At 55.2% G+C, this 57,671-nt stretch carries 51 protein-coding genes (2 of these 51 running past the window's edge); 24 read left to right on the top strand and 27 right to left on the bottom strand.

The features are described 5' to 3' along the window. Positions 1-62: the beginning of a VOC family protein gene (locus FEE96_RS04515; protein WP_138161828.1), read on the bottom strand. Its footprint begins 292 nt before the window's first position; the window shows 62 of its 354 coding nt (coding positions 1-62); the start codon lies at positions 60-62; its stop codon lies beyond the left edge, outside the window. A gap of 91 nt (positions 63-153) precedes the next feature. On the opposite strand from FEE96_RS04515, the gene FEE96_RS04510 reads away from it, so the two are divergent. Both FEE96_RS04510 and FEE96_RS04505 read left to right on the top strand, forming a co-directional pair. Further along, complete coding sequence (locus FEE96_RS04510) at positions 154-594, top strand: winged helix-turn-helix transcriptional regulator (protein ID WP_138161827.1); 441 nt, start codon at positions 154-156, stop codon at positions 592-594. Between the two features lie 107 nt (positions 595-701). Continuing rightward, the gene (locus FEE96_RS04505; protein ID WP_138161826.1) at positions 702-3,041 is read left to right on the top strand and encodes a Tex family protein; all 2,340 of its coding nucleotides are present in this window, start codon (positions 702-704) and stop codon (positions 3,039-3,041) included. 113 nt (positions 3,042-3,154) lie between these two features. Here FEE96_RS04505 and FEE96_RS04500 read toward each other — a convergent pair whose 3' ends face one another. The 4 genes from FEE96_RS04500 to lepB all read right to left on the bottom strand — a co-directional run bounded on the left by FEE96_RS04500 (position 3,155) and on the right by lepB (position 8,437). Beyond that, positions 3,155-4,447, bottom strand: a complete 1,293-nt coding sequence (locus FEE96_RS04500; RefSeq protein WP_138161825.1) for a hypothetical protein — start codon at positions 4,445-4,447, stop codon at positions 3,155-3,157. Between the two features lie 151 nt (positions 4,448-4,598). Beyond that, positions 4,599-5,039: a hypothetical protein gene (locus tag FEE96_RS04495; RefSeq protein WP_246079297.1), complete on the bottom strand. Its 441-nt coding sequence runs from the start codon at positions 5,037-5,039 to the stop codon at positions 4,599-4,601. Between the two features lie 12 nt (positions 5,040-5,051). Next, a complete protein-coding gene (gene pepN / locus FEE96_RS04490) occupies positions 5,052-7,604 on the bottom strand; it encodes an aminopeptidase N (protein ID WP_138161823.1) in 2,553 nt (850 codons plus the stop codon). A gap of 77 nt (positions 7,605-7,681) precedes the next feature. Next, positions 7,682-8,437 (bottom strand): signal peptidase I, encoded by a 756-nt coding sequence (lepB, locus tag FEE96_RS04485; protein ID WP_138161822.1) that lies wholly within the window; start codon positions 8,435-8,437, stop codon positions 7,682-7,684. Positions 8,438-8,519: 82 nt separating this feature from the next. Here lepB and FEE96_RS04480 point away from each other — a divergent pair, with 82 nt between their 5' ends. After that, positions 8,520-10,655 carry a malate synthase G gene (locus FEE96_RS04480; protein ID WP_138161821.1) on the top strand — a complete coding sequence of 712 codons (2,136 nt, stop codon included), beginning with the start codon at positions 8,520-8,522 and terminating at the stop codon, positions 10,653-10,655. Between the two features lie 380 nt (positions 10,656-11,035). Then, complete coding sequence (locus tag FEE96_RS04475; RefSeq protein ID WP_138161820.1) at positions 11,036-11,815, top strand: gamma-glutamyl-gamma-aminobutyrate hydrolase family protein; 780 nt, start codon at positions 11,036-11,038, stop codon at positions 11,813-11,815. Between the two features lie 35 nt (positions 11,816-11,850). Here the strand turns inward: FEE96_RS04475 and FEE96_RS04470 are convergent, their stop codons facing one another. Next, positions 11,851-14,055, bottom strand: a complete 2,205-nt coding sequence (locus FEE96_RS04470) for an adenylate/guanylate cyclase domain-containing protein (RefSeq protein ID WP_138161819.1) — start codon at positions 14,053-14,055, stop codon at positions 11,851-11,853. A gap of 257 nt (positions 14,056-14,312) precedes the next feature. On the opposite strand from FEE96_RS04470, the gene FEE96_RS04465 reads away from it, so the two are divergent. Beyond that, positions 14,313-15,347, top strand: coding sequence for a fatty acid desaturase (locus FEE96_RS04465; protein WP_138161818.1), 1,035 nt, complete (start codon positions 14,313-14,315; stop codon positions 15,345-15,347). A 64-nt stretch (positions 15,348-15,411) separates the two neighbouring features. Here the strand turns inward: FEE96_RS04465 and FEE96_RS04460 are convergent, their stop codons facing one another. From FEE96_RS04460 to FEE96_RS04450, 3 genes are all read right to left on the bottom strand, one after another. After that, complete coding sequence (locus tag FEE96_RS04460) at positions 15,412-17,481, bottom strand: Hint domain-containing protein (protein WP_138161817.1); 2,070 nt, start codon at positions 17,479-17,481, stop codon at positions 15,412-15,414. 246 nt (positions 17,482-17,727) lie between these two features. Next, positions 17,728-19,968: a xanthine dehydrogenase family protein molybdopterin-binding subunit gene (locus tag FEE96_RS04455; RefSeq protein WP_138161816.1), complete on the bottom strand. Its 2,241-nt coding sequence runs from the start codon at positions 19,966-19,968 to the stop codon at positions 17,728-17,730. Between the two features lie 3 nt (positions 19,969-19,971). Next, positions 19,972-20,436, bottom strand: coding sequence for a (2Fe-2S)-binding protein (locus FEE96_RS04450; protein ID WP_138161815.1), 465 nt, complete (start codon positions 20,434-20,436; stop codon positions 19,972-19,974). A 98-nt stretch (positions 20,437-20,534) separates the two neighbouring features. Here FEE96_RS04450 and FEE96_RS04445 point away from each other — a divergent pair, with 98 nt between their 5' ends. After that, entirely contained in the window at positions 20,535-21,116 is a 582-nt protein-coding gene (locus FEE96_RS04445) for a TetR/AcrR family transcriptional regulator (RefSeq protein ID WP_138161814.1), read from the top strand. 6 nt (positions 21,117-21,122) lie between these two features. Here FEE96_RS04445 and kynA read toward each other — a convergent pair whose 3' ends face one another. Genes kynA through kynU form a run of 3 tightly spaced genes read right to left on the bottom strand, consistent with a single transcriptional unit; the run spans position 21,123 to position 23,621 of the window. Further along, positions 21,123-21,956: a tryptophan 2,3-dioxygenase gene (kynA, locus tag FEE96_RS04440; RefSeq protein WP_138161813.1), complete on the bottom strand. Its 834-nt coding sequence runs from the start codon at positions 21,954-21,956 to the stop codon at positions 21,123-21,125. After that, the gene (locus FEE96_RS04435; protein WP_138161812.1) at positions 21,940-22,431 is read right to left on the bottom strand and encodes a GNAT family N-acetyltransferase; all 492 of its coding nucleotides are present in this window, start codon (positions 22,429-22,431) and stop codon (positions 21,940-21,942) included. The genes kynA and FEE96_RS04435 overlap by 17 nt, the downstream gene beginning before the upstream one ends. After that, entirely contained in the window at positions 22,428-23,621 is a 1,194-nt protein-coding gene (gene kynU, locus FEE96_RS04430) for a kynureninase (RefSeq protein WP_138161811.1), read from the bottom strand. Before kynU ends, FEE96_RS04435 begins: the two co-directional genes overlap by 4 nt. A gap of 302 nt (positions 23,622-23,923) precedes the next feature. Between kynU and FEE96_RS04425 the strand changes: the two genes are divergently transcribed. Further along, positions 23,924-24,142, top strand: a complete 219-nt coding sequence (locus FEE96_RS04425) for a DUF1059 domain-containing protein (RefSeq protein WP_138161810.1) — start codon at positions 23,924-23,926, stop codon at positions 24,140-24,142. Positions 24,143-24,156: 14 nt separating this feature from the next. On the opposite strand, the gene FEE96_RS04420 is transcribed toward FEE96_RS04425, so the two are convergent. Next, a complete protein-coding gene (locus FEE96_RS04420) occupies positions 24,157-24,528 on the bottom strand; it encodes an MmcQ/YjbR family DNA-binding protein (RefSeq protein ID WP_138161809.1) in 372 nt (123 codons plus the stop codon). Then, on the bottom strand, positions 24,528-25,280 hold the full coding sequence (locus tag FEE96_RS04415; protein ID WP_138161808.1) for an SDR family NAD(P)-dependent oxidoreductase: 753 nt from the start codon (positions 25,278-25,280) through the stop codon (positions 24,528-24,530). The genes FEE96_RS04420 and FEE96_RS04415 overlap by 1 nt, the downstream gene beginning before the upstream one ends. 130 nt (positions 25,281-25,410) lie before the next feature. Between FEE96_RS04415 and FEE96_RS04410 the strand changes: the two genes are divergently transcribed. The 7 genes from FEE96_RS04410 (at position 25,411) to FEE96_RS04380 (ending at position 32,500) form a co-directional block, all read left to right on the top strand. Continuing rightward, positions 25,411-26,364, top strand: coding sequence for an MBL fold metallo-hydrolase (locus tag FEE96_RS04410; protein ID WP_138161807.1), 954 nt, complete (start codon positions 25,411-25,413; stop codon positions 26,362-26,364). Between the two features lie 230 nt (positions 26,365-26,594). After that, the gene (locus FEE96_RS04405) at positions 26,595-27,044 is read left to right on the top strand and encodes a methyltransferase family protein (protein ID WP_138161806.1); all 450 of its coding nucleotides are present in this window, start codon (positions 26,595-26,597) and stop codon (positions 27,042-27,044) included. Between the two features lie 138 nt (positions 27,045-27,182). Beyond that, on the top strand, positions 27,183-28,754 hold the full coding sequence (locus FEE96_RS04400; RefSeq protein WP_138161805.1) for a Re/Si-specific NAD(P)(+) transhydrogenase subunit alpha: 1,572 nt from the start codon (positions 27,183-27,185) through the stop codon (positions 28,752-28,754). 13 nt (positions 28,755-28,767) lie between these two features. Next, positions 28,768-30,201, top strand: a complete 1,434-nt coding sequence (locus FEE96_RS04395) for an NAD(P)(+) transhydrogenase (Re/Si-specific) subunit beta (RefSeq protein WP_138161804.1) — start codon at positions 28,768-28,770, stop codon at positions 30,199-30,201. Between the two features lie 180 nt (positions 30,202-30,381). Continuing rightward, on the top strand, positions 30,382-30,750 hold the full coding sequence (locus FEE96_RS04390) for a MerR family transcriptional regulator (RefSeq protein WP_138161803.1): 369 nt from the start codon (positions 30,382-30,384) through the stop codon (positions 30,748-30,750). Further along, the gene (locus tag FEE96_RS04385) at positions 30,743-31,123 is read left to right on the top strand and encodes a carboxymuconolactone decarboxylase family protein (RefSeq protein WP_138161802.1); all 381 of its coding nucleotides are present in this window, start codon (positions 30,743-30,745) and stop codon (positions 31,121-31,123) included. Before FEE96_RS04390 ends, FEE96_RS04385 begins: the two co-directional genes overlap by 8 nt. Before the next feature lie 96 nt (positions 31,124-31,219). Beyond that, positions 31,220-32,500 (top strand): DUF3422 family protein, encoded by a 1,281-nt coding sequence (locus FEE96_RS04380; protein WP_138161801.1) that lies wholly within the window; start codon positions 31,220-31,222, stop codon positions 32,498-32,500. Here FEE96_RS04380 and FEE96_RS04375 read toward each other — a convergent pair. The 4 genes from FEE96_RS04375 to FEE96_RS04360 form a co-directional block, all read right to left on the bottom strand. After that, entirely contained in the window at positions 32,436-33,509 is a 1,074-nt protein-coding gene (locus FEE96_RS04375; RefSeq protein WP_138161800.1) for a YeeE/YedE family protein, read from the bottom strand. The genes FEE96_RS04380 and FEE96_RS04375 overlap by 65 nt on opposite strands. Before the next feature lie 222 nt (positions 33,510-33,731). Then, positions 33,732-34,679 (bottom strand): ABC transporter permease, encoded by a 948-nt coding sequence (locus FEE96_RS04370; RefSeq protein WP_138161799.1) that lies wholly within the window; start codon positions 34,677-34,679, stop codon positions 33,732-33,734. Beyond that, on the bottom strand, positions 34,672-35,679 hold the full coding sequence (locus tag FEE96_RS04365; RefSeq protein ID WP_138161798.1) for an ABC transporter permease: 1,008 nt from the start codon (positions 35,677-35,679) through the stop codon (positions 34,672-34,674). Before FEE96_RS04365 ends, FEE96_RS04370 begins: the two co-directional genes overlap by 8 nt. Positions 35,680-35,824: 145 nt before the next feature. After that, positions 35,825-37,525: a peptide ABC transporter substrate-binding protein gene (locus FEE96_RS04360; RefSeq protein ID WP_138161797.1), complete on the bottom strand. Its 1,701-nt coding sequence runs from the start codon at positions 37,523-37,525 to the stop codon at positions 35,825-35,827. A 291-nt stretch (positions 37,526-37,816) separates the two neighbouring features. On the opposite strand from FEE96_RS04360, the gene FEE96_RS04355 reads away from it, so the two are divergent. The 4 genes from FEE96_RS04355 (at position 37,817) to FEE96_RS04340 (ending at position 43,345) form a co-directional block, all read left to right on the top strand. Next, a complete protein-coding gene (locus FEE96_RS04355) occupies positions 37,817-39,637 on the top strand; it encodes an ABC transporter ATP-binding protein (protein ID WP_138161796.1) in 1,821 nt (606 codons plus the stop codon). A gap of 1 nt (position 39,638) precedes the next feature. Then, positions 39,639-40,802, top strand: a complete 1,164-nt coding sequence (argE, locus tag FEE96_RS04350) for an acetylornithine deacetylase (RefSeq protein WP_138161795.1) — start codon at positions 39,639-39,641, stop codon at positions 40,800-40,802. 196 nt (positions 40,803-40,998) lie between these two features. Further along, on the top strand, positions 40,999-42,165 hold the full coding sequence (locus FEE96_RS04345; RefSeq protein WP_138161794.1) for a M20 aminoacylase family protein: 1,167 nt from the start codon (positions 40,999-41,001) through the stop codon (positions 42,163-42,165). A 16-nt stretch (positions 42,166-42,181) separates the two neighbouring features. Continuing rightward, complete coding sequence (locus FEE96_RS04340) at positions 42,182-43,345, top strand: M20 aminoacylase family protein (protein WP_138161793.1); 1,164 nt, start codon at positions 42,182-42,184, stop codon at positions 43,343-43,345. 90 nt (positions 43,346-43,435) lie between these two features. Here the strand turns inward: FEE96_RS04340 and FEE96_RS04335 are convergent, their stop codons facing one another. From FEE96_RS04335 to moaA, 3 genes are read right to left on the bottom strand one after another with little or no spacing between them, the layout of a single operon-like run. After that, complete coding sequence (locus FEE96_RS04335) at positions 43,436-44,479, bottom strand: glycosyltransferase family 4 protein (protein WP_138161792.1); 1,044 nt, start codon at positions 44,477-44,479, stop codon at positions 43,436-43,438. Then, entirely contained in the window at positions 44,472-45,782 is a 1,311-nt protein-coding gene (locus FEE96_RS04330) for a 3-deoxy-D-manno-octulosonic acid transferase (RefSeq protein ID WP_138161791.1), read from the bottom strand. The genes FEE96_RS04335 and FEE96_RS04330 overlap by 8 nt, the downstream gene beginning before the upstream one ends. Before the next feature lies 1 nt (position 45,783). Beyond that, positions 45,784-46,791, bottom strand: coding sequence for a GTP 3',8-cyclase MoaA (moaA, locus tag FEE96_RS04325; protein WP_138161790.1), 1,008 nt, complete (start codon positions 46,789-46,791; stop codon positions 45,784-45,786). A 91-nt stretch (positions 46,792-46,882) separates the two neighbouring features. On the opposite strand from moaA, the gene FEE96_RS23665 reads away from it, so the two are divergent. Beyond that, entirely contained in the window at positions 46,883-47,290 is a 408-nt protein-coding gene (locus FEE96_RS23665; RefSeq protein ID WP_212744731.1) for a hypothetical protein, read from the top strand. 69 nt (positions 47,291-47,359) lie between these two features. On the opposite strand, the gene FEE96_RS04315 is transcribed toward FEE96_RS23665, so the two are convergent. The 3 genes from FEE96_RS04315 to glmU are packed head-to-tail and all read right to left on the bottom strand — an operon-like array spanning position 47,360 to position 51,206. Further along, the gene (locus FEE96_RS04315; RefSeq protein ID WP_138162140.1) at positions 47,360-48,037 is read right to left on the bottom strand and encodes a DNA alkylation repair protein; all 678 of its coding nucleotides are present in this window, start codon (positions 48,035-48,037) and stop codon (positions 47,360-47,362) included. Positions 48,038-48,042: 5 nt separating this feature from the next. Beyond that, entirely contained in the window at positions 48,043-49,851 is a 1,809-nt protein-coding gene (glmS, locus tag FEE96_RS04310; RefSeq protein ID WP_138161789.1) for a glutamine--fructose-6-phosphate transaminase (isomerizing), read from the bottom strand. Then, on the bottom strand, positions 49,851-51,206 hold the full coding sequence (gene glmU / locus FEE96_RS04305) for a bifunctional UDP-N-acetylglucosamine diphosphorylase/glucosamine-1-phosphate N-acetyltransferase GlmU (RefSeq protein WP_138161788.1): 1,356 nt from the start codon (positions 51,204-51,206) through the stop codon (positions 49,851-49,853). The genes glmS and glmU overlap by 1 nt, the downstream gene beginning before the upstream one ends. Positions 51,207-51,336: 130 nt before the next feature. Between glmU and FEE96_RS04300 the strand changes: the two genes are divergently transcribed. Next, complete coding sequence (locus FEE96_RS04300) at positions 51,337-51,999, top strand: HAD-IA family hydrolase (RefSeq protein ID WP_138161787.1); 663 nt, start codon at positions 51,337-51,339, stop codon at positions 51,997-51,999. Between the two features lie 77 nt (positions 52,000-52,076). After that, on the top strand, positions 52,077-53,285 hold the full coding sequence (locus FEE96_RS04295) for a DegT/DnrJ/EryC1/StrS family aminotransferase (RefSeq protein ID WP_138161786.1): 1,209 nt from the start codon (positions 52,077-52,079) through the stop codon (positions 53,283-53,285). A gap of 24 nt (positions 53,286-53,309) precedes the next feature. On the opposite strand, the gene FEE96_RS04290 is transcribed toward FEE96_RS04295, so the two are convergent. Both FEE96_RS04290 and FEE96_RS04285 read right to left on the bottom strand, forming a co-directional pair. After that, positions 53,310-54,065, bottom strand: coding sequence for an HD domain-containing protein (locus FEE96_RS04290; protein ID WP_138161785.1), 756 nt, complete (start codon positions 54,063-54,065; stop codon positions 53,310-53,312). Then, positions 54,062-54,658, bottom strand: coding sequence for a TetR/AcrR family transcriptional regulator (locus tag FEE96_RS04285; protein ID WP_138161784.1), 597 nt, complete (start codon positions 54,656-54,658; stop codon positions 54,062-54,064). The genes FEE96_RS04290 and FEE96_RS04285 overlap by 4 nt, the downstream gene beginning before the upstream one ends. Before the next feature lie 163 nt (positions 54,659-54,821). On the opposite strand from FEE96_RS04285, the gene FEE96_RS04280 reads away from it, so the two are divergent. Next, positions 54,822-55,985: an isovaleryl-CoA dehydrogenase gene (locus FEE96_RS04280; protein ID WP_138161783.1), complete on the top strand. Its 1,164-nt coding sequence runs from the start codon at positions 54,822-54,824 to the stop codon at positions 55,983-55,985. After that, complete coding sequence (locus tag FEE96_RS04275) at positions 55,982-56,485, top strand: lysozyme inhibitor LprI family protein (RefSeq protein WP_138161782.1); 504 nt, start codon at positions 55,982-55,984, stop codon at positions 56,483-56,485. Before FEE96_RS04280 ends, FEE96_RS04275 begins: the two co-directional genes overlap by 4 nt. Positions 56,486-56,594: 109 nt before the next feature. On the opposite strand, the gene FEE96_RS04270 is transcribed toward FEE96_RS04275, so the two are convergent. Next, complete coding sequence (locus FEE96_RS04270; protein WP_138161781.1) at positions 56,595-57,197, bottom strand: OmpW/AlkL family protein; 603 nt, start codon at positions 57,195-57,197, stop codon at positions 56,595-56,597. 149 nt (positions 57,198-57,346) lie between these two features. Here FEE96_RS04270 and FEE96_RS04265 point away from each other — a divergent pair, with 149 nt between their 5' ends. Then, positions 57,347-57,671, top strand: the 5' end (the start) of a protein-coding gene (locus FEE96_RS04265) for an AMP-binding protein (protein ID WP_138161780.1). The gene runs 1,205 nt beyond the window's last position; only the first 325 of its 1,530 coding nucleotides appear in the window; its start codon is at positions 57,347-57,349; its stop codon lies off the right edge, out of view.

Here is a 57,671-nt window from a genome sequence, read left to right as displayed (position 1 = left end):
AAGTCAGTCGTTTCGTCTCGCTTCGCTCCGATATTGTCAAACCATACAAAGGGTGAGGGCATTTTGTTCTCCAATTCACTTTTGTTTTGCAAGTGGATTGTTGGCCGGGTGCTTTCAAATTGCAAGTGAAAATATTTCTGCTAGTCTGGGGCCATGAAAAAGTCAGATAAAATCTCGTGGTCCGGCTGCCCGGTTCGCTATGCGGCCGGGGTTTTTGGCGACAAATGGTGCTTTGTCCTGCTGCGGGACATTCTGCTGCATGGTAAGCGGTACTACGGAGAGTTCGCCGCCTCGGAAGAGGGGATATCAACGAACATACTGGCGGATCGACTGTCACGGCTGGAAGGCGATGACATGTTGACGCGCCATGTTGACCCCAACAAGCGAAGCAAAGTCTTCTATCTTCCGACGCGTAAAGCACGGGCTTTGTTGCCTGCATTCCTTGGCATGATGGTTTGGTCTACGGAGTTCGATGACAAGACCGCAGCACCGGCATCGTTTGCCAAGGCATTTCGCGAGAACCCCAAAGCTGCTATTGCCTGGTACGAGGCTGAAATAGATCGTGTGAATGCGGGGCTGGAGCTTTCTTCCTGACAAAGATTGCGTGCAATCGATAAATTGCCACCATGGGAACGTGACCACTTGGCGATGGCCTGCGGCAAGGCTAAGAAGGGCGTCCAACAGACCCACAGGAGGCCGCCGTGGACACAGTCGCCCGCATTGCCCAAACCATCGCCCGCGAAATCAGCGCCACGCCAAAACAGGTCAACTCAGCTGTGACACTGCTGGATGAAGGCTCAACCGTTCCCTTCGTAGCACGCTACCGCAAAGAAGCGACTGGGGGCTTGGATGACACCCAGTTGCGGACTTTGGACGAGCGGTTGACTTACCTGCGCGAGCTAGAGGCGCGGCGGGTTTCGATCCTTGACGCGATCAAGTCGCAAGACAAACTGACCTCGGATCTGGCAACTTCGATCGCCAGGGCTGAGACCAAGGCGCAATTGGAAGATATCTATCTACCTTACAAGAAGAAACGCCGCACAAAGGCGATGATTGCGCGGGAAAACGGGCTGGAAGCACTGGCCGAGGCAATTCTCGCTGATCGCACGGCCAAGCCAGAGAACCTGGCTGAGGGCTATTTGAGTGAGGCTGTTGAGACAGTCAAAGATGCGCTGAATGGGGCGCGGGATATTCTGGTGGAAGGTTTGACAGAGAATGCTGTCCTGCTAGGAAATCTGCGTGATTTCATGCAGAAAGAGGCCCTGTTGACGGCGCGGGTTGTGGATGGGCAGCAAGACAAGGGGGCTAAGTTCTCGGACTATTTCGACCACCGCGAGCGCTGGGCAGTTGTTCCGTCACACCGGGCACTTGCGATGTTGCGCGGATCGAACGAAGGCGTGTTGACGCTCGATATCGGTCCCGACCCAGAAGAAGGTGCTGCCCGCGCTGAGTCCATGGTGGCGGCACAGTTGCAAGTGGGCGGCAACGGGCCGGGTGATGTCTGGCTGCGCAAAGTTGCGGGCTGGGCTTGGCGGGTCAAGTTGAGTCTGTCGATGATGCTGGAACTGATGAGCGAGCTACGCAGCCGCTCTCAGGATGAGGCCATCCGGGTGTTTGCGCGTAACCTGAAGGACCTGCTTTTTGCGGCCCCAGCCGGTGCAAAGGTGACGCTCGGTTTGGACCCGGGCATTCGCACCGGCGTCAAGGCGGCCGTGGTTGATGCAACCGGGAAACTGGTGGGAACTGATACCATTTACCCATTCCAGCCAAAGAACGACGTGCGCGGATCGGAGGCAGCGATTTTGAAGATGGTGGTGCAGCATGGGGTCGAGTTGATCGCCATAGGCAATGGCACCGGGAGCCGCGAAACGGAACGGTTGGTGGCGGATACACTGAAGCTGTTGCCCAAGGGCGTAAAAACGCCAACTAAGGTTGTTGTCAGCGAAGCGGGGGCATCGGTCTACTCAGCCTCGGAACTGGCCGCGCGGGAATTTCCGGACTTGGATGTTTCCCTGCGTGGCGCGGTTTCGATTGCGCGGCGGCTGCAGGATCCATTGGCCGAACTGGTCAAGATCGAGCCCAAGGCGATTGGCGTCGGTCAGTATCAGCACGACGTTGACCAGCATCAGCTGTCAAAGTCGCTGGAGGCAGTGATTGAAGATGTGGTAAACGGTGTTGGTGTGGATCTGAACATGGCCTCGGCGCCGCTGCTGGCACATGTTTCGGGGCTGGGGCCGGGACTGGCCGAAGCAATTGTGGCGCATCGGGATATGAACGGTGCCTTTGTCTCGCGCAGGGAATTGTTGAAAGTGGCGCGCCTGGGGCCAAAGGCGTTTGAGCAATGTGCAGGGTTTCTGCGAATCCGTGATGGCAAAGAGCCGCTGGATGCCTCGTCTGTTCATCCCGAAAGCTATAAGGTCGCACGCCAGATCGTAGCAGCCTGTGGGCGGGACATTCGTCAGATCATGGGCGACGACACGGCGTTGAAACGCCTGCGGGCCGAGGATTTTGTCGGGGGGGATGTAGGCCTGCCGACTGTCCGTGATATTCTGACGGAACTTGAGAAGCCAGGCCGTGACCCGCGCCCCACGTTTGTCACAGCGAGTTTCGCTGACGGCGTGGAAGACATCAAGGATCTCAAACCGGGCATGGTGCTGGAAGGCACCGTAACCAATGTTGCGGCCTTTGGCGCCTTTGTCGATATTGGTGTGCACCAAGACGGGTTGGTGCATGTCAGTCAGTTGGCTGACAAGTTTGTCAAAGACCCGCATGAGGTGGTGAAGGCCGGGGCTGTGGTCAAAGTTACCGTGACCGAGATCGATGTACCGCGCAAACGCATCGGTCTGACCATGCGCAAAGATGGCGGGGCCTCGGCGCGAGATGACCGCAATGCGCGCGGGAACGGTGGAGGTAAGGCTGCAGAGCGCGGTAAACCACGTAGCAAACAGCCGATGTCTGCTGGACCAAAAGGGCAAAAGGGCAAACAAGACAGTGGTGGCGCTCTGGGTGCTGCGCTGATGAATGCGATGAAGAAACGTTAGACATGCGGATTGGCCAATTTGGTCTGTAGAGTTGACCCTTCCTGCAAGTAAATACGGCGGCGGGGCCTTAGCTCTGCCGTTTTTTTGTGTAGAAGCGTTGCCGAAAATGAGAGCTAGGTTGGACCTAGCTGCGGCCCTTCGGTGGTGAATGTTACCTTATGACCGCGGTTGATTTCATCACGAAACAGATCGGCAATGATCTGCAGCGCATCGGCACGACCACGGGCGGCAAAGCGGCTGGGAGACGTGATTCTGGCATTGTTGTCAAATCCGTCGGCGGCATGGGCCCAGACCATCGGGTGCAACTCTTGCAAATGGTCACGGACCAACCAGTCAGCCGCTTTTGCAATCTGCATGCGTGGCATGTCCGATGGCTCGCTGAGACCAAGCCCTGCAGTTAGGGCAACCGAGCAATACGAAGCAAGCAGGTTGATCGTTTCCTGGTTTGGTCGGGTCGCAACGATGTCACGCAATCCATCCAGAAAAAAATCAACATCGACCTGGGCGCAGACCTGTTCGTCATGAATTAGGGCATCAAAGTAAACCCAGGTATATCCCCCTGCACCCCAGGTACTTTCAGTGCGCGAGGCGGTGCGGCGGGCCTCCAGCTCAAGTGCCGGGTATGATCCAAACCAACGGGGTAACATATGGTTGCCAAGGGCGCGCATGTGGCGATTGTTTTGCGGATCCAGGTCGATCAGGAGTTCATAGTCATTGGCAACGCAAAGGGTGTCATTGCGTCGGCCGGGTAAGAGCGCGCATTTGGCGGCCGCCAGCATTGGACTGTCGAGCTTGCTGGTATCAAACGGTGCCAGCAGGGCATTGGCGCGATCAAAATGTGCTGCGCAGCGGCGGCGATTTGCGGCAGGTACGATGGTTTCCCACCCGGTTCCGCGCCACGTCCAGCCAATGTCGATATGTGCCAGCGCTATGACTGCGGCCAAATAGGGATCATCGCGATGAGATTGCCTAACGGCCTCAAGCGCCATGATGCCGTCGATCAGCGGCCTAGCATCTGCCTTGTGGCCCTCACTGAGCGCATGTTCAACAGCATTGATCACATCCGCGCGGGCGCCAAAGGCAAGGAGTTCCGCAATTGGCATCCCACCGAGAGTTTTGTCGCGGGCCAAGTCCGCCGTTTTGATTTCAGCTGAAAGTTCGTCCCAGCGCTCTTGGCGGGCGAGAAATTGCCCTTGTGTCTGTGCTGCGCGGCAGGCGACATCATCGGCGCTGTGTTCCATCACCGGAATGGACAGGCTGTCTTCGGGGTGTGAAGTGGGAAAAGTCGTCTCTACAGGGACGGCCACAGCAGCGGGTGGCGCCTTTTTCAACAGGCTGAAACGATCACCAAAGGAATTGATCATTTGGGAAAGGGTATCCCGTGCCTGTTGAGAAGGGTTGAGCATAAGCAATATCCGATGAGTTGACAGCAGCAAGTATTCGTCTGGCAACCATCACCCGGCATTGGGGCGCAAAAAGGGCAAGGATGGGGAGTTCAGGTTTTGAATTGGGGTAATCGCGTGACATTTCATAAAAGGCCCGCAGTAGTACACCGGGTCAGAACACTGTGAAGTGATGTCGTTCTGTCTGGACCCCGCGCAATTGTAGCGCGTTTTCGAGCATATGATGAGGAGGCAACACCTGTGGGGGCAGGCGCAGTTTGTCGCCGGTGGTCAGGATCAGAGTGACGCGTACTGAAAAATCCCAACGGGTGTCAAACCGGACTTTCGATATTTCACAAAGCCGAGCCCCGGCTTCCTGGGATCCGGTTTTCCAATTGATGCGTTCTCCTGTCAGATGCAGACAGGATAGCGGATCCAGCCAAAGCTCCCAAAGGGCAGGGAGCAGAGGCAGGAACAGCGCGCCGAGTAACAAAAGCGCTGCATGAAAATACAGGCCTATTCCAACCAACGATGCCAGCCATATCGCAACCGCAGTCACCAATCGGGCTGACCGGCCCCGGCGGGAAAAGACATAATCCGGTACCGGGGCGATCAAAATAGCATCCGATCAACCATTGAGGATTCGGCTGACCATTTCATTTGTGTCGCGGCTCAGATTGTTCGTTGCAGAGATCCGTTCCAATTGCGCGCGGATTAACTCTTGTCGGGTGCTGTCATACCGTTTCCAAGTCTGGAAGGCCGAGCACATGCGCGCCGTAGTTTGCGGGTTCAATGCATCCAGTGCAATCAGATTGTCTGCCAGCAATTGGTACCCGGCACCGCCTTCATAGTGGAAACCAGCCTGATTCATCGCCAAAGCCCCCATCACGGCGCGGAACCGGTTTGGGTTTTTCAGGTCGAACAGAGCGTGTTCTGTCAGATTAGCGGCGGCAGATGCAGCTTTCTTTGGCGCGGAGCAGGCCACCTGTAGGCCGAACCACTTGTCCATGACCAGACGATCACCTTGCCACTGATCATAGAACGCCTGCGATTGCGTCTCGCCGTTTTCTGCCTTGAGTAGGCAAGCAAGAGCGGCATTTTGTTGGGTCATGTTATCGGCGGCGTCATACTGGCGGGCAGCAGCTTCTCCACCATCCAGACGGGTCAGCAGGGATAGCATGCGGGCGTTGAGGTCTCGCTTGCCCGCGCTTTCCGCATCCGGGCTATAGGCGCCTTGTACGGTGGTGTCGGCGTAAAGTCGGGGCAGACTGTCGGTGAGCGCTTCGGCCAATGTTTGGGCAAAGGTTTCGGCCGCGTCATAGATGGCCTGCGGGTCGGGTGTGTGGCCGCGTTCAAACAGGGTTTGGGCCAGATCCGATTGGCTGGGTGGCGATAGAACCAGCGCGCGGAAGGCTGGGTCCAGACTGTCATCGCGCACCAGCTTGGTCAGCGCATCCAAATAATCAGCATCGGGGGCGGCCGCGTCCAGAACCATCGCGACGCGGGCTTCCTTGGCCAGAGTATTGCCTGCCTCCCAGCGATTGAACGAGTCACTGTCGTGCGCCAGCAAGAAGGCGCGTTCGGCGTTGGTGCTTTCGCGTTCCATAATGACCGGAGCTGAGAACTCGCGCAGGATCGAGGGCACAGGCTTGGAGGCTAGGCCGTCGAAGGAAAAGCTCTGCTTGGCCTCAGTCAGTTCCAGCACCTCGGTTCCGCGAACCTCATCCCCGTTCTGCCCCAACAAGCCAACGGCTACCGGGATCACCCGTGGGTCCTTGTCTGGCTGACCTGGAGTGGCTGGCGTCGATTGCTCTAACGTCAGTGTGTAGGTGCCGTCTAAGTAATCGTCAGTGACCTTGATACGTGGTGTGCCGGCCTGGCTGTACCATTTGCTGAACTGGCTGAGGTCGCGGCCGGTGCTGTCTTCGAACACCTGCAACCAATCCTCGATGGTGCAGGCCTGACCGTCGTGGCGCTCAAAGTATAGAGCCACCGCCTTGGTATAGGCCTCATCGCCAACCAGACGTTTCAGCATGCCGATCACCTCGGCGCCCTTTTCGTAAATAGTTGCGGTGTAGAAGTTATTGATTTCCTGAAAACTTTCAGGGCGGACCTGGTGGGCCAATGGGCCGTTATCTTCGGCGAACTGACGCCCGCGCAGGTCAATCACGTCCGAGATCCGTTTGACCGAAGCTGAGCGCATGTCAGAGGTGAACTGGCTGTCGCGATAAACTGTCAGACCTTCCTTTAGGCAGAGCTGGAACCAGTCGCGGCAGGTGATGCGGTTGCCTGTCCAGTTGTGAAAGTACTCGTGGGCAATAATTGCCTCGATACGTTCGAAATTTGCATCTGTGGAGGTTTCTGGGCTGGCGAGGACACAAGAAGAGTTGAAAATGTTCAAGCCTTTGTTTTCCATCGCACCCATGTTGAAGTCGTCAACGGCAACGATATTGAAGATATCGAGGTCATATTCCAGACCATAGACATCCTCGTCCCACTTCATCGACTTGATCAGGGCCTCCATGCCAAAGGCGCATTTGTCCTCATCGCCTGGGCGGACCCAGATGTTTAGTTCCACGTCTTTGCCGGACTTGGTTGTGAAACGGTCGGGGTGGTTGATCAGGTCGCCAGCTACCAGCGCAAACAGGTAGGCAGGTTTAGGCCATGGGTCGTGCCATTCTGCCCAGCCCTCGCCCGAACCTGATGGGTTTCCGTTGGACAGGAGAACCTTTTCGTCGCCTTCGATGCGCACGGTAAAAGTGCTCATGACGTCGGGGCGGTCGGGGTAGAACGTGATCTTGCGGAAGCCTTCGGCCTCACATTGGGTGCAGTACATGCCGTTCGACATATACAAGCCCTCGAGTGCGGTATTGGTGACCGGGCTGATTTCGACTTCGCTCTCCCAGACAAATGGCGTGCTGGGTACATCGCAAGTCAGCCCCTGTGCGGTGACGTCAGGTGAAACAGGCTGTCCATCGATTTTGGCTGCGATCAGTTGTAGCTGTTCACCGTGCAGGAAAAAGGACCTGTCTACTGCGTCAGGCTTTGGGGTGAATTCAATACGACTGACCACGCGGGTCGCCTTAGGAGACAAATGAAAGGTAAGGTGAACTTCGTCCACCTGATAACCGAAAGGTGTGTAGTCCTTAAGATAGATCGTTTGCGGTGTTGCTTCGGCCATGTTGCTCTCCTGTGTCTCACTGTGACACAGGTGTAGAGCAAGGTTGCGCAACTGCAAGTGGACTTGGCCTGAGCGGATCAATAATCAGTGAAAATGCCAACTATGTTTTCGACAGGAACGAAGCCTATACCACCCATTCTAGGCGGTACACGACTGTCGGTGGCGTTGTCACGATTGTCCCCCAATACAAAAACATAACCCTCTGGTACAGTGTATTCACCTGTGAAATCTAACTGTGACGCCTGCAGGTCTAAAACATCGTATGAGCGCCCACTTGGCAGTGTTTCTGTGTATCGGTTCACGGGGCATTGACCGTTTACAATTTTTGTTGCGTCGCCACATCTTGGCGGTGGTTTCCGTTGTAGATCGAACCACACAGGCTCGCGCTGTTCAGAAGTCACCACCTGCCCATTTAGCCAAAGACGGCCTTCGTTCATTTTGACAGTGTTTCCGGCGACAGCCGCGACACGAAAAATGAATTTCTGATCGGAGTTTTGGGGATGTTTGAAGATTATAACAACGCCTGCGTCCACAGATTGGGTGGCGGGGTCGAAATACTCAGCCCGTGCGCAGTCCCCTCTGTTCAGGGTGGGGGCCATGGCGTCTGACGAAATAACCCACATATGGTGGTTGCCAAACAGGCAAACAGGGCAAACACATTGCGGGATATCTTCTGCCAGCGCAGGGAGGGCGAAAAATGACAACAACACTGTAAAGAGAGAAAACTTCAAATCTAAAAATCCACCTAAAATGGGAAAAAAGCAATGAGAGAAAGCAATTGTCTGGAGTATTGTTCGGGAGTTTCTTGAAAAGCAAGAGGCTGACTTCGGCATTCACGATAAGTAGGCTTGTTGCTGATAGGAAACGAATGTTTTACTTACCCGCAGCATACTATTGTGTACCGCTGGAGGGAAAATGACAATTCGGGTTGAAAAGCATGGGCTGCAAGTGGCAGCTGAATACGCGGATTTCATTGAAAAATCGGCTCTTCCGGGGACAGATGTGCAGGCGGATACCTTTTGGCAAGGGCTCAGTCAGCTGGTGCATGACTTCGGCCCAGAGAATCGGTCCCTTTTGGCCAAAAGGGAAGAGATCCAAGGCCAGATTGATGCTTGGCACATTCAATACCGCGAGACGCCACATAATGCAGAGGCCTACTCAGCGTTTTTGCGGGACATTGGCTATTTGCTGCCCGAAGGCGATGATTTTGAGATTGAAACAGAGAACGTAGATCCGGAAATTGCACATGTGCCCGGACCACAGCTGGTGGTGCCAATCACCAATGCGCGTTTTGCGCTGAACGCAGCAAATGCCCGTTGGGGGTCGCTGTATGACGCATTGTACGGCACCGATGCCATGGGAGACCTGCCCGTGGGCAAGGGCTATGACAGTGCGCGTGGCGCGCGTGTTATTGCCTGGGGGCGCGATATGCTGGATAGGGTCTTTCCGCTGGTGGCCGGATCCTGGAGTGACATTAAGGAAGTGTCGGTGCAAGGAGGGGCTTTGTCACCTGAATTGTCCAATTCTGCCCAGTTTGCAGGCTACGTTGGCAAAGCAGAAGCTCCGTCTCGGGTGCTGCTAAAGAACAATGGGTTGCATGTTATTCTCGAGATTGATGCCACAGGGACTATTGGAGCGGCCGATCAGGCAAGCATCAATGACATAACGTTGGAATCGGCCCTGTCGACAATCATGGATTGTGAAGACAGCGTAGCCGCCGTTGATGCCGAGGACAAAGTATTGGCCTATGGCAACTGGCTGGGCCTGATGAAGCGTGACCTGTCGGTTGAGGTACACAAGGGGAGCAGCAGCTTTACCCGCAGCCTGAACCCCGACCTTGACTATACCACAGCGGCGGGAGCACAGGCGTCGCTGAAGGGGCGTTCCTTGTTGTTGGTACGCAATGTTGGGCATTTGATGACTAACCCTGCTGTACTGGACCGCGACGGGGTTGAGGCTGGCGAAGGCCTGATGGATGCGATCACCACAGTGATGATTGCCATGCATGATTTGCAGGCTGAAGGTGGCAACTCGCAACATGGCTCGGTCTATGTGGTTAAGCCCAAGATGCACGGTCCTGAAGAAGTGGATTTTGCCTGCCGGATCTTTGACCATGTGGAACAGGCGCTGGGCCTGCCGCAGAACACGGTCAAGATTGGCATCATGGATGAAGAGCGCCGCACCAGTGCCAATCTTAAAGCCTGTATTCGGGCGGCACGCCATCGGGTCGCCTTTATCAACACCGGGTTCCTGGATCGGACCGGGGACGAGATTTATACGGCAATGGAAGCCGGACCCATGGTGCCCAAGGGCGAGATGAAATCAACGCCCTGGATTTCGGCCTATGAAGACCGCAATGTGGATATCGGGCTTGCCTGTGGGCTGAAAGGGCGCGCCCAGATTGGCAAGGGCATGTGGGCGATGCCGGATCTGATGCAGGCAATGCTGGAGGCCAAAGCTGGGCACCCGCAGGCGGGCGCTACATGTGCCTGGGTACCGTCGCCGACTGCGGCGACACTGCATGTCACACATTACCACGAAATCAATGTTCATGAGATTCAGGATCGTTTGAAAGCGGGGGGGAGCCGTGGAACCCTGCAGGATCTTCTGACGATACCAGTCATGATGGGCAAGACCCTGTCCGATGATGCCATCACCCGTGAGATCGAAAACAACGCGCAAGGTATTCTGGGGTATGTGGTGCGCTGGGTGGATCATGGCGTTGGGTGTTCAAAGGTGCCGGACATTAGCAATGTTGGTCTGATGGAAGATCGCGCCACCTGTCGGATCTCCAGTCAGGCACTGGCCAATTGGCTGCATCACGGTGTGGTGGATGAGGCGCAGGTTCACGCGGCAATGCAAAAAATGGCCGCTGTTGTGGATGCACAAAATGCAGCTGACCCAGACTATCGCCCCATGGCGCCGGAGTTTGACGGCCTTGCCTATCAGGCGGCCTGTGATCTGGTGTTCAAGGGGCGGGTTCAGCCGTCAGGATACACCGAACCCGTGTTGCATGCGCGACGCTTGCAACTGAAATCTGCTGCGGGCTAAGCCATTTGATGGCGGGAACGAGGGGGCTGTCTGCCCCGTCATACTCCCCGGAGGATAATTCTGGCTAGATGAACAGGATCCGGGGGCTGTGGCCGGGCGGAATTCTGTGCAGGAAGCCTGTGTAGGACAAAATTCAACGGTAGAAATCCATATTATTGATGTAGGCACTCCGAGGAAGGGTTCTTTCTTCCTGTTGGTGATCTCTCGCCCAACCAGCGAGCTTGATCTTTCTGGCTGGGGGCTCTGGTCTGCTCGGTTGGTCGGTCTCATTGGGGAAGCTGCTGTGCAGCCATGAACATGTGGTTGCGCCCAGTTGCATGGTTGCGTGTTTGGGGGGGGATGGATACCGTTGAGCGACTTAACTAGATACGAGTACGCTCATGACACGTCCCCGGGTTGGTATTATCGGCAACACTTACCTGATCAATGATCAGTATCCAGCCCATGCAGGGGGGACCATGAACTCTGAGGCGGTGGCAGAAGTGGCGGGCTGTATGCCACTGCTGATCCCGTCGGATCCACGGTTCTTGTCAGTCGAGGAACTATTGGAAACTTTTGACGGCTTTTTGTTGACAGGTGGGCGGCCGAATGTACATCCGCAAGAATATGGTGAGGCGGAGACTGCCGCACATGGCGCTTTTGACCGGGCGCGTGATGCAATAGCATTGCCGCTGGTTCGGGCCTGTGTCGAACGCGGGCTACCGTTTTTGGGCATCTGCCGTGGGTTTCAGGAAGTCAATGTGGCCATGGGAGGAACCCTGTATCCGGAGATCCGCGATCTGCCGGGGCGGATGAACCATCGAATGCCACCGGATGGAACGCTGGAAGAAAAATTTGCCCTGCGCCATGTGGTTGAGATGTCTGACGGTGGTGTGTTTCACCAATTGTTGGGCGCGCGCGAAGTTATGACCAACACGCTGCACGGGCAGGGTATCAAAACCCCTGGATCACGCATCGTTGTTGATGGCTATGCTAACGATGGGACACCTGAAGCAACCTATGTCAAGGATGCACCCGGTTTCACACTGGCGGTGCAATGGCACCCGGAATGGGATGCTGCAAATGACCCGGTTTCACGCCCATTGTTTCAGGCGTTTGGCAAGGCTGTGCATGCCTGGGCCGCTGGAGAGAGGCCGCAGGGCGCTCTGCGAACTGCATAAATATGCGGTTGTAGAAGCATCCAGATAGATCCGCGTTAGGGCTGCGCGCTACCTGAGATCGCAACGATTGCTTTTTGCGCCTTTCGGCCCACAATGGGTACTTCTTTCAGCGCGGCTAATGCTGGCAGTGCGCTTTCGGCGGCAGGGCCAATTTTCCCTAGCGAAACCGCTGCTTGGCCCTGGACAGCTTTGCTTTCGTCAGACAAGGCGGTGATCAACAGCGGAACAGTGTCTGCCGCATCAAGGCCGGAAATTCCCAATATCAACGCAGTACCTACACGTTTTGCAGTCTCTCCAGTTTGCAGGCGGCCTAGCAAATATTCGATCGGCTTATCCGGAGGAAGCGCCGCGAGGTGAAGACCATCGATAACACTGGCGACCATTTCGGGCCTTTGCTCCCAATCAAACGGGAAATGATAAATATAGGCGATTGCCCCCAGCGCGGCTTGGTCGGCTTCAGGGGCCGCCAATTTCAGAGCGGCATGAGCCTCGTCGAAGCGCTGCAGGCGGGCATAGGTTGCTGCGGCGATGATCGCTAGCGCCTCGGCCTCGGGGTCACGCTCCAGTGCTGTTTCCAGAATCTTTGCGGTTTGTTCTAGATCTCCCATAGAATAATGGGCCATCGCTTGGGCGAAAACATAATAGCTGGGATAGGTTGGGTTCAGCCGCATGGCCCGGTCGATCAATTCCAACCCAAGCTCGGGCTGACCGGTGGTGACCATAGACCAGGCCATCGCGATATAGGCTTCGGGGTCGTTGGGATCCTGTGTGATCGCGCGGGTCGCATCGATTTTGGCGATCTCATAGCGGTTGTTGTATAGATTAACCCCGGATGCAGCCACATTAGCCAGGGAAGAGGGGCGTTCCGTGGTCTCGGCGAGTGACCGTATCGCATAGGCATTGGCTTCGCCTGCACTGAGGCCCAACGGTTTATTCCACCGCAGCTGGCAGCCGCGCAGGTAGGCCAAGCTAAGAGCAGCGTGGGCGCGACCATAGTCAGGGTCGATTTCAAGAGCTTTTTTGAACTGATCAACGGCGCTAGCGTTGTCCTCGGCTGAGTATTCAAGAAAACTCTCCCAACCGGCCTGAAAAACTTCGCGGGCCTCAATATCGGAGGTCTGTCCGAGTGCGATTTCTTGTTCTTCCTCCATAGTCAGATTGATCGCCAGCGCCTTGGCAATTTTTCGGATGAAGGCATCTTGGACCTTGAATATATCGGTAACATCGCCGTCGTAACGTTCGGCCCAGATATGACCGCCGGTGGCGGCATCGATCAACTGGGCGTTCACACGCACCTGATCACCCGAACGCCGGGCACTTCCTTCGAGTACGTATCGTACACCCAGTTCCTCGGCTACGAGGGGAATGTTCACCGATTGGCCTTTGTAGACAAATGTGGAGTTGCGCGCGACAACGAACAGGCCCGAGATCCGCGACAGATCCGTGATCAGGTCTTCGGTCAGGCCGTCGGCAAAGCCTTCCTGATTGGGATCGTTGGATAGGTTTGCAAAAGGTAGAACCGCCAGTGAAGGTTTGTCTGGCAACGGGAGAGCTGTGCGTTCAACTTCGGTAGGCGCTGGGCCGGGAGCAGAAATCTGCCACCACCCAAACCCACCAAGAATGAACAATCCGGCTACTAGACCAGCGGCAGTTCGCCAGCGTTTGGTTGCCTTTGGCGCCTGTGTTTGGTGTTCGACTGGAAGAGCTGCAACAACAGCAGTTAAATGGTTGAACTCAACGCTGGATGCGCGGACTGGTTTCTCGATGTTCTTGACGTCCACTTCGCCTAGGTCGTGAAAGTCGAGGTGGAGCTTGCCACGGATCTGTTCTCGGACAGATTGGTGCACGCAGATGCCACCGGGATCAGCTAGGGCCTCCAGCCTAGCGGCGATATTTACGCCATCTCCGTACAGATCGTCGCCATCTGCAACTACATCACCAATATTTATTCCGATACGATAACTCAGTCGTTGGCCTTCTACTTGATGAGGGTTGGCCAAGCCGATGGCATGCTCCACGCAGATTGCAAAGTGCACCGCGTCAACTGCGCTGGTGAACTCCATAAAACCACCATCCCCCATGACCTTAATCATGCGCCCTTGGTGGCAATCGGCGAGCGGCTGGATGATTTGTGAATAGGTTTGTTTGAGGGCGGTGAGCGTTGCTGTTTCATCCTGCCCCATTGCCCGGCTGTAACCGACAACATCGTAAAACAGGATAGCCGCGAGCCGACGAGTCATTTTGCCTCTCCCTTTGGTCAGTATAGCAGGAAATGGGGCAAGAATCTATCTGGTCGACTTCTATGGGGGCAGGCAGACACAGACTTATATTCTGCTGAGAGCTGTGGGGGCGTGCCGCAGTTTTCGACAATTGACTGGGCAAAGTGTGACCTTAAGTCAGCGAAGGGCTGCCGGAACGCCTGTTTTCGCTCAAATTTTACTTGCTATGCGGCTCTGGTAGTTTATCCGGTCCCCTAGCAACGACAAAAAGCAGGCGCATGACCCAATCCATTGATCAATCCCGGACAAAACCCGGCACGCTGTCAGCGCGCGATTGGGTTAAAACTTTGGCCAAGTATCGCGAACCAAACCAATGGCGTAGCGCATTTGAGCTGAGCGTTACTGTTGGCCCGTTTGTTTTGCTCTGGGCTTTGGCCTGGTGGTCGATGTCGATCAGCTATTGGCTGACCTTAGCGATTTCTTGTGTTAATGCCCTGTTTCTGTTGCGTTTGTTCACTATCCAACACGATTGTGGCCACGGGTCATTCTTTAAAAACCGTTTTGTCAGTGACTGGGTCGGACGTTTCATCGGTGTACTAACCTTGACCCCCTATGATGTTTGGCGCCGGACACATTCCGCCCATCACAGTGCGTCTGGAAATCTGGGCAAACGGGGCATGGGCGATATCCATACCCTGACTGTTGCTGAGTACAACGAGCTGAGCGGTTTTGACCGTTTTATGTACCGGTTGTACCGCAACCCAATCACGTTGTTTGGTTTTGGTCCCAGCTACTTGTTCTTTGTTCAGAACCGGGTGCCATTGGGTTTGATGAATAGTGTCAGATACTGGGCCAGTGCGATGGGCACCAATATCGCGATTGTCTCTGCCTTGCTGGTGATCTGGTACTTTGGAGGCTTCGCAGCGGTATTCTTGATTTTTGTTCCGTCAACGTTGCTCGCTGCAACCGCCGGAATGTGGTTGTTCTATGTGCAGCATCAGTTTGAAGATACCCGCTGGGAGCAGGATGAGAACTGGCAGCTTCACGACGCTGCGCTGCATGGCAGCTCGCACTATGTGCTTCCGTCTGTGTTACAGTGGTTCAGCGCCAATATCGGTATCCACCATGTGCACCACCTGTACAGCCGGATCCCGTTTTATCGCCTGACGGAAGTGCTGCGCGACCATGCTGTACTGGCCGAAAGCAACAAGATGTCAATTCGCGAAAGCCTTGCCTGTGCCCGGCTGCATCTGTGGGACGAGAAGAGCCGCCAATTGCTGTCATTCTCGCAAGCCCGGGTGATGTACGGCTGATCCGAGCCCTATATTTCGGATGAGATTTTTGACGCCGTAACCCATGGGTTGCGGCGTTTCTGTTTTAGGCAGCCAGCAAAATACCTTCGTGGGCTTTCAGACACAGCCGGGCAGTGTCGCCCAGCGCGCCTGCGTGGCTGCGTAGCTCTGGGAACAATGTGAGCATTTCATCACGGCCGGTCTCACTCAGTGCTCCGATGGCCTGATCACCGGGGTAGAAGCTCTCGGTTGCGGCACCATTGGCATAGATGACCTGATGTTGATCTAGCATCAGGTGCATGTAGGTCACTGTGCCGCCAATGCGGCGGGTGACAGCAGGGTTTGTCAGCAGGTGGCGCGCCGCGACCAGAACCTCATCTGTGCCAAATAGCATTTGCGCACGCGGGCCACTCCATAAAAGTCGGTGCTGTGGCGAAACCAAGAGCGGTGCGGTGGCGTCGGGCAGCAGCAATGGCGACACCTCAATGGGAGCAAAATCACCGGTTGCCGCAACTGTTCGGCTGCCGAGCCAACGCAGTGGCTGCAGCCCATGGTCGCGGGTGACGATCAGATCACCAACTGTCAGGGCTTCAATGGCGCGGGGACCCTGCGCCGTGTCAATCAGCGTACCTGGTGTGAAACAGATGATGTTTTCGATGTTGGAAAAAGTAACAACTGAGCCATCGAACAGCTCAACCGTGCCTGCCAGTTCGCCGGGGATGTTGGTGGTTAGGTTTAGTGTCGACAGGTCCGCTTGCCCGTTCAGGTTCAGGGTATCGCCGCTGGTCTCGTCTCCCTCGCCACCGATTATGGTGATATCGCCGCTACCGGCTTCGCCATGATCGGTAAGGATGAACAGATCGTCTCCGTCACCTCCCAAGGCGCTATCGCCCTCGGCGACATTCAAGGTGTCATTGCCCAGTCCACCATCCAGCAGGTCATTGCCTGCGCCACCGGTAATAACGTCATTGCCACCCTGGCCATAGATAGTGTCATCACCCAGTCCACCATTCAGTTGGTCATCGCCGGGTGGGTTGGGAATCGTGTCAAAGAACACATCGCTGACCCAGATCGCCTGCGTTCCGCCGAGCTGGTTTGAGTAGATTATCTCGATGTTTGAAACGGGGCCGGCAATTTCGACCAAGGCTGAACCTGTAGCATCACCCGCGTTTTCGCCATCGCTTCCTGCCGTGATGGTGTTTCCGCTCACCACATCGGTATTGGAGCCATTGTCACTTACCGTCAGAGTGACCGAGACAGGGTTCCCGTCCGCATCGTAGGCGTTGACAGTCACAATATCGCGGTGGTTGCCAGAACCAAAATCGATGTCACTGATGCGGAAAACAACGTTTTCCACTTCGTTACTGACATCTGAGTTGCCATTAGCCGCAAAGTTGATCGAGGTGGTTGAAGTCGCGTCGTCGCCGTTGCCGTAAAGGTAAAGTGAGGAGTTGTCGTTGAAGTTTTCTCCGCCTGCTACATAGATGGTGTCGCTGGTTTCGAGAGAAAACTGTGGGGCATTATTGCCATCATTGGTAAAGCTTACGGAGACATCAACCTGACCTGTGGTCTGTGTGAACCCACCACTTACATCTTGTTCGTCGCTACCTTGCGCATCCCAGTTCAGAGTTTCGGTGCCAGCGGTGCTGTCGTCGCCATAGATGACATCGTTGCCACTGCCGCCGTCTACCGTGTCGTTGCCTGAACCGCCGTAGATCCAGTCGTCACCGCTACCGCTGCTTATGTTGTCGGATCCACCATTGCCATAAACCAAATCGGCATTATCAGTGGCGTCATCAACGCTGTCACCATCACTGTCGGTATAGCTGCTGTCGATCACGTCAGCGCCCGCGCTGCCATCGACCTGGTGGTCGGGTACAGCTGAATAACTTGGTGCACTGACTACATCAGCGTTAGTCAGGGTATCGACTTCACCATATTGCGGGATGAAGTAGACATTGCCGTTGGTAGCCAGATGATATTGACCAGGTTCCTGTGTGTCGGTGTAATTGGTGCCGCCGTCAACACCAGTAAAGACCCACTGTCCAGATCCCAGATCAGTGTCTGAGGTAAAGCTGGTCCATGCACCGCTAATGACGTCATCAGTGCCCAGTGCATTGTCTGCGCCTAAAGATACCAGATATCCACTTGGCATGGCTCGTCCTCAATTCATCACTGCCGATTGACGGCATTAGGGATTTGGTAACCATGATAAGGGCCGGTAATGGCTGAACTTTGCGCGCAATACGGCGATATTGCGGCGGCGTGCCAAATTGATGCCACAATTGAAATTTGAGTAATGGGCTGTGCAGAGATCTGTTTTGAACAGTGGACGGACTAAGCAAATAAAATCAGCCCGCCAAGTGTTGGCGGGCTGATCAGATTAATGAAAGTCCGAACTTTAGGTCCAGATATTGAAGTCATGCATTAAAGGCAGGCGGCGCGCGCGCTTGCCCGTCAGATCAAAGATAGCATTGGCCAAGGCTGGAGCCGCTGGAGGTGTGCCGGGTTCACCTGCACCCCCCATATGTTTTTGGGTTTCCAATACTTGCACTTCGGTATGAGGCATGGTGCTCATTCGTAGGGCCTCATAATCAGGGAAATTGCCTTGTTCTACTTCGCCGTTGGCAAAGGTGATCTCGCCAAAAAGTGCGGCCGAAAGCCCGTAGACCATACCGCCTGACATCTGTGCTTTGACCGTTTCTGGATCCAGCGCCAAGCCCATGTCGCAAGCGATCCAGGCCTTGTTGAGGCGAATGTTACCATCGTCATCGAAGACTTCGATCACTTGGGCAACCGGGGTCCCGAAACTGTAGCACATTGCCACCCCTCGACCTACGCCATCGGGTGTCTGGCCAGTCCAGTTGGACATTTCCTTGACGGCCTCTAGTACTCCGGCAGCTGGTGCCCATTCCTGACGCGCGAGAGCCAGACGGAATTCCATCGGGTCAATACCTGCCTTGTGGGCCATTTCATCGATGAAGCTTTCAACAAAGAAGCCATTGAAGGAGTTGCCGACGGAACGCCAAAACCCAACTGGGATTGATATGTCACTGAGGTGGCCGCTCATACGGAAGTTTGGAATGGCATAGGGCGGGTTGAAGAAACCTTCGACATGGACCTTGTCGGGTCCACCGGCGGGCAGGCCTGCAATCCGGTCCATGACCTGCGCCACAGGCGAGGCGGCAGCTACCTTGCCGTCCAACAGCACTGCTGCGCCATCCTTGACAGCGCCGCGCATCCGCCCGATTGCGCCGGGACGATAGAAGTCATGGCGCATGTCTTCTTCACGTGACCAGGTGAGTTGCACGGGCACGCCGGGCATCTTTTTTGCCAGCCGTGTTGCCAGGATTGAAAAATCCAACTCGACTCTGCGGCCAAACCCACCGCCAAGGTAAGTTGTGTGCACCTCGACCTGTTCACTTTCCAACCCGGCTTCGGCGGCGCATTTCCATTGATGTATTGTGGGCATCTGGTTGCCGCACCAAAGGGTCAGTTTGTCACCCTCAAACAATGCGGTGGCGTTCATCGGCTCCATGGTTGCATGGGCCAGATACGGGAGTTGATACTCGGCGGTCAGCTCAACTGCACCTTCGGGCAGTTGATCTGCATCGCCATCGTCACGCATAGTCGAGTTCGGTTCGTCGTCAAAAGCTTCGGCGATACGGGCAAAGACCTGATCGGTTTCTGGAGGATAAGGGGCCTCTTGCCAGTCTACCTCGATCGCCTCAACCGCCTGCATGGCTAGCCAAGTGTTATTGGCAACCACGGCGACCCCGTCGCCCATGTCGACAATTTTCTCAACGCCGGGCATGGATTGCGCTTCGGTGGCGTCAAAACCGTTCATGCCTGCGCCTAGGCGTGGGTTCATGCGAACCGAGGCAAACTTCATCCCCGGTTGGCGCACATCAATGCCAAACTCGGCGGTGCCTGTGGCCTTCTCGATCATGTCAACACGCGGCTGGGTTTTGCCCAGCAAGCGCCATTCGCTGCGGGGGCGCAGATCGGATTCAACAGGATCAAGCTTGGCAGCGTCCAGTGCGATCTCAGAATAGCTCATCGAGGTGCCATCAGGGGCCTGAACCATACCGTTGGCTGTCTTTAACTGATCGCGGTCTACGCCCAGTCTATTGGCGGCTGCTTGTTTCAGGGTTTCGCGGGCGGTTGCCCCGGCTTGGCGCATGCGCTTATAGCCGTCCTTCATTGAGGTGGAGCCACCAGTGCCCTGCATGTTCAGGGTTCTACCCAGAACCCCCAGAACTTCCCCTATGGAGTGCTGGAAATCGCTGACGTCATAGCCGCGATTGGGCAGGGCGTCGGCCATAAAGGCGCTGTTGTAATAGGCCCTGGCGGCGGGGCCGTGTAGAACGCGCATATCTTCGAGCTCGACATCCAGCTCTTCGGCAATCAGCGCGGCCCAGGTGGTTTTGACGCCCTGGCCCATTTCGGCACGGGGGGCAAAGAGGGTGACGCCTTGCTGGTCGATCAGCACAAAGGGGTTTAGCGCGGCCTCGCCTTCGCCGGGCTTCAGCGGGTTAGGGGCCGGTCGGCTGACATAATACGCGCCAAAGGCGACGCCGCCAACGATGGCAGCAGAGCCGATCAGGAAGGTACGGCGGGCAATTTTTCCAATGCTAGCCATGGATCAAGCCTCCTGCATTTTTTGGGCGGCGCTATGAATGGCAGCGCGGATACGGGGGTAGGTGCCGCAGCGACACAGGTTGCCCTGCATGACCTCTTCGATGTCCGCATCCGAGGGAGTTGGATTGTCTGTCAACAGATTGGCAGCCTGCATGATTTGCCCAGACTGGCAGTATCCGCATTGCGCAACCTGATGATCGACCCAGGCTTGTTGAATTATTGACATGGCCTTTGGTGTGCCGAGACCTTCGATGGTGGTGATCTCACCGTCAACGTCTGCAAGTGTTGTTTGGCAAGATCGGACAGCTTCGCCGTTGATATGAACGGTGCAAGCGCCACAGGCGGCAACGCCGCAGCCATATTTTGTGCCAGTCAACCCAACCTCATCGCGCAGAACCCACAGCAGTGGGACGTCGTCGGGCAGATCAACCTGATGAGTTTTTCCATTGATACGAAGGGTGGTCGACATGGCTCAAATCTCTCTGCTGTGCGGCTTTCTGACAAAATGGCCATGAAGTGTCAGGATGTCAATTGACAAAATTTGATAAAAGTGTCAGAAGCGGTTTTATGATCAAGGCAAGTAACGACCCGAAGCAACAAGCGATCCTGGAATCCGCATGGGAGGCCTTTTCCACCTATGGGTTTCGCAAGACGTCGATGGATGACATTGCTCGCCGCGCAGGCATGTCCCGACCTGCGCTTTACCTGAGTTACCGCAACAAAGAAGCAATTTTTGCCGGGTTGGTGGAGGGCCACTATGGTCTGGCGCTAGATACGGTGGCGGACGCTTTGGCATCCGGTGGCACCTTGTCAGAGCGCCTGCATGCGGCTTTTGAGGCGCAAGGCGGGCCAGCGATGAAGGCGATGATGGATTCGCCGCATGGTTTGGAACTGTTCGAGGCCGGGATGAGTGCAGCGGGTGAGGCCATTGCGACAGGCGAGCTGGCGCTGCGCGGTGTCTATGCCCAATGGCTGCGCGCCGAGGCAGACGCTGGGCAGATAACACTGCCCGGTAATGTGGAGGAGGTCGCGCGGGTATTCTGCTCGGCCATGAAGGGGATCAAGCATACCTCGCAGGACTACGCCAGCTATGCCTCGGGTGTGGCCCAGCTGGCGGCGTTGTTTGGGGCTGCATTGCAGCCGGATTGAACGTTCTTACAGCTCGGTTCGCAGGTGCCAGAGCTCGGGGAACAACTCCACAGCGAGCATCCGTTTCAGGTAACTAACCCCACCAGTCCCGCCGGTGCCACGTTTGAAACCGATGACACGTTCTACCGTGGTAACGTGATTGAAGCGCCAGCGGCGGAAATAATCCTCTAGGTCGACCAGCTTTTCGGCCAGTTCATATAGTTCCCAATGGGTTTCCGTATCACGATAAACTTCGCTCCATGCAGCTTGGACGGCTGGATGAGGTTGGTGGGTTTGGGAAAGTGGACGGTTCAGCACTTCGTCTGGCAGAGGAAAGCTTTGCGACAGCGCGCGCAGAGCGACGTCATACATTGACGGCTGTGCCAGCTCGTCTTCAAGCAGCGCAACCAGTTCGGGACGATGGCTATGCGGTTTCAGCATTGCCTGATTGCGGTTGCCGAGCATGAATTCGATCTGGCGATACTGATGCGATTGAAAGCCCGAGCTTTGCCCCAAGGCATCGCGAAAGGCAGTGTAGTCAGACGGCGTCATCGTGCGTAGGACGTCCCAAGCCGAATTCAGCTGTTCAAAAATCCGCGAGAGGCGAGACAACATTTTGAACGCTTGTCGGGTTTTTCCATCCAGCAAGCACGCGCGTGCGGCATTGGTTTCATGAATGGCCAGACGCATCCACAGCTCGGATGTTTGGTGTTGGATGATGAACAACATTTCATCATGGGTGTCGGTCCAGGTGTTCTGGGCGTTCAGCAACATATCCAGCGACAGGTAGTCGCCATAAGACATGCGGTCTTTGAAGTTCATTTCAGCGCCGTCTTTGGACGGGTCATAAGGTTGTGCCATGGGGGGCTCCCAACGTCAGTGACATGGCGAAGCGTTTGAGCTGTTCGCCGTTTCTGTCAACTATTTCCATTTCATCGACCTGCCAGCCCTGACGGGCAAAGAAGGGCCGCGCCATCAGGCTGGCATGGGTCGTCATCCGCGTCAGATCTGTGCTGCGCGCCCGTTTAAGGATGACGTCATAGAGAGTTTGCGCCACAGAGCGACCCATCCAGCGGGGGCGCACGTAGGCAAGGTCGATGTAGCCTTGCGGGGTTGCGCACATGAAACCAGCGATTTCCCCTTTGGCTTCGGCAACCCAGGTTTCAAGCTCGGCCATTGTGCCGGGCCAGCTGTCTGGCATGTCTTGCGAGGGCGCCCAAGCATGACGTTGGGCATCAGTGTAGTGGGCCGAGGCCCCATCATGGATAGCCTCGACAAAGATCTCGAACAGCGTTTCCGCATCACCGCGATGATATGTTCGAGTGGTGACACTCATGTCACCTTGGAACGGACTTTATACTCTGGTTTATCCCACAGTTTGTTGGTCATGACATCGGCTATGATTGCGACGGCGGCACGCACGTCGGCCTCGTCGATATAAAGCGGAGTAAAGCCGAACCGCATGATGTCAGGGGCGCGGAAGTCGCCAATAACACCTCGAGCGATGATCGCCTGCATGGCAGCATAGCCTTCGTGGAAGCGAAACGAGACCTGACTGCCGCGCTGGGTGCCATCGCGTGGGCTAGCCAGGGTCAGTTCGGGGCATTGGGCCTCAACTTCACTGATGAACAGGTCGCACAGTTCGATTGATTTGGCACGAACCGCAGCCATATCGGCCATGTCCCAAATATCCATGGCTGTTTCCAGTGCGGTCAGTTGCAAGACTGGTGGGGTGCCAACGCGCATACGTTCGATCCCGGCGCCGGGACGATAGTCTAGATCAAAGGCAAAAGGGGATTCGTGTCCCAGCCAACCGGACAGGGCCGGGCGGACCTGATCAATGTGGCGTGGGGAGACATAGATAAAGGCAGGCGCACCGGGACCGCCATTCAGGTATTTATAGGTGCAGCCAATGGCAAAATCCGCGTTGCACCCAGCCAGATCTACGGGCAGGGCGCCGGCTGAATGGGCAAGATCCCAGACGGTCATGATGCCCTTGGCCTGGGCCTGTTCTGTCAACGCCTTCATATCGTGCATCCGGCCTGTTCGGTAATCGACTTCTGTGAGCATCAGCACGGCGACATCATCAGTCAGATTGTCCGCGACGGCCTCAGGATCAACCACTCGTAGTTCGTAATCGTCACCAAGAGAGCGAAGAAGTCCGTCCGCCATATACAGATCAGTGGGGAAGTTGCCGTTGTCCGACAGCACCACACGACGGCTGGGGTTCAGGTCCAGAGCTGAAGCAACGGCCTGATAGACCTTGATCGACAAAGTATCACCCATCACCACATGGCCCGGTTCAGCACCGATCAAGCGGCCAATGCGATCTCCCATGATGGTTGATTTGGCCATCCAACCAGCCTTGTTCCAGCCGGTGATCAGCATTTCACCCCATTCATCCTGCATCATCTTACCGACTGTTTCGGTGGCGGCACGGGGAAGGGGGCCTAGTGAGTTGCCGTCCAGGTAGATAACACCCTCTGGCAAGTGGAACATGGCTTTGGTGGCGGCAAAGTCGGTCATGGGGGCCTCGGTGGGTTAAGTATTTCAAGCTTAAAGTATCTCTACTCGGGTGGACCGGGCCTGTCTAGCGAAGATTTCTGGCAGCAGTTATCAATATTTGGAATGCAGATATTTAGAATGGGGACGCGCCCTTGCTCAAATTAAGATACGCCCTGCGCGGAATGATTGCGCTTCTGCAAATTACAGGAGTCGGATGCCTTTAATCAGACACTTGGAAATCGAGCCAAAACCCATCTGGTGAAATAGCTCGCCAAAGAGGGTTCCGGCCCTAATTGGTGATAGGTAATTGATGGAGGTCAACTATGTCTAATGCGTTTACTTATGCTTGCCGGGATTGCGAAGGAATGGAAGCTTGTCCAGCAAGTATTGTGGCAGCGTCCGAAGTTGAGGTTTGGAAGCTGATCGAACTGCATGCCGAGTTTGCACATGGTGAAGACCCTGCTGACTGGGATCAAGATACCCGTACGTACTTGGCAACCCTGATCAAACCGGTTGATGTCCGAGTAAAAGAAGAGGCTTAGCCGCTGTTGAAAGTTTAGATCGAGCTTGGCTCGGGAATGCCCAACTCAACGCGCTTCTTCTTGGACAGACCTGCGGCGACCAACTCATAGGAAATCTCGATATGGCGCTGCAATTCAGCATCAGATAGGCCCGGCAGGTCATAGTGCTGCAACCATTTCATCCCACGCGAGGCCAAATAAGGGGCTGGGCGAATGCCGGGTTGCTCTTGCAGAACTTCATAGGCGATCTCGGTTACCTTGAAGGTGAAGGCGTCGCGCCCCTCGGCCCAGCCACAGATGGCAAAGACCTTAGGGCCGACCTTCCACACATCCGAATTGCCCCACTGCACCACATGACTGGTGGCGGGCTTTGCGGCGCAAAACGTGTTGAAAGTTGCGCGATCCATTACATTTCTCCGCCCGAGATCTGAATGGCCTGACCATTTACCGAGCCGGAATGAGGGCTGCACAGGAACAGAGCAGCATCGGCGACCTCTTTGGGGGCGATCAGACGGCCATGAGGATTAGCGCCGACCATGACTTCCATCGCCTGTTCTTCGTTCATGCCAGTACGTTTCATGATGCTTTCGATGTTCTGTGGCACAATGTTGGTGTCCACATAGGCCGGGCAGAGGGCGTTGAACGTGTAGGGTTTGCCCAAATGATCAGCAGCCAGCGCCTTGATCATGCCGATCATCGCATGCTTGGTTGCGGAGTAACAGCTTGCGCCTTTCAGCCCCTTTAGTCCGGCAATTGAGGAAATCGCAATAACCCGTCCCCAATCGGTACCATGCATCGACTTCAGACATTCACGAATGGTCAGGAAACAGCCATCGACATTGATCGCCATCATGGTGCGCCAAAACTCCATATCGGTCTTGTGCAGAGCGCGGCCTTCGGCAATTCCAGCATTGGGGACACAGATCTGCACAGGGCCACGGGCTTCGATTGCCTTTGCGACGCCATCGACCACTGAAACTTCACTGGCCACATCCATCTGCACCGCATGCAATCCGTTGCCGGCCACTTTATCCAAAACTTCGGCACGGCGTCCGGTGATGGTGACCTGAGCGCCCTGTGCTGCTAACGCCCGTGCAATAGCCAGGCCAATCCCAGTGCCGCCGCCGGTGACCAATGCGTGTTTTCCGTCCAATGTCATATCTCGATCTCCTTTGCCAAGACCCTAGCCAGAGGGGGCAGGATGGCAAGTGGGTCGTACCGTCACAAATGTGGGGCATTTACATACCCATTCACTTCTGTGAATGTGTCGGCGAAACAGGGAGATTTCCATGAAAACTATTACCTCCATCGCCGTTGTGGCCTTTCTTGTCGGTGGCGCTGCATTGGCCAGCGAAGACATAGCCGATCAATACCCGACGTCCGAGCTGTACTCAAAACCGGTAGAGGTGATCCCGCATGTGTTTTCTGCGATTGGCGCCACGGCCCCTCCGGGTGCGGCCAACGCAGGTCACAACAATAATTTGTCGTTCATCGTGACCGACGAAGGGGTGGTTGTGGTGAATTCGGGGGCGTCGGATCGATTGGCTGCGGCGCTGCACGATGAGATTAAGGTGGTAACAGACAAACCAGTCGTACTGGTGATCAACGAGAATGGTCAAGGGCACGCGATGCTGGGCAACGGGTATTGGCGTGATTTGGGGGTCGATGTGTTGGCCCATGTAGATGCGGTTGCTGAAACCAAGGAGAATGGTGATTTCATTCTGCAACGGATGCATGGCTACAACCCAGATGGGGCTGGGGACACCCGGGTTGAGCACGCCAACCTGACATTTGAAGATAAGTATGAGATTAGTCTGGGAGGGGTCGAAATTCAGGTCCTGCACCTTGGTCCGGCGCATGATCCCGGCGATGTTCAGGTTTGGATCCCTGAGTGGGACATCATGCTGGCTGGCGACATCGCCTTTCATGAGCGCATGCTGCCGGTGTTTCCGCATACCTGCACCAGCTGCTGGATTGAGACCTGGACGGAGAAGCTGGAGCCACTGAACCCCACCTATATTGTTCCCGGTCACGGCCACCCGACTAACCTGGCGCAGGTGCGCCGATATACGCTGGATTACCTGGTGGATCTGCGCACCAAGGTCGGAGCCCATATCGAAGATGGCGGTGATCTGGCTAAGGCATATTATGTGGATCAAGAGCAGTGGAAGTCTCTTGATACCTTCGAAGAGCTGGCGACCAAAAACGCTGGCCGTGTCTACGAAGAGATGGAATGGGAGTGACACTCACGCAATTGGGATGATTGCATGCCAAAGTATACGTAGGCATTGCTGATAATCTGTGCAGGATCATGCCGCATCCCGAAATAGATTCGTCGTTTTCGGGGTGCTGGACATATTGTCCTTTTCAAAGCTCTGGCTTCTTGAGATGCTGGTTCTATTGACAAATTGAGGAAAGTCGGACCTGCAATGACCAAAAATCGCGAAAATTGGCCGATGCGGAGTCCAACCTGATGCGCAAATTGGATTTGCCACCGGTGTGGCTGTTTGGCGCAGTTGTCGTGGCCTGGACCCAGGCAAGCTGGTATTCTTTCAACCTTAGTTTTGGTGGCGCTTGGTCTGACTTTCTGGGCGGCCTTCTGGTGGGAGGTGGGTTAATCCTGACCCTGCTCGCCATCTATGAAATGCGTCGACACAGCACCACTGTTATCCCACATAAAACTCCCAGCCATTTGGTGCAGTCCGGTATCTTTAGCCGGTCACGCAATCCAATCTATCTGGGGGATGTGCTGATCCTGGCCGGGCTTATTCTGCGCTTTGATGCGGTGGTGTCATTACCGCTGATTCCAGTGTTTGTCTGGATACTCGAAAAGCGCTTTGTCATCCCGGAAGAGGGCAGGATGCGGCGTGAATTCCGGGCGGATTGGGGCCGTTACGAACAAAAGACACGCCGTTGGGCGTAGCCTATTTGCGGCGCTGCAGCGGATAAGTTGCGGCACTGCAGCGAAGTGCTTGCGCAATTATCTTGCGCAAGGTAGAGAAAATCATTGCGATCCGTACCTGTGGGTGCGGGCACGGCCAAGCCGAGGGGGACCGATACGGTGAAGATAGGTACACCAAAAGAGATTTTTAAAGGCGAGGCACGCGTGGCGATGACGCCAGATTCAGCGCGTCAGTTACAAAAACTAGGTTATGACTGCGCCATTGAAACTGGGGCAGGGGCTGCCGCCGGGTTTTCGGACGCGACCTATGTCGATGCCGGGGTTGAAATCATCAAAACCCCAGCTGCGCTGTGGAAATCGGTGGATATCGTTGCCAAGGTGCGTCAGCCAACCGAAGTTGAACTGAAGCGGATGACCAAGGGTAAAACCTTGATTTCGTTCTTTAACCCTGCGGGCAATACCGAGGGCATGGAGCTGGCCAAGTCCAAAGGTGCCAATGTGATTGCCATGGAAATGGTGCCACGTATTTCGCGCGCTCAGAAAATGGATGCGCTTAGCTCTATGGCCAATATCGCCGGTTACCGTGCGGTAATCGAGGCGGGTAACAACTTTGGTCGTTTTTTTACCGGTCAGATCACTGCTGCGGGTAAAGTACCGCCAGCCAAGGTTCTGGTTGTGGGCGCGGGCGTTGCCGGATTGGCCGCCATCGGGACCTCGACCTCGTTGGGGGCGATAACGCTGGCGTTTGACGTGCGGCCCGAAGTGGCCGAACAGGTTGAATCGATGGGCGCCGAGTTTGTCTATCTCGATTTTGAGGAAGATCAGGCCGATGGTGCTGCGACCGGAGGCTATGCGGCTGTTTCCAGCCCTGAGTTCCGCAATGCACAGCTTGCCAAGTTCCTTGAACTGGCACCTGAGGTGGACATTGTCATCACCACGGCGCTAATCCCTAACCGTGAAGCTCCAGAGCTGTGGACCGAAGAGATGGTCGCAGCGATGAAACCCGGCTCGGTGATTGTCGATCTGGCAGCGGAAAAGGGCGGCAACTGTAAGCTGACCGTGATGGACGAAAAGATCGTCACCGACAATGGTGTCACCATCATCGGCTACACCGACTTCCCATCACGTATGGCAGCACAGTCCTCAACCCTGTACGCCACCAACATCCGTCACATGATGACCGACCTAACCCCTGAAAAGGACGGTCAGATCAATCACGACATGGAAGATGATGTGATCCGTGGCGCGACCGTGACCTTTGAAAAAGAGATCACCTTCCCGCCGCCGCCACCTAAAATTCAGGCGATTGCGGCCAAACCCAAAGAAACCGTGCCCGAGCTGACGCCGGAAGAAAAGCGTGCAGCTGAAGTGGCGGCCTTTAAGGCGGCCACCAAACAGCAGGTCACCTTGTTGGGTGTTGGTGCGGCGCTGATGTTACTGGTTGGTACGGTTGCTCCGCCCAGCTTCATGCAGCACTTTATCGTTTTTGTGCTGGCCTGTTTTGTTGGCTTCCAGGTGATCTGGGGTGTGGCGCATTCACTGCACACCCCACTGATGGCGGTGACCAATGCGATCTCGTCGATCATCATTCTGGGCGCGCTGATGCAGATTGGATCCAGTTCCTTCCTGGTGATCCTGCTGGCATCACTGTCCATCTTTATGGCCGGGATCAACATCTTTGGCGGCTTCCTCGTAACACGGCGCATGCTTGCCATGTTCCAGAAATCATAAGGGGGCTGAGGTTATGGAATTTGGCTTCACTATTGCCGCCTATGTTGTTGCGGCTGTCCTGTTCATCTTGTCACTGGGCGGTTTGTCCGGACAAGAAAGCGCTAAACGCGCGGTTTGGTACGGTATTGTCAGCATGGCGCTGGCGGTGTTTGCAACGCTGGTGGGCCCCGGTCAGGGGCTGTGGCTGCTGTCGCTGCTGTTGATCGCTGGCGGTGGTACCATCGGCTATGTGGTCGCACAGCGGGTGCAGATGACTGAAATGCCGCAACTGGTTGCTGCGATGCACTCGCTGGTTGGTTTGGCGGCGGTCTTTGTTGGCTTCAACGCGCATATCGAAATGGGTAATGTGCTGGAGATGAGCCAGGAGGCCCGCGAGGGGCTCGAAGGTTTTGCCGCGCTACTGGCACACAAGTCACCGATTGAACTGTCCATCCTGAAGGTCGAAGTGTTCCTTGGTATCTTCATCGGCGCGGTCACCTTTACTGGTTCGGTTGTCGCTTATGGTAAACTGGCGGGCAAACTCGGTTCGGCTGCAACAAAACTGCCCGGTGGTCATATGTTGAACGCTGGCGCGGCTGGTTTGTCGTTCCTGTGCCTGATCTGGTACTTCAACACAGGTGGTTTCCTGCCTCTGGCGCTGATGACACTGGCTGCATTGTTCATTGGCTATCACCTGATCATGGGTATCGGTGGTGCGGACATGCCGGTGGTTGTGTCGATGCTGAACAGCTATTCCGGCTGGGCGGCTGCGGCAATTGGTTTCAGTCTTGGCAATGACCTGTTGATTGTGGTTGGGGCGCTGGTTGGTTCGTCCGGGGCGATCTTGTCCTACATCATGTGTAAGGCAATGAACCGTTCATTCGTTAGCGTGATCCTTGGCGGTTTTGGCGGTACAGCTGGCCCGCAGATGGAGGTCGAAGGCGAGCAAATCGCAATCGATGCAGAGGGTGTTTCAACCGCGTTGGAAGAGGCCGACAGCATCGTGATCATCCCTGGTTACGGCATGGCGGTGGCACAGGCACAGCAGAACGTGGCTGAACTGACCCGCCGTTTGCGCGCCAAGGGCAAAGAAGTGCGGTTTGCGATCCACCCCGTTGCCGGTCGTTTGCCTGGCCACATGAATGTGCTGCTGGCCGAGGCCAAGGTGCCCTATGACATCGTGATGGAAATGGACGAGATCAACGACGACTTCCCGGAAACGGATGTTGCTATCGTGATTGGCTCCAACGACATCGTGAACCCTGCTGCACAAGAAGACCCCAACAGCCCCATCGCTGGTATGCCGGTGCTGGAATGTTGGAAGGCGAAACAGGTATTTGTGTCGAAGCGTGGTCAGGGCACCGGGTATTCCGGCATCGAAAACCCGCTGTTCTTCAAAGAGAACACCCGGATGTTCTATGGTGATGCCAAGGCCAGTTTGGATCAGCTTCTGACTATGATCCAGTAGTCGGCGATCATTAGCAAATAAAGGCGCTCCTTTGGGGCGCCTTTTTCTTTTTCCGCGTTTCATCTAGCTGGAAAAATCCCGGGGTAGAGCCCCAATTCTGTCCTCTAAAAATTTCACTTGAGTTGGAGTGTACTCCAGCATCTATGCTCACCCCGAATCGAAACCGGAGCGAGCACAGTCATGAAGATTTCCAATCTGTCAGCGCAAAGTGGCCTGAGCATAGACACTCTACGGTTCTACGAGAAAATTGGGCTGATTGACCCGCCGCCGCGCGACGGGGCTGGGCATAGAGACTATCCCCCTGAGGCCCTAAATTGGATCCGGTTTCTTAGCCAACTGAATGCCACTGGAATGAAACAAGCGGACCGCATTCGATATGCCCGTCTGCGGGCGGCAGGCGAGACAACAGTACCACAACGCCGCCAGATGCTTGAGGAGCACCGCGAAGTGATCCGGGCACAGCTGGAACAGCTCACCGATGTTCTGGCGCTCATGGACCGTAAGGTCGAGATTTATCAAAACCTGGAAGAGGAAATGACTGATGTCTGACGCATTGCAAAAGGGGCGGGACCTGCTTGCCCATATGAATCCGGGGTTGGAACAACTGTTAGCGGATCGATATGATACATTGGTGCCCGGTATGGCGGAAACTTTGGTCGAGTACGGCTATGGTCGGCACTATGCCCGCGCTGGTGTGGATCTGAAGACCCGTCAGCTGTGCACCATTGCTGCACTAACCGCATTGGGCGGGCACACCGCTCCGCAGCTCAAAGTGAATATCGAGAATTCGCTGGCAGCGGGAGCCAGTGAGACAGAGATCATTGAGGTGATCTGGCAGATGGCTCTTTATGGTGGAATGCCAGCTGCCATCAATGGGTTGAACGCCGCCATGGAAGTGTTCGAACCCGTTGATGGGCCGTAACGTATACGATGGTATTCCTGTAACGCTCTGAAATAAAAGGTTTCTTTACAGCCTGTGTTGCTGCATCTATTCTGCGGGTTCAATCAGGAGCCAACGATGCCGCCGATTCAAGATCACCCGCTGCGCTATCAACTTGCAAACGAGCTACACGCGCGGCCGTTTCCCAATATGTCGAGCCCAAGTACGGTTGTGTATCTTGCCTTTAAGCAGCCAGTAGAGGCTGTGCATCGGGACCGGGCCAAAGATGTGGAGCACCTGATCGACTTGTTAGATCGTCACGGTGCCGCACATCCAAAGCCCGGTGCTACCCACCATTCGGCTCAGATTGGTCGTCACACCCTGAAATGGGAGCAGCACACCGAGTTTGTCGGCTATATGGTCTATTCCTCCGGGGTTAGCTCGCGGGCCTTTGATCCGGTTGATTTTCAAGTGTTTCCAACCGAGTGGTTGGAACAGGCTCCCGGTCAAAGGGTGACATCGCTGATTGTTCGGGTGGAGCCAAGACCAGCAGCCCAGTCACTTGCGACTGCGCTGCAAGATTGGTTTGTACCGGAAAGTCTGGCAGTGTCCAGCGTTCTGGATGACGGCACAGTGGTTGCAGGCGATTTTCGAATTGATCCTGCAGGTCACATGCGGTTTGCATTGTTTGCCAACAAGGACACTGACACCAGCCGGATAGGCCGCGTGGTACAGCGGCTGTGCGAAATTGAGACATATAGGGCAATGTCGATGCTCGGCTTTTCTCGTGCGCGCGGGTTGTCGCCCTCGATTGGTGGTCTCGATACGCATCTCAGTGAGATGATGGTGGAAATGACCACGGGGCAGGAGTCTGCAGATCAAACGCTGGCGCAGCTTTTGACAATATCGGCTGAACTGGAATCGATGGGGGCACAGGCTGCGTTTCGGTTTGCAGCTACTGGAGCCTACGAAGCCCTAGTAAATCAGCGCATAAGTATGCTGCGGGAGGAACGCTTTGAGGGTTACCAGACCTTTGCTGATTTCATGCTACGCCGCTATGAGCCAGCGATGCGGACGGTGAAGTCAACCGAGGCGCGGTTAGGGACACTTGCAGACAGGGCGCGACGGGCAGGGGAGCTGTTCAGAACCCGGGTAGATGTAGAGCGCAGTGCTCAAAATCAGGCGTTGTTGGAAAGCATGGACCGGCGCGCCGATCAGGCGTTGCGGTTGCAGACCACGGTTGAAGGACTGTCCGTCGTAGCTATTAGTTACTACGGCGTGTCGCTTGTCTCCTATGCAGCCTATCCGATTGCTTCCGTGCTAGATCTGTCCAAGGGCAATCTTACGGCGATCATCACTCTGCCGGTTGTAGCGCTGGTCTGGCTGGCTGTGCGTCGGATCCGGAAGAAATTGCATTGATCAGCAGGTTGGTGGCAACACCACCAACCGCAATTGATACCAGCGCCAGACCTGCAGCTACGCTGAGAGTTGGGATACCGGCTAGGCCTGCACCAACAGTACAGCCTCCGGCCAATACGCCACCCAGCCCCATAAGAGCTGCGCCGGACATATATCGGGCAGTTTGACGCGGGCTCTCAAAGCTTTGCCACTGAAAACTTCCGCTTAGCAGGGCTGCTGCCAATGCGCCCAGTAAGACGCCCCCTACCAATCCGGTGCCAAATCCGGCTGGTATAGCGCTGGAGGCAATGCCAAAGAAAAGGGTCTCGGCGGTGGGGGATGTGAACGACAGGCTTTCCATGGCTATAGGATCAAATTCATCAAACAGCACAAATCCGGTGCCAATCCATCCCACTGGCACCAGCAGTCCAATTACAGCCGCTCCAATCAGAGCTAGCGGGCGGTTACCGGATCTCAGTGCAAGACCCAAAGCTGCGATTGCCAACACTCCGCTCCATACCAGCGCGCCACCGGGCAGGGCGGCCAGCGAAGTGGTTGTGCCCAGATCCAGGGTCACAGATCCCAGAGCTACCCGAACAGGCGCCAACACTCCTTTGAGCGTGGCATGAGCCACTACTGCAAAGACAAGGATCACCAGAGCGGCACGCAGGTTGCCGCTGCCGCTTAGCACCATCAGTCGGGACACACAGCCACGGGTCAGGATCATACCTGCGCCAAACATCAATCCACCCAGCACAATGGCCAGCACTGGAAGATCTGATGCCAGCAAGCGATGACTGTCAAAACTGATCCATTCCTGTGCGACCGCAGCTTGGGTTCCAGTGACAGCAACGGCAAGAGCAAGCGCCCAAACACCCGCGGCCTGGCGACGGTCTTGGCCAACAAGTGAACGGCGAAAACAGAACCGGGTCAGTTGGGCCAGAGCGCCAAACAGCACCCCCAATCCCAGCGCAAACAGAACAGACACTTCTCTTGCGGTGGTGTCTTCGAACCCAAATGACTCAAACATCACAATCTCCACGTGGAAAACAGAATTATTTCCCAATTGGAGAGTTTGAAGAGGTCTGACAACCTGCAACACCGATCCGTTGCAGGTGCGGGTTGGGAAAATTTCCCAAGTCTATTGCTGAGAGTGAGATTTCCTTCTGGCTGTCGGCGCTCCTAAATACAAACAGCCGCCCGATGAGGGGCGGCTGCTGGTAATGTTCTTATTTGCGGTGACGCGGCTGAGTTAGCGTCCGCGAATGCGAGGGTCGAGTGCGTCGCGCAGCCCATCACCCAAGTAGTTCACACTCAGCACTGTCAGCGAGATAGCAATCCCTGGAAGCATGACCCGCTCGGGGAACTCTTCCATCCGCTGCACAGCATCTGCCAGCATCTTGCCCCATGTTGGGAAGTCCGAAGGGAAACCAACACCCAGGAACGACAGCGCGCTTTCGGTGATGATTGCCGCGGCCAAGCCAAGTGTGGCAGAGACCATGATCGGTGAGATCACGTTGGGCAGCAAGTGACGCCAGATCATTGCGCCGGGGCGGGTACCGATTGAACGGGCCGCCAGAACAAACTCGCGTTCCTTTAGAGCCAGAACATCACCACGTACGATCCGCGCAGTTGGCATCCAGCTGGTGATACCAATGATGGCAACAATCAGAATGAACATGCCGCCCTCTGGGCCAAAGTTGGAGTGCAGGGGTTGGCGGAACAATGTCACCGCCACCAGCAACAGCGGCAGAATTGGCAGCGACAAGAACAGGTCGGTCAGTCGCATCAACGGCCCGTCCAGTCTCTTGAAGAACCCTGCAACGACGCCGACCATGGTGCCGATGAAGAGAGTCAGCAACATTGCAGCCCATCCAACAGCCATAGATGTGCGTCCACCGGCCAAAAGGTTGGCCAGCCCATCACGGCCCAGCTGATCGGTGCCCAGAGGATTACCCCAGGCGGTCTTGGCGTCAGCATCAAACAGTGCATGGTAAATTGGTCGGAAGTCCCGGGCGCGATAGTCGATCTTTTGGGGATCAAGCGACCAGATATAGGGTCCGAACAACACGGCAAGGGTAATGAAGACCAGGAAGCCCCCACCCAGTAATGCGCCTTTGTGTTTCTTCAATTGGTCCCAAACATTCAGCCATTGGCTGCGTGGTGGGGCAAGCGGGGTCTGGTTGGACAGATCAGTCATAGCGGATCCTCGGATCAAGCAGGCCGTAGAGGATATCTGCAATCAGGTTGAAGAACACGATCAACATCGCAAAGATGAAGGTCAGCGTTTGAACGGTTGGCAGGTCATTGGCAAACAGTGCGGTGATCAGCTGTGAGCCGATACCATTCACCGAGAATACCTGTTCAGTGATGATGGCGCCGCCAAAGATGGCTGGCATACCCAGCGCAATCACTGTGACCACAGGGATCATCGAGTTGCGCAGCACATGCACCATGACCACAACTGATTCACTCAGTCCCTTTGCCCGCGCGGTTCGGACATAATCCTGGTTCAGGTTGTCCAGCATCGAGGCTCGCATGTAGCGGCTGATCTGAGCTGTGGTCTGCAGCGCCAGAACCATCACCGGCAGGATCATTTGTCTGAGCTGGTACAAAAAGCTGTCCCAGTCATCCACACTATGGGTGGTATCATAGATAAACGGGAACCAGCCTAGCTGCACCGAGAACACAACAATCAGCAGTGGCCCGGTAAAGAATGGCGGGATCGAAAAGCCGATCATTGTGACAAAGGTACCGCATTGGTCGAACACCGAATACTGGCGATAGGCCGAGTAGATGCCGATGGGCAGTGCGATCAGGATACCAACGACGTAAGCGGTGCCAACAACCCACAGTGTCTGTGGGATACGCTGAACGACTGTGTCCATCACAGGCGAACGGGTCTGCCAGGAGATCACGCGAAGGTCGCCAACGGCGTAGGTCGTGCCAAAGAAATGGTCGATCATTACCTGAGGTTCAATCCAGAAGAACTGAACCAGCCACTTCCAGAACCGGATGTGCATCGGTTGGCCAAGGCCCAGGGCCTCGCGCATTTTTTCTTTGACTTCAGGGGGGACAGTCAGGGGAACCTGGGCCATCGGATCGCCTGGGGCGAGCTCGAGCAGCAGGAAAATTACCAGACTGATAAAAAGGAGGGTTGGCACTGATAGGATCAGTCGCCGGATTGTAAAGGTCAGCATCAGGTAGGGCGCCTTTGCGAATGCGTCTTAAGTTTTAGGAGCAGAGAGAGTGCCTCGGTTCCTGTCGCAGGCGCCGTATACGTTACCGGCAGCGAAAGGCAAGAGGCCCCGGTGTAACACCGGGGCCTCCAGAGGCGTTAACCTCTTACTTGATGCGGTGCCAGTCGGCAACGTTCCACAGTTCGCTATCCCATGTGTTCAGGATAACGCCACCGAGGCTGTTGGCGTGAGCCGATACACGGCCACGGTCAACCAAAGGCACAACAACATAGCTTTCTTTGGTCAGCATGTCGTTCAGTTTCTTGGCGATTTCGCCACGCTTGGCGAGCGAACCGGTGCGGCCAAGTTCTGCAACCAGCTCATCATACAATGGGTCACAGTAACGGTTCATGTTTTCACCCTGCCACTGTGTTTCAGGCTTGGGAGCCTTATCACAAGTGTGCTGTGCCAGATAGCTTTCTGGGTCGGTGCCGTCAAAGTTGTTGGCATACATTTCAACGTCTGCATAGAAACGCTGGAATGTGTCAGGCGAACCTGGGTCACCACCAAAGAAGACCGACGCGTTGATGTTACGCAGCTCGGTTTCAACACCAATTTCTTCCCACCACTGTTTGATCAGAGCCTGGAAGTCCTGACGCACAGCGTTGGTAGACGTTTGGTACAGCATGGACAGACGAACACCGTCTTTCGCACGTACACCGTCGGAACCAACAACATAGCCAGCTTCGTCCAACAGTGCCTTGGCACCTTCAATGTCCTGTGTCAGGCAGTCAGTGTTGTCCGAAGCATAGGCCAGCGGAGCAGGCACCAGGTTACAGGTTGGGCGACCAGCCTGACCATAACCGATTTCTACCAGCAGATCACGGTCGATAGCCATCGACAGAGCTTTACGTACACGGACATCTGTCAGGAACGGGTGCGGGTGCATGACTGTTCCGCGCTCACCTTCTGGCAGGTCTGGCGATGTGTTTGTCATGTTCATTTCGATACGCTCAACCAGCGTACCAAATGCGGAAACCGGTGTACCCTTACCGCCTTCGGCCATTTTGGCTAGAACGTCGGGTGCCAGCTGAAGGTTCCAAGCGTAGTCAAATTCGCCTGTTTCCAGAACGGCACGACCGGAAGCCATAGCACTGCCGCCACCTTTGAAGGTCAAAGATGCAAATGCAGGTTTGGCCGCATCACGGTAGTTGTCGTTAGCAACCATCGAAATTACGTCATTTGGACGGAAATCGGTGACAACAAACGGGCCTGTGCCGATTGGGCCAAAGTTGGCTTCTGTACACTCAGGAGCCTTGGCACCGGTACAGTTTTCGAACTGAGCCATCTGAATGATTGGCGACTGTCCGCCCATGAACGGGCCATATGGATTTGGCTTTGGTTCACCAAATGTCACAGTCACGGTCAGATCATCGATGATTTCAACCGAATCAACACCTTCGAACTTGGCCAGCTGCGCGCAGCCACCTTCGGGGTTCATGCAGTAGTCAGCGGTGAACTTGACGTCAGCCGACGTTACATCGCTGCCGTCAGACCATTTCAGGCCGGACTTCAGTTTCCAAGTGATGGACTTCAGGTCTTCAGAAACACCACCATTTTCAACGGTTGGAATTTCTTCGGCCAGATAGGCAACCAGAGCACCGTCTTGGTCGTAGCGACCCAGAGGTTCAACAACCAGCGAAGCAGATTCGATGTCTTTGGTGCCGCTGGATAGATATGGGTTAAGAATCGATGGGGCCTGCCAATAGATGATATTGACGTGGCCATCCGAGCCGCGCTCAGCAAACGCTGCAGGGGCCAGAGCCGTACCTGCGATAGCGCCAAGCAATAGGGCTTTGATTTTCATTTCACTCTCCTTGTCGGACACTTACGTGTCTTGATCCCGGACCATTGATGGCCGCGGGTTTTACCGCAATCCCTGCGGTTTAGGGTCGTCCCGTACAGAGGGGGGGCGTCAACTGAACGCGGTGTTCGGAACGCTCAACTCCCCCTGGGCGGTCACTGCGCGTATCGAAACATAACCTCAGAAAATTGCAAGCCTCCTTTGGGAATTTTCGTTACAGGGTTTGACGGGCCAATCCTGCCGGCGTAACGTCCGCAAAACTGAAAACAACCATGCTATAGAGGGAGCGCCAGGGTGTTAGATCAGCCAATTGCCCAAATTAAAGGACTCCGTGTCGAGTTTCAGACCAAAGATGGTCCGGTCGTAGGGGTCAAAGATGTCTCTTTTGACATCAATCCGGGTGAAACTGTTTGCGTGGTTGGCGAATCCGGCTCTGGTAAATCCGTTTCTTCGCTGTCGCTTATGCGTCTGGTAGAGTTCGGCGGAGGCGAAATCGCTGCCGGTGAACTGATGTTTGATCGCCGGGAGGGTGGTCAAATTGATTTGTCCAATGCTGGGCAAGACCTGATGAAAGAGATTCGCGGTGATGAAATCGGAATGATCTTTCAGGAGCCAATGACGGCCCTGAACCCGGTTTTCACAGTTGGACGGCAGCTAACGGAAGGCTTGCGTGTTCACAAAAACATGAACAAAAAGCAGGCTGAAGAGCGTGCTTTGGAGCTGCTGCACCAGGTTCGTATCCCTGAACCTGACCGGCGCATGACCCAATATCCCCACGAATTGTCGGGTGGGATGCGCCAACGTGTGGTGATTGCGATGGCAATGGCCTGCGAGCCACGCTTGCTGATCGCGGATGAGCCAACAACGGCTCTGGATGTTACCATTCAGGCCGAAATTCTGGCGCTGATGGATCGTTTGAAGCGCGAAACAGGAACTGCGGTGATGTTCATCACTCACGATATGGCGGTTGTGGCTCAGATGGCCGACCGCGTTGTGGTGATGTTCCGTGGCAATAAGGTCGAAGAAGGTCCTGTCGAGCAGATCTTTGAAAACCCGCAGCACGATTACACCAAAGCGCTATTGGCTGCGGTGCCTAAGCTGGGCGAGATGACTGGCAAAGCCTATCCGGAGCCCATGAAGTTGATGGGTGTCGAAGGTCAGAAAATCGAACCAATCAAGGGCACCGAAGAGGTGATCCTGAGTGTCGAAAATCTGACAACCCGGTTTGACGTCAAAGGTGGGTTCTTGCGTCGGAACGTGGCGCAGGTGCATGCGGTTGAGGATGTTTCGTTCAAGCTAAATAAGGGGCAAACGCTGTCTCTTGTGGGCGAATCAGGCTGCGGAAAATCCACAACAGGGCGGGCAATTCTGAGATTGGTCGAACCTCAGTCAGGTAAAGTACTCTTTGACGATTGCAACGTGCTGGAGCTGAACCAAAACCAGTTGCACAAAGTCCGCCAGGACATGCAGATGATTTTCCAGGATCCTTTTGCCTCCTTGAATCCTCAGATGATTTTGTCTGAGCAAGTTGCCGAACCTATGCGTAATTATGGCTTGGCCAGCGCGTCGGAGTTACAGGACCGGGTGGCCAATCTGTTTGACCGTGTTCAGCTCCCTCGTGATTTTATGCGCCGCTATCCACATGAAATGTCAGGTGGTCAGCGTCAGCGTATTGCGATTGCCCGTGCGCTGGCTCTGAATCCCAAGCTGATTATCGCAGACGAAGCAGTTTCAGCGCTGGATGTTTCGGTGCAGGCACAGGTTTTGAACCTGATGATGGAACTTCAGGCTGATCTGGGGTTGTCGTTTTTGTTCATCAGCCACGATATGGCAGTGGTAGAGCGGGTCTCGCACCAGGTTGGTGTTATGTACCTTGGCCGAATCGTCGAATTGGGGCCGCGTGCCCGGGTGTTTGAAAACCCACAGCATGCCTACACTCAGTCCCTGATGAAGGCGGTGCCAATTGCTGATCCGCGCCAGCGTAAATCTGAACGGGATTTGAACTTCAAGCCCATCCCGTCACCGATCCATGGACTCGACTACAAGCCCGAACCTTCACAGTACCTGGAGGTCGAACCTGGCCATTTTGTGCTGACAACTGACAGCGGATACTAAAATGACCGATAAAATGACCCCTCTTGAGATCATGCAGAAGCTGATCTCGTTTCCAACGGTGAGCAGTGAAAGCAACCTGCCGTTGGTCGAGTGGGTTGAGGAGTATCTTGGCTCGCACGGTATCGTCAGTCACTGCTACACGGATCCGGACCAACCAAAAGCGGCTCTGTTTGCCCACGTTGGTCCGCAAGTCGAAGGCGCAGTTGTGTTATCCGGGCACACCGATGTGGTGCCGGTCGAAGGACAGGCTTGGGACAGTGATCCATTCACGGTGATTGAGCGCGACGGTAAGTATTTTGGCCGTGGTACCTGTGACATGAAGGGCTTTGACGCTCTGGCAATTTGGGCGCTTGTCGAGGCGCAGACCGTTGGTGTCAACCGTCCACTGCAGCTTGCGCTTAGCTATGACGAAGAAGTGGGCTGTACCGGGGCGCCGCCGATGATCGAGGCGATGCAGCCGATTCTGCCAAAAGGGTCAGCGGTGATCGTAGGTGAACCTTCAATGATGAAGGCGGTTACGGGGCATAAGGGCGGTTATGGCTATTCAACCCATGTGCAGGGGTTTGAAGTGCATAGTTCGCTTGTCCATACCGGCGTTAGTGCCATTATGCAGGCGGCCAAGTTGATTGACTGGACAAATACCACCAATGCAGAAAACTGGGCGAAAGAACCCGATGCCATTTCTGGGATGTTCGAGCCACCATGGACCACTTTGCATGTTGGGGTGATTGAAGGCGGCACAGCGCAGAATATTACAGCCAAGGACTGCCGCTTCAGTCTGGATATGCGGGTGCTGCCGACCGAAAACGCAGCAAGTTGGCGGGACGCCTATTTGCAACGGGTTCGGGATGTCGAAAGTGAAATGCAGGCGATTCACCCGGATACAAAAATTGTTGTTGAGCAGATCTTTGATGTTCCAGGCCTCAAACCTGAAGAAAATGGCGAAGCCGAATCGCTCGCCCGTTCCATTACTGGTGACAATGGCTCTCATGTGGTGAGTTATGGCACCGAGGCCGGACAATTTCAGCAGGCTGGATATTCTGCAGTGGTCTGCGGTCCCGGCGATATTGCGCAGGCCCATCAACCCAATGAATATGTTACCGTTGCCCAATTCAACGCTGGCCATGATTTCATGAAGACGTTGGTACAGGGCCTGGCTGGCTGACAAACTGAACTGATGTCTGGTCTTTTTGCCTAACGCGAGTGAGAACCTTTCGCGTTAGGGCTGGTTCTTTGTATCCAAAATTTCACGAGATACTGGTCGTTATACGACCGTAGAATTTCTTTGTGCCCGGGTGCCTTGAGATACTTGATAAGGCAACTTATTTATTTGACAGTGCGCGGAACCATGGGAGGTTTGTATGCCAATCAAAAATAGTTTTGCCGAGATGCATGGTGAAATCACAGGCTGGCGCCGCCACCTGCATGAGAATCCTGAACTGCTGTATGACGTGCATGAAACCGCAGCGTTTGTTGTTGAGCGGCTGAAAGAGTTTGGCATTACCGACATTACCACCGGAATCGGGAAAACGGGTGTCGTCGCGACTGTTAAAGGTAAAACAGATACCAAGGGCCGTGTGGTAGGCCTACGCGCGGATATGGATGCGTTGCCGATCGAAGAAGCCACCGGAGCGGATTACGCCTCGAAGGTGCCGGGCAAGATGCATGCCTGTGGCCACGACGGCCACACCTCGATGTTGCTGGGGGCCGCTAAGTATCTGGCCGAGACCCGCAATTTCGATGGCACAGCTGTGCTGATTTTCCAGCCTGCTGAAGAGGGTGGGGCAGGTGGCAAGGCCATGTGTGATGATGGCTTAATGGACCGTTGGAGTATTCAGGAAGTCTATGGCATGCACAACGCGCCAGGCCTTCCTGTTGGTGAGTTTGAAATCTGTAACGGCGCCTCACTGGCCTCGTCAGACGAGTTTGAAATTGTGGTGACGGGTAAAGGTGGCCACGCGGCGATGCCCCACGAGGCTGTTGATACCACATTGGTTGCGGCACAGATCCTGATTTCCCTGCAAACCATAGTGTCGCGCAACGTTGACCCGATTAAACGGGTTGTTTTGACCGTTGGCACGTTCGAGACCGACAGCGAAGCGTCAAATGTCATTGCCCATTCTGTACGCATGGCGGGGACCGTCCGCACGTTGGACCCTGAATATCGCAAGATTGCCGAAGAGCGCGTGCGCCGGATTGCGACCGACACAGCCTCGGCGTTTGGTGCCACTGCAGAGATTAACTGGGACGCCGGATATCCGGCGACCATCAACACCCCGGATGAAACTGTATATGCTGCGGATGCTGCGCGCGCCGTGGCAGGCACGGTCAACGACAACGCTCAACCGATCATGCCCTCCGAAGATTTTGCCTATATGCTGGAAGAACGCCCCGGCGCCTATATCTCGATTGGCAACGGCGACAGTGCCATGTGCCACCACCCAGCTTTTGATTTCAACGATGATGCTATCCCCGCGGGATGCAGCTGGTTCGCCGAACTGGTTGAACGACGTATGCCCGCACTCTGAAGAAGGAAGACCCTAGATGCCCGTTAAGAACCGTTTTGCCGAACTGCAGTCGGAAATCACCGAATGGCGCCGCGACATTCACGAAAACCCCGAAATCCTGTTCGAAACCCACCGCACCAGCGCCCTGGTTGCCGAAAAGCTGAAGGAGTTCGGTTGTGATGAGATTGTCACCGGTATTGGCCGAACTGGCGTTGTTGGTGTCATCAAAGGTAAGAGCAACACGTCTGGCAAAGTAATCGGTCTGCGGGCGGATATGGACGCGCTGCCAATACATGAGGCGACCGGACTGGACTATGCCTCTAAAACGGATGGCGCCATGCACGCCTGTGGCCATGATGGTCACACCGCTATGTTGCTGGGTGCGGCCAAATACCTGTCTGAAACCCGCAATTTCGACGGTTCAGTTGTTGTGATCTTCCAGCCCGCCGAAGAAGGCGGTGGCGGTGGCAAGGAAATGTGCGACGACGGCATGATGGACCGCTGGAACATTCAAGAAGTGTACGGCATGCACAACTGGCCGGGTAAGCCTGTTGGCGCGTTTGGTATCCGGGCGGGTGCTTTCTTTGCGGCCACAGATCAGTTTGACATCACATTTGAAGGGTTTGGTGGCCATGCCGCCATGCCACAGAAAACTGTTGATACAACTGTGATGGCAGCTCAGGCCGTTATGGCCTTGCAGACTATTGCCAGCCGCAACGCGGATCCGGTAGATCAGATCGTTGTCTCTGTGACGTCGTTTGAAACTTCATCAAAAGCGTTCAACGTGATCCCACAATCGGTTCAACTGAAAGGAACCGTGCGTACCATGAGCGCCGAGATGCGTGATCTGGCCGAAAAGCGGATCAACGAGATCTGTTCGGGTGTTGCAGCGACATTTGGTGGCAGCGCTGATGTGACCTACATTCGCGGCTACCCAGCGATGGTCAACCACGAAGAGCAGACTGAATTTGCAGCTGATGTGGCGCGCAAAGTTTCCGGTGGGTGTGAACACGCTGAGCTGGTGATGGGGGGCGAAGACTTCGCCTTTATGCTGGAAGAGCGTCCGGGTGCCTATATTTTGGTTGGCAATGGCGATACGGCCGCTGTGCACCATCCAGAGTATAACTTTAACGACGAAGCAATCCCTGCTGGATGCAGCTGGTGGGCTGAGATTGTTGAGCAGCGGATGCCTGCTGCCTAACGCGAACTAAAAAAGGGGGGGCGATCTGCCCCCTCTTGACCTGTGGTCAATTCACCCCCGAGGATACTTAGGGCTAGATGAAGTGGGGTCCTAACCTTTTTCCCAAAGGTTTTGATAGACAGTTTCAATCCCAGAGGCTTCGAAGGCAGAGCTGAAGCTGTGGGCTGCAATGTCGCGGGCATCTCGGCACATCTCGGCGTGTTGAGACGGATTGCCTAGGATTGCAGCTGCGGCTTTGGCGGCGGCGGCAGCGTCCTTCAAAGGAACCACGGCACCGGCTTTTCCTTGCGCGGAAAATTCTTCGTAATATCCGGTATCTGATCCTACAAAGGGTACACCGCTGGCCATGCCTTCGAGAGGGACCATCCCGTATCCTTCGTAACGGGGTAGCTGCATAACTAACGACAACCCACGCATCAAATTCGGTAGCTCTGCAGGACCAACCTCACCAGGAAACAAGATGCGGTCTGAAAGGTTGGCCGTCTTTATTCGCGTTTGAAGTTCGGCGAGAAATTTTTGATGTTCACGTCCGGCACGGCCAATAACCAACGCCTTGGCCGTGGGGTGCTGTGGTAGCAGCTGGATCATTGCATCGACAAACAGATCGGTGCCTTTTTCTGGGCGGATGCGCCCGATTGTGGCGAAGCCCTGCGCACCACCATAGCCCAAAGCAGACCAAGCCGCTGCGCGGTCCGGGGCCGGGGTGAAGAGTTCTGTATCAACCCCATGCGGCACAACAGCCTGCACGTTGTCTACATAGCGTGCGGCGATTTCGGTGGTGGCGACAATGGCATCCATTTGACGGATCAGCCAGCGCGGGTATGCCGAGTGCAGACGCTGTGCTGCTGAGGTGAACACGACTCGAATTGGTAGTTTTAGCACGTCGCGTGACCAAATCGCAGCGCGCATTTCTGGATTGCGGCGGACATGCCATATGGAAAAGTCACGTCCCTCTGGCGCGGTTTTGCACATCTCGCGCGCTTGCTTCAGGGTGATTGGGGCGGGGCATCCTGGCAAAGAGTAGCCGACCAGATGCAGATCATGCTGCTTGGCTTGCTGGCGGATGACATTGGCGGCAGTGGCAGAAACACCAGTGAAGTTTTTGTTGAAGTTGGTGACAAATAACTCAGCCAATTTTTGGTTCCAGTTCAAGCTCATGTATCAAAGTGTCGACCACGTCATGCAGTTGTTTGGATTGGCCGTTGGCAAACGCGTTTGCTGCCTGTTGCGCTTGTTTCAACGCTTCAGGTTGAGCGAGCCAATGCGAGACTGCCTTTGCAAGCTGTTCGGCATCATGTATTTCGACCGCGCCTTTGGCAGCGATCATAGGGGGGAACGTTTCAGTGAAATTGTGGTATCCTGGCCCGGTAATCACGGCTGCGCCAGCCTGTGCGACCTCAAACGGGTTGTGGCCGCCAATCGGTTCAAGTGAGCCGCCCAGAAACACGATGGGCGACAGCGCATACCAGCAACCCAATTCGCCCATAGTATCAGCCAAATAAATCTGGGTACCTTTTGTGGGGAGCTCGCCTTTGCTGCGACGGGCAAAACTCATGCCAGTTTTGGCAATTAGTTCCGCAACATCGTCAGCACGTTCGGGATGGCGGGGGACCAGCAGCAAGCAGAGATCCGGGTGATCCTGTGACAGTGCCTTGTGAGCCGTTAGCACTGGTTGTTCTTCGCCGATGTGGGTGGAACTCGCCACCCAAACCGGGCGTGTATCTAAGCGGTCACGCAGCTGCGAAAGGGCGTCCGCATCAACGGGGAGAGGGGCGCTTCCTGCCTTGAGGTTGCCACCAGCGCGCACATGGTCAGGATCCGCGCCAAGGCTGAGCAGATGGTCAGACATACGATCATTCTGGGTGAGGAACAGAGAAAACTGCTCCATGATAAAACGTGCGGTTGGCGCCTTTTTCAGCCAGCGAGCAACCGAACGCTCAGACAGTCGGGCGTTGACCAGTGCCAACCGCGCGCCGGAGTGACGGGTGGCAACCAGCGTGATCGGCCATAATTCACTTTCGACAAAGATTGCAGCAGCGGGACGCCAGTGAGCCAGAAACCGTTGAACCGGGCTAGAGGCATCCAGTGGGGCAAATTGGTGACGACAGCGGGGCGGCATGCGTTTTGACACCACCTCTGCAGCTGTTGCAGTGCCCGAGGTTAGCAGGAACTGTGCCTGTGGGAGGTGCTCGCTCAGGCGGGCAATCAGGGTCAGAGCGGCAAGGCTTTCCCCGACCGAGGCACCGTGGAACCAGATTAGCGGCCCCTCAGGACAGGGCAGGCTGGCATATCCCAGGCGCTCCTTCTGACGTTCCTTTGAAACACCCTGCGCAGCCAGCTTGGCCGCGACCTTGCGATAGGCAAACGGGGCGATCAGCGCTGTTGCGCTGCGATACAAGTAATAGAGCAGCGTTGGGCCGCCGCCTGTCGGTGCCATTTTAGCCGCCAGTGTGGCTCATATGACGGGACATCTGCCCGTCGGCACGCTGGCGTGAATAGTCAAAATCATGGCCTTTGGGTTTCAGGCCGATAGCTGCACGGATCGCCTGTTCTAGAGCTTCATCATTGTCAGGCTGCTGTCGCATCGCAGGGCGAAGGTCTTGCATACCTTCCTGGCCTAAGCAGGTGTACAATTCGCCCGTACATGTCAGGCGAACACGATTGCAGCTTTCACAGAAATTATGGCTCATCGGAGTGATGAAACCAATTTTTTGTCCAGTCTGTTCCAAGCGAACATAGCGAGCAGGTCCACCAGTCGACTCTGCCAAGTCGGTAACCTGATAATGGTCTTCGTAGGCTTTGCGCACGTCTTTGAGCGACCAGTACTGACCAAAGCGGTCTTCATTGCCCAAATCGCCCATTGGCATGACCTCGATCCAGGTCAGGTCCATGCCCCGGTCGGCGCACCATTCCGTGATGGTTGGCAGTTCGTCTTCGTTGAACCCTTTTAAGGCCACTGCGTTGATCTTGATCTTCAGACCGGCCTTTTGTGCAGCATCAATGCCGCGCATGACCTGAGGCAGGCGACCCCAGCGGGTGATGTCAGCAAATTTCTTCTCGTCGATGGTATCCATCGATATATTGATCCGGCGCACACCCGCGTCAAAAAGGTCTTGAGCGTATTTTTCCAACTGCGAGCCATTGGTGGTTACCGTCAGCTCTTTCAGCGCGCCACTTTCCAGATGGCGAGTCATCGAGCGAAAGAAGGTCATGATGCCACGACGGACCAGTGGCTCTCCTCCGGTGATGCGCAGTTTTTGGACGCCCATGTGAATAAAGGACGAGCACATGCGGTCCAATTCTTCCAGCGTTAGAAGTTCTTTCTTGGGCAAGAAAGTCATGTTCTCGGACATGCAATAAACGCAGCGGAAATCGCAGCGGTCAGTGACTGAGACGCGAAGGTAAGTGATGGCGCGGGCGAATGGATCGATAAGCGGAGCTGTCATAGCTCATAGGTAAGGCGGGGTTTGGCCTGCGGCAAGGCTATTGTGAGCGAAGTGACTGGCAAAGCGCGTTTTGCAGGGGTAGGGTTTGAGTATGTGCAAACTCTTTGTCTTTCTCCCCGCTATGTTATTGGTCTCCGCCTGTGATTTGTCTCCGATTCGATTGGGGGCTCCTGATCCGGTGTCGCCGCCGCTTGAAGTGGTCGATGCAGTGCCTTCTGATCCATCAGAGACTGGATCCGCACCCACATTCGGCGGTACCGCAACGACGGTAGCCGGGTTGGGGGATCCAACAGTGCCGGGGTTATGGATGGAAACACCTCTCGTTTCTACTCAGCAGATGGGCCGCGTGCGCAGTGCATCTGGCACCGAAGTTACACTGACTTTGCGCCCCATCGCCGGGGAGGCCAGTTCTGGTAGTCGGTTGTCGATTGACGCGATGCGCGCCTTGGGTGCGCCGCTGACTGAACTGATTGAGGTGCAGGTCTCAGCTGCGTCGTAAATTGCAAGAACAAGTATCGCATGAATGAGAAGCCCGGCTGTTTCGCCGGGCTTTGGTGTTTTGGAGGAATTACGGCTTTAAGTACTTAGCCGCTTCTTTGCGAGCAAAGGGCTTCATATGTTCACCATGCTGTTCGAGAAAATCCCGCACACGCTGCTCATCGTGTTTAGACAGCTCGCGCAGCCACCAGGCGATGGATTTCTGGATGAACTGTTTCTGGACAGGTGCATAGCTGGCCGCCCAGCCAAGAATACGATCCCTGCTTGCCAGCTCATCGGGTTTCGGGTGGTTTTGCTTGGTCCAGGGCAGGGTGGCGACTAGCGCCGCGCGCCGTGTCCACAGGCTTTCGGATGTGGTCCAGGCTTCGACCTGGTCCAGCCGGGATGGATCCGCCACCAGACGTTTCTGGATCGCCGCGCAGGCATGATCTGCCAGAGCCCAGCTGTCAAAATCAGGCACCCAGCTTTGGAGCAGTTGCCAGACAGAGTCGTCCGGGCGGATACGGGCCTGGGTCAGCATCTTGGTCGCCGCCAGCCGTGCTTCATAGATGTCGGTCTGCCAAAGGCCTGCAGCCACTTCAACCCGCTGATCAACACTCATGTCCTGACGCCACTGCTTGGTCAGGTCATTGACCTGAGGATTGGTCAGTCCAAGGTATTCGCGCTTTACCTTATGGTAGCTGGCCATGCCAACTGCGCGTTCAGCATTTTTGAGATCGCGCAACTGTTCTAGGTATGGAAGGTACATTTCGCTCATTCTACTGTCACCGACTTGGCCAGATTGCGGGGTTGATCTACATCGGTGCCTTTGGCAATTGCAGTGTAATAGGCAATTTGTTGCGCTGGAATGGCATATAAGATAGGCGCCAGTGCATCAGGGACTTGTGGCATGACAATAACCTCTGAGGTGCCTTCGCCTGCAATTCTGGCACCTTCTGCATCAGTGACAAGAACAACGCGGCCACCACGGGCCATGACCTCTTGCATGTTGGATATCGTCTTGTCGAAAAGCGCATCACGAGGCGCCATCACGAGCACCGGAACGGTGTCATCAATCAGCGCGATGGGGCCGTGTTTCAGCTCTCCGCTCGCATAACCTTCGGCATGGATATAGCTGAGCTCTTTCAGTTTCAGTGCACCTTCCATCGCCAGCGGATAAAGTTGCCCTCGACCAAGGAAAATGATGTCTTTTGCAGCAGCAAGTTCGCGGCAGGTTGCCGTGATTTGACTTTCTAGCGTCAGGGCCTGGTTGATCAGCCCAGGTATGGCACGAAGATCGCTGGGCAATTTCTCAGGAACTGCAATACCACGCTGTTGTGCGGCTCGCAGGGCCATGATTAACAGGATCACCAGCTGGCAGGTAAAGGCCTTGGTCGAGGCAACCGAGATTTCTGGGCCAGCGTACAATGGAAGAATGACGTCGCTTTCGCGTGCGATCGAGCTTTCAGAGACGTTGACCATTCCAACGATCTGGTCGGCTTTACCGCTCATGTATCGAAGGGCAGCCAGGGTGTCTGCGGTTTCGCCGGATTGGCTGACAAATAGTCCAAGAGTGCGATCCGATACCGGAGGTTCACGGTAGCGGAACTCCGAGGCGACATCGACCTCGACTGGCATTTTAGCGATTTGTTCAAACCAATACTTCCCAACCATACAGGCGTAATAGCCGGTACCGCAGGCGACCATGGTCAGGCGGTCGACCTTAGTGAAGTCCAGCTCGTCAGGCAGGGTTATCTCATCAATCTCAGACAGATAGGCGTGCAGGGTGCGGTCAATGGCCAAAGGTTGTTCGGCGATTTCCTTGGCCATGAAGTGCTTGTGGCCGTCTTTGTCGACACGAGTTGCGTCCAATTGAATGCGGCGTTGTTCGCGGTTGGTCTGGTTGCCCTCGACGTCCCAAATTTGCAGGCTGGTCCGGGTCAGGATCGCAAAATCACCTTCTTCCAAATAGGTGATCTGGTCGGTGAGCGGGGCCAAGGCAAAGGCATCCGACCCCACATACATTTCATTGTCCCCATGACCAATCGCCAGCGGAGACCCTTTGCGGGCACCGATCATCAGGTCTTGTTCGCCATGAAAGAGAAATGCGAGTGCAAAGGCACCCTCCAGCCGTTCAACCGTTTTGCGTGCAGCCTCGGCTGAGGAATGGCCCTGGTTCTTGTAGTGCTGACACAATAGCGCAACGGTTTCTGTGTCGGTTTCGGTTTCAAAGGAAATACCGTGTGTGGCCAATTCCTCGCGCAGGTCTTTGAAATTCTCGATGATGCCATTGTGTACAACAGCAACTGTGCCAGACGAATGAGGGTGGGCGTTGCTGACCGTTGGCGCCCCGTGGGTTGCCCAGCGGGTGTGTCCGATGCCAGATTTGCCGGCCAGTGGCTGATGCACCAGCAGGTCACTTAAATTGACCAGCTTGCCCACGGCGCGACGGCGATCCAGCGCACCGTCGTTGACGGTTGCAATACCAGCGCTGTCATAGCCACGATATTCCAGCCGTTTCAGCGCCTCCACCAGAATGGGGGCAACCTCGTGACTGCCCAGAACCCCTACAATTCCACACATCAGCTTGCGTCCTCGTCTCGTTTTTTCTTTTTGGCACGCAGCAAATCCATCAACTTGCGCGCGCGACCAGGTTTACTCACCTGCGGCGCGCGGGCGATTGCCAGAGCGCCATCTTCAACATCTTTGGTGATCACCGCGCCTGATGCGGTCATGGCGTCATCCCCAACTTTGACTGGTGCTACCAGCAGGGTGTTGGACCCAATAAAGGCGTTAGCCCCAATTTCGGTATGGTGTTTCATAATGCCGTCGTAGTTGCAGGTGATTGTCCCTGCTCCGATGTTGGTTTTCTTGCCAACAGAAGCATCGCCGACATAGCTCAGGTGATTGACTTTGGCCCCCTCCGCGATCTCAGCATTTTTGATCTCAACGAAGTTGCCAACATGAGTGTTTTCGGCAAGTTCCGCACCAAGGCGCAAGCGGGCGTAGGGGCCAACTTTGGCGCCGCGGCTGACGTGACAGCCTTCCAGATGCGAAAAGGCCCGGATTAACGCGCCGCTTTCCACCGTTACACCGGGACCAAATACCACGTTGGGTTCAATCACCGTATCACGACCTATTATGGTATCCAGTGACAGATAGACGGTTTCAGGGGCCATCAATGTGACGCCAAGCTCCAGCAATTCGGCCCGTGCACGGGATTGGAACACTGCGTCAGCCCGGGCAAGATCTGCACGAGAGTTTACCCCCAGAGTTTCGGATTCGTCGCAGGCCACTGCTGTCACTCTGCGCCCCTCGGCGCGGGCCAGTTCAACAACATCGGTCAGATAGTATTCAGACGAAGCATTGGCATTGCCGACTTTGGAGATCAGATCAAACAGTAGTTTTGCGTCACAGGCCAAAAGCCCTGAGTTGCAGAATGTGATTTCGCGCTCTTCATCACTGGCGTCTTTGAATTCGACAATTCGTTCTAGACTGTCGCCATCCATTAGCAGGCGCCCATAGCGCGCGGGATCGGCGGCCTCAAAGCCGAGAATGACCAAGTCAGCGCTAGTGCGGGCTGCGATCATACGCTCGATGGTATCAGCTTGCAGGAAAGGTGTGTCGCCATACAAGACAACCACATCTCCGTCATAGTCCTTTAACACCGCGCGCGCCTGATCCACAGCATGGGCCGTGCCCAGCTGCTCCGTTTGTAAAACTACGGTTGCGTGTTCGTCGATATCTTCCACGGCGCTGCGCACAGCCTCCGCCTCGTGGCCCGCAACAACAATTGTGTGGTCAGGCTCCAGTGCGCGGCCTGTCATCATGGCATGTGCCAGCATTGGTGCTTGGGCTATGGGGTGCAGGACCTTCGGCAGGTCAGAGCTCATCCGTGTGCCTTTGCCTGCGGCGAGGATGATCAGGGCGGTGCTCATATGGCTTTTCTCTTTGTTTTCTTGTTTAACCCGTTTTATCCGCTGTAGAGCGCGGTGCAAGCCATCAGCGCATCAAACAAGATTGCGGGTTGCAATATCATATGGCGAAATTACGCCGAAAGGGGCGAGAATGCGAACAGTGATTTTTGATCTGGACGGAACATTGGCTGATACCTCTGGCGATTTGCTGGCGGCAGCGAACTGTTGTTTTCGCCAGATGGGGCTCGGGGATGTGTTGGAACATCCGAAAGACGCAGGTCTCGCACTGCGTGGTGCCCGAATGATGCTGAGTGAAGGTTTGAAACGTGTCGAGCAATACGACGCGGCAGTTGTTGAGGAGTACTTTCCTGTATTTATAGATGTTTATCGGCAGTCCATAGACCTGCATACAGTGTTGTATCCAGGAGCGATGGTTGCAGTCAAAGCGCTTAAGGATGCTGGGTATGGTGTTGGAATCTGCACAAATAAACCCGAAGATCTAGCGGATCAGTTGTTACGTTGCCTAGGTGTGCGCGATGATTTTGATTCACTTATCGGCGCTGATACACTTGCGGTACGCAAACCAGATCCGGAACCGCTACGCGAGGCAGCGCGTCGGGCCGGTGGGGATCCGGCAAAGACCATTCTAATTGGTGATACTGATACTGACCGCAATACGTCAGCCGCCGCCGGTGTCCCGTCGATCCTGGTCACCTTTGGCCCGTCGGGGCAGAATATGTCGGCATTGAATCCAGAAGGATTGTTACACGATTTTGAAGACCTGCCTGAGATGGTCTCACGACTGATTGGATAACAACGATAGAGCAAGCGGGGAGAGATTTGCGTCCGTCGCACAATTTTGTCCGCCTACTTCAGTGCAGGGAAAACAAGATGAACGAGAAATTTTCGGGTAGTTTCACCCAGCAGGAACCACTTTCTGATGCCGCCATCGCCGCCGCACTGGAGGTGATGCAGCATGGGCGTTTGCATCGCTACAATGTCGTTGAATGTGAGTTGGGCCAAGCGGCGTTGCTAGAGCAGGAATTTGCGGCACAAGTGGGCGCAAAATATTGCCTGTCTGTTGCTTCGGGTGGCTATGCACTTGCCACAGCATTGCGGGCTGTTGGGGTGGAGCACGGTGATTTGGTCCTGACCAATGCCTTTACGCTGGCACCAGTGCCAGGTGCCATCGCATCTGTCGGTGCTGTACCTGTCTTTGTTGATGTAACCGAAAATCTGGTGATTGATCTTGATGACCTGGCGTCCAAGGTTGGACAGGCAAAGGTGCTGATGCTGTCGCATATGCGAGGCCACCTGTGTGATATGGACCGCTTGATGCAGATTTGTAATGATGCTGGTGTCACAGTCATCGAGGACTGCGCCCACACCATGGGAGCGACCTGGAACGGGGTGGCATCGGGGCGACATGGTGCGATCGGTTGCTATTCCTGCCAGACTTACAAACATGTAAATTCAGGCGAAGGCGGACTGTTGGTTACTGATGACGAGGAAGTCGCTGCCCGCGCCATCATGCTGTCTGGCTCATACATGTTGTTTGAACGACATTTGGCCGCGCCGGATCGAGCGGTGTTCGACCGCATCAAATACGACACTCCCAATATCTCGGGGCGAATGGACAATCTGCGTGCAGCAATCCTGCGGCCACAGCTCCGCGACCTGGATGCCCAGGTGGCGCGTTGGAATGAACGGTATCGTTGTATCGAGGATGGGTTGCGTGAAACGCCCGGATTACAGCTGACCGAACGGCCTGCTGCGGAAACTTATGTTGGTTCGTCAATCCAGTTCCTGCTGCTTGATTGGGCCTCTGACAAAGTTCAAGAGTTTATACGGCGCTGTGCAGATCGCGGTGTCGAACTGAAATGGTTTGGCGCTCCGGAACCTGCGGCCTTCACCTCGCGCTATGACAACTGGCGCTATGCGCCAGTGCATAGCCTGCCTCAAAGCGATCGCATTCTGGCTGGAATTGTCGATATGCGTGTGCCTTTGACGTTCAGTTTAGACGATTGCGCCCAGATAGCCCGAATTATTCGCGCTGAGGTTGGAGCGGTGTTTCAGCGAGAGGGATCTTTGCCGAGTTAGGCCCGGCAAAGATAAGACCTGAAGTCACTTGTCCAATGGGTTTGCAAGCGCGAGCTTTTTGAAGCCAAGATTGCCCAAAAGGCTTGCGCGGCTGTGCGGATGATGCTCGGCGCTGATTGTTTCTACGATATCTGCAGTAAAATTTTCCCGTGGGAACTGGCTCAGAACACTGTGAACGGTAGTTCGCGAAAGCAGGTGCAGATTGCGGCCGGTGACATCAAGGTGGGCTCCCAGAGACAGCAGATGTGCCTCCGCTCCAAAGCGGCTTGCGGGGATGTCCAGATTTAGATGCAGGGAAATCGCATCAAACACACTGGTGCGGCGCGAGACATCCCAGTTTTGCTCTTGCAAGAACAGATCTGCAAGTCGCGCTCCGTTTACGGCAAAACAGCACGACTTGGCTTTTGGTAACTCAGTTTCAGCAAGCCCCAGATCGTGCAGCAGTGCCGAAACATATAGAAGCTCAGGGTCGGGACGCAGCCCTTTGCTACGGGCCAGGATCATGCCCCAATAGTAGGTGCGATGGCTGTGCAAATTCAGACTGCGATCAAGGACCTCGCTTACTTTGTCTTCGGCTGCCTTGCTGGTGGCGCTGTCTGGAACCATTATGTCCGATAGGTCGATATCTACGGCGGCAGGCCCTTTGTTCAAACGGAACTTTCTCGCGATTTCACCCAGCTGGGTTCCCGCCAGTTGGCGCAGCATGGTTATCCGGTCACGTCTGCGCATGATACCGTTTGTTGTCTGCGCCCAGGCCTTCGCGCCAAAATGATAGGTCATAAATAACCTGCCTTTTCCTGTTCGTTGCGTTTGTTTTGGAAAATGTCACGGATCATAGATGCATCGCCAAGCACATGCCCCACCGCAAATGCGCCCTGCATGGCAGCGAAAAGAGAGGCCGCAGCAGTCTGTGCCGCGGATTCATTCAAACCCAGTGCACCATATTGCTCTGCCAGCCAGTCAATCGTATGCCGCATGACTCGCTGTCGTGTTGGCTGGGCATCTGCGGGCCGAGAGGCGTCACAGGCCATGTCCTCGGCCAGGGCCAAGACTGGGCAACCCAGTTCTGCCCGGTTGTCTGCCAATTGAGCGGCCCCATCCCAGAACAGACGTAGCCGTTGGCGCGGGTCATTCGTTTGGCTTTCGATCATTGCAAGCTGTTCTGCGTAGGTTTCGTGGTGCTTTTCCATAACCGCATCGGCCAAGTCTGCTTTGGTCCGAAAGTGATAAAAAATGCCGCCTACCGGCACGTTTGCGTGCTTCGCAACATCGGCCAAACTCGCACTGCCATACCCAAGAGTATGGAACAATTCGGTTCCGGCCGTCACCAGTTTGGATCTTTTCTCGCTTGAACGTTTTTGTTTCGCTTGCATGGTCGTCCCCCTTTTTCGATGAGATACCTGTTGAAAATAAGTGAGTCAACTGACTTAGTAATTGTGGAAATTCAACTCAAAGTATGCTTGACGTACGGGGGATGGGTGCGATTAAATGAACGTGTGTTCAAATAAGTTTAGTTGAGTCGAGAGGACGTGCCGCATGTTCAACGCCAGTATGCAATTCGATCTAGGGGAAGACGTGAATGCGCTGCGCGATATGGTGCATCGCTGGGCGCAAGATCGGGTCAGGCCGATGGCGCAGCAGGTTGACCAAACGAACGCGTTTCCAGCCGAGCTGTGGCAGGAAATGGGAGAATTGGGCCTGTTGGGTGTTACTGTCCCCGAGGAATTTGGTGGGGCCGGTATGTCTTACTTGGCTCACACTGTCGCTGTTGAAGAAATTGCCCGCGCCAGTGCGTCTGTGGCTCTGTCTTACGGTGCCCATTCCAACCTTTGTGTCAATCAGATCAAATTGAACGGTACAGATGAGCAGCGGACAAAGTACCTACCACGTCTAGTCAGTGGTGAGCATGTCGGTGCATTGGCGATGTCTGAATCTGGTGCCGGGTCTGACGTGGTGTCTATGTCGTTGCGGGCCGAGAAGCGAAATGACCATTACCGGCTGAATGGCAACAAATACTGGATCACCAATGGTCCGGATGCGGATACTCTCGTGGTCTACGCAAAAACCGACCCCGAAGCAGGATCGAGAGGTATCACCGCATTCATCGTTGAAAAAGAGATGAAGGGTTTCTCGACGTCGCCGCATTTCGACAAACTTGGCATGCGTGGATCAAACACGGCCGAGTTGATTTTCGATGATGCCGAAGTACCGTTTGAAAACGTCCTGGGTGAGGAAGGGTGCGGCGTCGCTGTTCTAATGTCGGGGCTGGATTATGAAAGGGTGGTGCTGGCTGGCATTGGGACCGGGATCATGGCCTCCTGCATGGATGAAATGATGCCATATATGGCTGAACGTAAGCAATTTGGTAAGCCGATTGGCTCTTTTCAGCTGATGCAGGGCAAGATTGCAGACATGTATACAGCAATGAATTCAGCACGCGCCTATGTTTATGAAGTAGCCAAGGCCTGTGATCGGGGTACCGTGACTCGGCAGGACGCAGCAGCCTGCTGCCTATATGCCTCTGAGCAGGCTATGGTGCAGGCACATCAGGCCGTACAAGCGCTGGGCGGCGCTGGGTATCTGTCTGACAACCCGGTGGGGCGCATCTTCCGGGACGCAAAGTTGATGGAGATCGGAGCAGGGACCTCTGAAATTCGTCGTATGTTGATCGGTCGCGAACTGATGGGGAAAATGGGATGAAGATTGGTGTGACGCTCGCAGCACTGGTGTTAGGTGCAACCACTGCATCAGCACAGGACCTGAAATACTCCAACGCGGCCTCTGACAGCTGTGTGGCGCAGTCTGGTAGCTATGACGCCCAAAAAACCTGTATTGGTTTATCAGCCAGTGCCTGTATGGATGCCACCCCAGACGGATCGACCACGATAGGCATGATGCAGTGTTTGGATAGCGAACGCGACTATTGGGATACCCGGCTTAACCAAGTTTACAAGCGGGTCCGTGGTGACGCCAAAGCGCAGGATGCAGAGCTGGCCGAAATTGGTTCTTCCGCTCCTAAAACGGCTCCGGCATTGCGCGATATGCAGCGTGCCTGGATTACCTACCGGGATGCCACATGTGATTTTGAACAGTCTCAATGGGGGGGCGGCAGCGGTGGCGGCCCGGCAGTCTTGTCTTGCCTGCTTCAAATGACGGGTGAACAGGCAATCTATTTGGAGCACTCCGGCTTGGGTGGCTAACCGAGCGAAGCTTTAGAACAACGGACCTGCGAAACCGAGGGAAGGTGCGCAGGCCCAGTGAATGGATGGTCCGCCCATATCGTTCGGCCGTCCGTATTGTATCAAAGGATTAGAAACGGTGCACGTAGCTAACGCCAACCACAATCGGATCGATCTCGGCTGTGCCGATGGGTGCTCCGTTCAGGGTGGCGTCGCTGTCGATATCGATATACCGCAGGTTCAGACGCACCGCACCATGGTCAGAAATCTGCCAATCTGCACCAACCTGAACCGCGTAGCCCCAGCTATCGTCGAGTTCCAGAACACCCAATGGCGAGGCTTCTTCAAAGAAAGTGGTGTAGTTCAAACCCAGCCCAAAGAAGGGTTTGATCTTCCCCTTTGTGGGAACGTGGTAGTTCAACGACAGGGTTGGCGGCAGTTGTCGGGTGGTGCCCGCAAACGATCCGCCAATATTGATGTCATGTTCAAACGGGGTTGCAGCCAGCAGTTCAATCCCAAGGTTGTCGCGAATGAAGTACTCGGCGGTCAAGGACAGTTGTGTATCATCGCCGATGGAACTGGGACTGCCAGCAAGAGTGCCGTTGTCCGATTTGGGATTAACGTTGGCGACACCAACACCAAAGGTCCAGTCTCCCTGCGATTGGGCGATAGCGGGCGCGGCAAGGGCCGCAAATGCAGTGGTCAGCACCACGGCAGCGAAGGTGCGTTTCATCGGGGATCAGCCTTTTGTTCAGTGTACGGCCGCAGAGTGTCTGCAGGTGACGCGTTCCACCCTGATCTGGATCAAAGGAACGACCTCTTTCGTATTGAAAACAAACCGAAAAATCGAATATCGGCTATGCATCTGGAGCAAGGCGAAAGATGACTAAAGCATACAAATTTCCCGGACTTTTGAAAAATGGCAGTTGGGATCTGCCCGATCAGTTGAACATGGCCGCACAGGCACTGGCGCACCCTGCTGAGCAATTGGCAGTGATCGATTTGACAGGCACTGACCGGGTGGATGTCACCTATGGCGATTTGGCTGTTATGGTTGATGGGTTGGCGCGCTACCTGCTGACAAGGGTACAGGCTGGTGAGCGTGTTGGCGTGCTGCTGAGCCAGTCCCCTTGGTGTTTGGCAGCGCATTTGGCCATTTGGAAAATTGGCGGCATTTCAGTTCCCTTGTTCAAATTGTTCAAACGCG

Source organism: Parasedimentitalea maritima, assembly GCF_005771405.1.
Taxonomy (GTDB): domain Bacteria; phylum Pseudomonadota; class Alphaproteobacteria; order Rhodobacterales; family Rhodobacteraceae; genus Parasedimentitalea; species Parasedimentitalea maritima.
The sequence above is the reverse complement of the archived record's forward strand: the minus strand, read 5'-3'. Positions and strand labels throughout refer to the sequence as shown.

Bases quoted from the DNA above. Each gene is read 5' to 3' on its own strand.
- FEE96_RS04420 (WP_138161809.1), bottom strand. From the start codon at position 24,528: ATGGATCGCGCAACTTTCAACACGTTTTGCGCCGCAAAGCCCGCCACC.
- FEE96_RS04370 (WP_138161799.1), bottom strand. From the start codon at position 34,679: ATGACTGATCTGTCCAACCAGACCCCGCTTGCCCCACCACGCAGCCAA.
- FEE96_RS04470 (WP_138161819.1), bottom strand. From the start codon at position 14,055: ATGACTCGTCGGCTCGCGGCTATCCTGTTTTACGATGTTGTCGGTTAC.
- FEE96_RS04415 (WP_138161808.1), bottom strand. From the start codon at position 25,280: ATGACATTGGACGGAAAACACGCATTGGTCACCGGCGGCGGCACTGGG.
- FEE96_RS04390 (WP_138161803.1), top strand. From the start codon at position 30,382: ATGAAGATTTCCAATCTGTCAGCGCAAAGTGGCCTGAGCATAGACACT.
- glmS (WP_138161789.1), bottom strand. From the start codon at position 49,851: ATGTGTGGAATTGTAGGGGTTCTGGGCAGTCACGAGGTTGCCCCCATT.
- FEE96_RS04500 (WP_138161825.1), bottom strand. From the start codon at position 4,447: ATGCTCAACCCTTCTCAACAGGCACGGGATACCCTTTCCCAAATGATC.
- FEE96_RS04295 (WP_138161786.1), top strand. From the start codon at position 52,077: ATGAACGAGAAATTTTCGGGTAGTTTCACCCAGCAGGAACCACTTTCT.
- FEE96_RS04360 (WP_138161797.1), bottom strand. From the start codon at position 37,525: ATGAAAATCAAAGCCCTATTGCTTGGCGCTATCGCAGGTACGGCTCTG.
- FEE96_RS04290 (WP_138161785.1), bottom strand. From the start codon at position 54,065: ATGACCTATCATTTTGGCGCGAAGGCCTGGGCGCAGACAACAAACGGT.
- FEE96_RS04340 (WP_138161793.1), top strand. From the start codon at position 42,182: ATGCCCGTTAAGAACCGTTTTGCCGAACTGCAGTCGGAAATCACCGAA.
- lepB (WP_138161822.1), bottom strand. From the start codon at position 8,437: ATGCCGAAGTCAGCCTCTTGCTTTTCAAGAAACTCCCGAACAATACTC.
- FEE96_RS04510 (WP_138161827.1), top strand. From the start codon at position 154: ATGAAAAAGTCAGATAAAATCTCGTGGTCCGGCTGCCCGGTTCGCTAT.
- FEE96_RS04270 (WP_138161781.1), bottom strand. From the start codon at position 57,197: ATGAAACGCACCTTCGCTGCCGTGGTGCTGACCACTGCATTTGCGGCC.
- FEE96_RS04375 (WP_138161800.1), bottom strand. From the start codon at position 33,509: ATGTTTGAGTCATTTGGGTTCGAAGACACCACCGCAAGAGAAGTGTCT.
- FEE96_RS04405 (WP_138161806.1), top strand. From the start codon at position 26,595: ATGCGCAAATTGGATTTGCCACCGGTGTGGCTGTTTGGCGCAGTTGTC.
- FEE96_RS04475 (WP_138161820.1), top strand. From the start codon at position 11,036: ATGACACGTCCCCGGGTTGGTATTATCGGCAACACTTACCTGATCAAT.
- glmU (WP_138161788.1), bottom strand. From the start codon at position 51,206: ATGAGCACCGCCCTGATCATCCTCGCCGCAGGCAAAGGCACACGGATG.
- kynU (WP_138161811.1), bottom strand. From the start codon at position 23,621: ATGACCGACTTTGCCGCCACCAAAGCCATGTTCCACTTGCCAGAGGGT.
- FEE96_RS04380 (WP_138161801.1), top strand. From the start codon at position 31,220: ATGCCGCCGATTCAAGATCACCCGCTGCGCTATCAACTTGCAAACGAG.
- FEE96_RS04480 (WP_138161821.1), top strand. From the start codon at position 8,520: ATGACAATTCGGGTTGAAAAGCATGGGCTGCAAGTGGCAGCTGAATAC.
- FEE96_RS04385 (WP_138161802.1), top strand. From the start codon at position 30,743: ATGTCTGACGCATTGCAAAAGGGGCGGGACCTGCTTGCCCATATGAAT.
- pepN (WP_138161823.1), bottom strand. From the start codon at position 7,604: ATGGCCGAAGCAACACCGCAAACGATCTATCTTAAGGACTACACACCT.
- FEE96_RS04315 (WP_138162140.1), bottom strand. From the start codon at position 48,037: ATGTACCTTCCATACCTAGAACAGTTGCGCGATCTCAAAAATGCTGAA.
- FEE96_RS04425 (WP_138161810.1), top strand. From the start codon at position 23,924: ATGTCTAATGCGTTTACTTATGCTTGCCGGGATTGCGAAGGAATGGAA.
- FEE96_RS23665 (WP_212744731.1), top strand. From the start codon at position 46,883: ATGTGCAAACTCTTTGTCTTTCTCCCCGCTATGTTATTGGTCTCCGCC.
- FEE96_RS04460 (WP_138161817.1), bottom strand. From the start codon at position 17,481: ATGCCAAGTGGATATCTGGTATCTTTAGGCGCAGACAATGCACTGGGC.
- FEE96_RS04395 (WP_138161804.1), top strand. From the start codon at position 28,768: ATGGAATTTGGCTTCACTATTGCCGCCTATGTTGTTGCGGCTGTCCTG.
- FEE96_RS04285 (WP_138161784.1), bottom strand. From the start codon at position 54,658: ATGCAAGCGAAACAAAAACGTTCAAGCGAGAAAAGATCCAAACTGGTG.
- FEE96_RS04445 (WP_138161814.1), top strand. From the start codon at position 20,535: ATGATCAAGGCAAGTAACGACCCGAAGCAACAAGCGATCCTGGAATCC.
- FEE96_RS04275 (WP_138161782.1), top strand. From the start codon at position 55,982: ATGAAGATTGGTGTGACGCTCGCAGCACTGGTGTTAGGTGCAACCACT.
- argE (WP_138161795.1), top strand. From the start codon at position 39,639: ATGACCGATAAAATGACCCCTCTTGAGATCATGCAGAAGCTGATCTCG.
- FEE96_RS04365 (WP_138161798.1), bottom strand. From the start codon at position 35,679: ATGCTGACCTTTACAATCCGGCGACTGATCCTATCAGTGCCAACCCTC.
- FEE96_RS04410 (WP_138161807.1), top strand. From the start codon at position 25,411: ATGAAAACTATTACCTCCATCGCCGTTGTGGCCTTTCTTGTCGGTGGC.
- kynA (WP_138161813.1), bottom strand. From the start codon at position 21,956: ATGGCACAACCTTATGACCCGTCCAAAGACGGCGCTGAAATGAACTTC.
- FEE96_RS04330 (WP_138161791.1), bottom strand. From the start codon at position 45,782: ATGGCACCGACAGGCGGCGGCCCAACGCTGCTCTATTACTTGTATCGC.
- FEE96_RS04465 (WP_138161818.1), top strand. From the start codon at position 14,313: ATGACCCAATCCATTGATCAATCCCGGACAAAACCCGGCACGCTGTCA.
- FEE96_RS04455 (WP_138161816.1), bottom strand. From the start codon at position 19,968: ATGGCTAGCATTGGAAAAATTGCCCGCCGTACCTTCCTGATCGGCTCT.
- FEE96_RS04435 (WP_138161812.1), bottom strand. From the start codon at position 22,431: ATGAGTGTCACCACTCGAACATATCATCGCGGTGATGCGGAAACGCTG.
- FEE96_RS04300 (WP_138161787.1), top strand. From the start codon at position 51,337: ATGCGAACAGTGATTTTTGATCTGGACGGAACATTGGCTGATACCTCT.
- FEE96_RS04450 (WP_138161815.1), bottom strand. From the start codon at position 20,436: ATGTCGACCACCCTTCGTATCAATGGAAAAACTCATCAGGTTGATCTG.
- FEE96_RS04280 (WP_138161783.1), top strand. From the start codon at position 54,822: ATGTTCAACGCCAGTATGCAATTCGATCTAGGGGAAGACGTGAATGCG.
- moaA (WP_138161790.1), bottom strand. From the start codon at position 46,791: ATGACAGCTCCGCTTATCGATCCATTCGCCCGCGCCATCACTTACCTT.
- FEE96_RS04345 (WP_138161794.1), top strand. From the start codon at position 40,999: ATGCCAATCAAAAATAGTTTTGCCGAGATGCATGGTGAAATCACAGGC.